Source organism: Microbacterium paraoxydans (assembly GCF_020524545.1).
Classification (GTDB): Bacteria; Actinomycetota; Actinomycetes; order Actinomycetales; family Microbacteriaceae; genus Microbacterium; species Microbacterium paraoxydans_C.
On the sequence record NZ_JAIVLG010000005.1, the window covers coordinates 1 to 56993 of the forward strand.

53 protein-coding genes and 2 tRNA genes (1 of these 55 running past the window's edge) are annotated in these 56993 nt (G+C 68.0%); 19 read left to right on the forward strand and 36 right to left on the reverse strand.

From position 1 onward, the window contains the following. Positions 1–40: 40 nt before the first annotated feature. Positions 41–949 carry a LysR family transcriptional regulator gene (locus LC041_RS11950; protein WP_226533320.1) on the reverse strand — a complete coding sequence of 303 codons (909 nt, stop codon included), beginning with the start codon at positions 947–949 and terminating at the stop codon, positions 41–43. A 78-nt stretch (positions 950–1027) separates the two neighbouring features. Between LC041_RS11950 and LC041_RS11955 the strand changes: the two genes are divergently transcribed. Beyond that, entirely contained in the window at positions 1028–1942 is a 915-nt protein-coding gene (locus LC041_RS11955; RefSeq protein ID WP_226533321.1) for an EamA family transporter, read from the forward strand. A 6-nt stretch (positions 1943–1948) separates the two neighbouring features. Here the strand turns inward: LC041_RS11955 and ffh are convergent, their stop codons facing one another. Next, positions 1949–3514: a signal recognition particle protein gene (ffh, locus tag LC041_RS11960; protein WP_226533322.1), complete on the reverse strand. Its 1566-nt coding sequence runs from the start codon at positions 3512–3514 to the stop codon at positions 1949–1951. 70 nt (positions 3515–3584) lie between these two features. Then, the gene (locus LC041_RS11965; RefSeq protein WP_226533323.1) at positions 3585–4172 is read right to left on the reverse strand and encodes a TetR/AcrR family transcriptional regulator; all 588 of its coding nucleotides are present in this window, start codon (positions 4170–4172) and stop codon (positions 3585–3587) included. A gap of 97 nt (positions 4173–4269) precedes the next feature. Between LC041_RS11965 and lipB the strand changes: the two genes are divergently transcribed. Together lipB and lipA are read left to right on the forward strand one after the other, a co-directional pair. Then, the gene (gene lipB / locus LC041_RS11970) at positions 4270–4908 is read left to right on the forward strand and encodes a lipoyl(octanoyl) transferase LipB (protein ID WP_226533324.1); all 639 of its coding nucleotides are present in this window, start codon (positions 4270–4272) and stop codon (positions 4906–4908) included. Continuing rightward, positions 4905–5894: a lipoyl synthase gene (lipA, locus tag LC041_RS11975; RefSeq protein ID WP_226533325.1), complete on the forward strand. Its 990-nt coding sequence runs from the start codon at positions 4905–4907 to the stop codon at positions 5892–5894. The genes lipB and lipA overlap by 4 nt, the downstream gene beginning before the upstream one ends. A gap of 39 nt (positions 5895–5933) precedes the next feature. Here the strand turns inward: lipA and LC041_RS11980 are convergent, their stop codons facing one another. From LC041_RS11980 to smc, 3 genes are read right to left on the reverse strand one after another with little or no spacing between them, the layout of a single operon-like run. Next, a complete protein-coding gene (locus LC041_RS11980; RefSeq protein ID WP_226533326.1) occupies positions 5934–6434 on the reverse strand; it encodes a DUF2004 domain-containing protein in 501 nt (166 codons plus the stop codon). A 44-nt stretch (positions 6435–6478) separates the two neighbouring features. Then, positions 6479–7351 (reverse strand): signal recognition particle-docking protein FtsY, encoded by an 873-nt coding sequence (gene ftsY / locus LC041_RS11985; protein ID WP_226533327.1) that lies wholly within the window; start codon positions 7349–7351, stop codon positions 6479–6481. A 54-nt stretch (positions 7352–7405) separates the two neighbouring features. Beyond that, on the reverse strand, positions 7406–10954 hold the full coding sequence (smc, locus tag LC041_RS11990; protein ID WP_226533328.1) for a chromosome segregation protein SMC: 3549 nt from the start codon (positions 10952–10954) through the stop codon (positions 7406–7408). Positions 10955–11479: 525 nt separating this feature from the next. Here smc and LC041_RS11995 point away from each other — a divergent pair. From LC041_RS11995 to LC041_RS12010, 4 genes are all read left to right on the forward strand, one after another. Then, positions 11480–11764: a hypothetical protein gene (locus LC041_RS11995; protein ID WP_226533329.1), complete on the forward strand. Its 285-nt coding sequence runs from the start codon at positions 11480–11482 to the stop codon at positions 11762–11764. 123 nt (positions 11765–11887) lie between these two features. Then, a complete protein-coding gene (locus LC041_RS12000) occupies positions 11888–12967 on the forward strand; it encodes a GNAT family N-acetyltransferase (protein ID WP_226533330.1) in 1080 nt (359 codons plus the stop codon). A gap of 100 nt (positions 12968–13067) precedes the next feature. Next, entirely contained in the window at positions 13068–13763 is a 696-nt protein-coding gene (locus tag LC041_RS12005; protein WP_226533331.1) for an ABC transporter ATP-binding protein, read from the forward strand. Further along, the gene (locus tag LC041_RS12010; RefSeq protein WP_226533332.1) at positions 13760–15082 is read left to right on the forward strand and encodes an FtsX-like permease family protein; all 1323 of its coding nucleotides are present in this window, start codon (positions 13760–13762) and stop codon (positions 15080–15082) included. Before LC041_RS12005 ends, LC041_RS12010 begins: the two co-directional genes overlap by 4 nt. A gap of 10 nt (positions 15083–15092) precedes the next feature. Here the strand turns inward: LC041_RS12010 and mutM are convergent, their stop codons facing one another. The 6 genes from mutM to LC041_RS12040 all read right to left on the reverse strand — a co-directional run bounded on the left by mutM (position 15093) and on the right by LC041_RS12040 (position 20185). Beyond that, positions 15093–15956 (reverse strand): bifunctional DNA-formamidopyrimidine glycosylase/DNA-(apurinic or apyrimidinic site) lyase, encoded by an 864-nt coding sequence (gene mutM, locus LC041_RS12015; protein WP_226533333.1) that lies wholly within the window; start codon positions 15954–15956, stop codon positions 15093–15095. Further along, positions 15949–16641, reverse strand: a complete 693-nt coding sequence (gene rnc, locus LC041_RS12020) for a ribonuclease III (RefSeq protein WP_047523957.1) — start codon at positions 16639–16641, stop codon at positions 15949–15951. The genes mutM and rnc overlap by 8 nt, the downstream gene beginning before the upstream one ends. 10 nt (positions 16642–16651) lie before the next feature. Next, positions 16652–16861 carry a 50S ribosomal protein L32 gene (rpmF, locus tag LC041_RS12025; protein WP_017830754.1) on the reverse strand — a complete coding sequence of 70 codons (210 nt, stop codon included), beginning with the start codon at positions 16859–16861 and terminating at the stop codon, positions 16652–16654. Positions 16862–16863: 2 nt separating this feature from the next. Then, positions 16864–17412, reverse strand: a complete 549-nt coding sequence (locus LC041_RS12030; protein WP_226533334.1) for a YceD family protein — start codon at positions 17410–17412, stop codon at positions 16864–16866. 70 nt (positions 17413–17482) lie between these two features. Further along, complete coding sequence (gene coaD / locus LC041_RS12035; protein ID WP_226533335.1) at positions 17483–17980, reverse strand: pantetheine-phosphate adenylyltransferase; 498 nt, start codon at positions 17978–17980, stop codon at positions 17483–17485. A gap of 30 nt (positions 17981–18010) precedes the next feature. Continuing rightward, the gene (locus tag LC041_RS12040; RefSeq protein ID WP_226533336.1) at positions 18011–20185 is read right to left on the reverse strand and encodes an ATP-dependent DNA helicase RecG; all 2175 of its coding nucleotides are present in this window, start codon (positions 20183–20185) and stop codon (positions 18011–18013) included. 61 nt (positions 20186–20246) lie between these two features. Here LC041_RS12040 and rsmD point away from each other — a divergent pair, with 61 nt between their 5' ends. Then, on the forward strand, positions 20247–20849 hold the full coding sequence (gene rsmD / locus LC041_RS12045) for a 16S rRNA (guanine(966)-N(2))-methyltransferase RsmD (RefSeq protein WP_226533337.1): 603 nt from the start codon (positions 20247–20249) through the stop codon (positions 20847–20849). Here rsmD and thiL read toward each other — a convergent pair. Continuing rightward, complete coding sequence (gene thiL / locus LC041_RS12050) at positions 20819–21814, reverse strand: thiamine-phosphate kinase (RefSeq protein ID WP_226533338.1); 996 nt, start codon at positions 21812–21814, stop codon at positions 20819–20821. The two genes, rsmD and thiL, sit on opposite strands and share 31 nt — an antisense overlap. Before the next feature lie 23 nt (positions 21815–21837). Here thiL and LC041_RS12055 point away from each other — a divergent pair, with 23 nt between their 5' ends. Next, positions 21838–22323 (forward strand): DUF3515 family protein, encoded by a 486-nt coding sequence (locus tag LC041_RS12055; protein WP_226533339.1) that lies wholly within the window; start codon positions 21838–21840, stop codon positions 22321–22323. A 21-nt stretch (positions 22324–22344) separates the two neighbouring features. On the opposite strand, the gene LC041_RS12060 is transcribed toward LC041_RS12055, so the two are convergent. The 6 genes from LC041_RS12060 to leuC all read right to left on the reverse strand — a co-directional run bounded on the left by LC041_RS12060 (position 22345) and on the right by leuC (position 28695). Next, on the reverse strand, positions 22345–23427 hold the full coding sequence (locus tag LC041_RS12060; protein ID WP_226533340.1) for a D-alanine--D-alanine ligase family protein: 1083 nt from the start codon (positions 23425–23427) through the stop codon (positions 22345–22347). Then, positions 23333–24466 (reverse strand): NAD(P)H-dependent glycerol-3-phosphate dehydrogenase, encoded by a 1134-nt coding sequence (locus LC041_RS12065; RefSeq protein WP_226533341.1) that lies wholly within the window; start codon positions 24464–24466, stop codon positions 23333–23335. Before LC041_RS12065 ends, LC041_RS12060 begins: the two co-directional genes overlap by 95 nt. After that, positions 24456–25220, reverse strand: coding sequence for a lysophospholipid acyltransferase family protein (locus LC041_RS12070; RefSeq protein WP_226533342.1), 765 nt, complete (start codon positions 25218–25220; stop codon positions 24456–24458). Before LC041_RS12070 ends, LC041_RS12065 begins: the two co-directional genes overlap by 11 nt. Beyond that, positions 25217–26584 (reverse strand): UDP-N-acetylglucosamine 1-carboxyvinyltransferase, encoded by a 1368-nt coding sequence (gene murA, locus LC041_RS12075; RefSeq protein WP_131490919.1) that lies wholly within the window; start codon positions 26582–26584, stop codon positions 25217–25219. The genes LC041_RS12070 and murA overlap by 4 nt, the downstream gene beginning before the upstream one ends. A gap of 65 nt (positions 26585–26649) precedes the next feature. Next, a complete protein-coding gene (gene leuD / locus LC041_RS12080; protein ID WP_226533343.1) occupies positions 26650–27246 on the reverse strand; it encodes a 3-isopropylmalate dehydratase small subunit in 597 nt (198 codons plus the stop codon). 3 nt (positions 27247–27249) lie between these two features. Continuing rightward, positions 27250–28695 (reverse strand): 3-isopropylmalate dehydratase large subunit, encoded by a 1446-nt coding sequence (gene leuC / locus LC041_RS12085; RefSeq protein ID WP_226533344.1) that lies wholly within the window; start codon positions 28693–28695, stop codon positions 27250–27252. A 190-nt stretch (positions 28696–28885) separates the two neighbouring features. Here leuC and LC041_RS12090 point away from each other — a divergent pair, with 190 nt between their 5' ends. Together LC041_RS12090 and LC041_RS12095 are read left to right on the forward strand one after the other, a co-directional pair. Further along, entirely contained in the window at positions 28886–30181 is a 1296-nt protein-coding gene (locus tag LC041_RS12090) for an O-acetylhomoserine aminocarboxypropyltransferase/cysteine synthase family protein (RefSeq protein ID WP_226533345.1), read from the forward strand. Then, positions 30178–31491, forward strand: a complete 1314-nt coding sequence (locus tag LC041_RS12095) for an LLM class flavin-dependent oxidoreductase (RefSeq protein WP_226533346.1) — start codon at positions 30178–30180, stop codon at positions 31489–31491. The genes LC041_RS12090 and LC041_RS12095 overlap by 4 nt, the downstream gene beginning before the upstream one ends. 19 nt (positions 31492–31510) lie before the next feature. On the opposite strand, the gene LC041_RS12100 is transcribed toward LC041_RS12095, so the two are convergent. Beyond that, the gene (locus tag LC041_RS12100) at positions 31511–32008 is read right to left on the reverse strand and encodes a DUF427 domain-containing protein (RefSeq protein WP_226533347.1); all 498 of its coding nucleotides are present in this window, start codon (positions 32006–32008) and stop codon (positions 31511–31513) included. A 36-nt stretch (positions 32009–32044) separates the two neighbouring features. Between LC041_RS12100 and LC041_RS12105 the strand changes: the two genes are divergently transcribed. After that, on the forward strand, positions 32045–32635 hold the full coding sequence (locus LC041_RS12105; RefSeq protein ID WP_226533348.1) for an LON peptidase substrate-binding domain-containing protein: 591 nt from the start codon (positions 32045–32047) through the stop codon (positions 32633–32635). Here LC041_RS12105 and LC041_RS12110 read toward each other — a convergent pair. Next, positions 32598–33635, reverse strand: a complete 1038-nt coding sequence (locus LC041_RS12110; RefSeq protein WP_226533349.1) for a TerC/Alx family metal homeostasis membrane protein — start codon at positions 33633–33635, stop codon at positions 32598–32600. The two genes, LC041_RS12105 and LC041_RS12110, sit on opposite strands and share 38 nt — an antisense overlap. A 267-nt stretch (positions 33636–33902) precedes the next feature. Here LC041_RS12110 and LC041_RS12115 point away from each other — a divergent pair, with 267 nt between their 5' ends. Genes LC041_RS12115 through LC041_RS12130 form a run of 4 tightly spaced genes read left to right on the forward strand, consistent with a single transcriptional unit; the run spans position 33903 to position 37434 of the window. Continuing rightward, complete coding sequence (locus tag LC041_RS12115) at positions 33903–34463, forward strand: RNA polymerase sigma factor (RefSeq protein ID WP_226533350.1); 561 nt, start codon at positions 33903–33905, stop codon at positions 34461–34463. Beyond that, positions 34460–35578: a DUF4349 domain-containing protein gene (locus tag LC041_RS12120; protein WP_226533351.1), complete on the forward strand. Its 1119-nt coding sequence runs from the start codon at positions 34460–34462 to the stop codon at positions 35576–35578. Before LC041_RS12115 ends, LC041_RS12120 begins: the two co-directional genes overlap by 4 nt. A gap of 60 nt (positions 35579–35638) precedes the next feature. After that, positions 35639–36187, forward strand: coding sequence for a winged helix-turn-helix domain-containing protein (locus tag LC041_RS12125; RefSeq protein ID WP_226533352.1), 549 nt, complete (start codon positions 35639–35641; stop codon positions 36185–36187). After that, entirely contained in the window at positions 36187–37434 is a 1248-nt protein-coding gene (locus LC041_RS12130; protein WP_226533353.1) for an MFS transporter, read from the forward strand. Before LC041_RS12125 ends, LC041_RS12130 begins: the two co-directional genes overlap by 1 nt. 54 nt (positions 37435–37488) lie before the next feature. On the opposite strand, the gene LC041_RS12135 is transcribed toward LC041_RS12130, so the two are convergent. Beyond that, a tRNA-Glu gene (locus tag LC041_RS12135) sits at positions 37489–37561 on the reverse strand. Between the two features lie 149 nt (positions 37562–37710). Between LC041_RS12135 and LC041_RS12140 the strand changes: the two genes are divergently transcribed. Together LC041_RS12140 and LC041_RS12145 are read left to right on the forward strand one after the other, a co-directional pair. Further along, positions 37711–38349 (forward strand): MBL fold metallo-hydrolase, encoded by a 639-nt coding sequence (locus LC041_RS12140; RefSeq protein ID WP_226533354.1) that lies wholly within the window; start codon positions 37711–37713, stop codon positions 38347–38349. Beyond that, complete coding sequence (locus tag LC041_RS12145) at positions 38346–38876, forward strand: GNAT family N-acetyltransferase (RefSeq protein ID WP_226533355.1); 531 nt, start codon at positions 38346–38348, stop codon at positions 38874–38876. Before LC041_RS12140 ends, LC041_RS12145 begins: the two co-directional genes overlap by 4 nt. Here the strand turns inward: LC041_RS12145 and pepN are convergent. From pepN to LC041_RS12210, 13 genes are all read right to left on the reverse strand, one after another. After that, positions 38873–41371 (reverse strand): aminopeptidase N, encoded by a 2499-nt coding sequence (gene pepN, locus LC041_RS12150; protein ID WP_226533356.1) that lies wholly within the window; start codon positions 41369–41371, stop codon positions 38873–38875. The two genes, LC041_RS12145 and pepN, sit on opposite strands and share 4 nt — an antisense overlap. A 12-nt stretch (positions 41372–41383) precedes the next feature. Next, complete coding sequence (locus LC041_RS12155) at positions 41384–42382, reverse strand: DNA topoisomerase IB (RefSeq protein WP_226533357.1); 999 nt, start codon at positions 42380–42382, stop codon at positions 41384–41386. Positions 42383–42472: 90 nt separating this feature from the next. Then, positions 42473–42967: a hypothetical protein gene (locus LC041_RS12160; RefSeq protein WP_226533358.1), complete on the reverse strand. Its 495-nt coding sequence runs from the start codon at positions 42965–42967 to the stop codon at positions 42473–42475. 9 nt (positions 42968–42976) lie between these two features. Further along, positions 42977–46348: an ATP-binding protein gene (locus tag LC041_RS12165; RefSeq protein WP_226533359.1), complete on the reverse strand. Its 3372-nt coding sequence runs from the start codon at positions 46346–46348 to the stop codon at positions 42977–42979. After that, positions 46345–47007, reverse strand: a complete 663-nt coding sequence (locus tag LC041_RS12170) for a DUF4194 domain-containing protein (RefSeq protein ID WP_226533360.1) — start codon at positions 47005–47007, stop codon at positions 46345–46347. The genes LC041_RS12165 and LC041_RS12170 overlap by 4 nt, the downstream gene beginning before the upstream one ends. Next, positions 47000–48463, reverse strand: a complete 1464-nt coding sequence (locus tag LC041_RS12175; RefSeq protein WP_226533361.1) for a DUF3375 domain-containing protein — start codon at positions 48461–48463, stop codon at positions 47000–47002. Before LC041_RS12175 ends, LC041_RS12170 begins: the two co-directional genes overlap by 8 nt. Before the next feature lie 75 nt (positions 48464–48538). Then, a tRNA-Gln gene (locus tag LC041_RS12180) sits at positions 48539–48610 on the reverse strand. Between the two features lie 99 nt (positions 48611–48709). Further along, a complete protein-coding gene (gene gltX / locus LC041_RS12185; protein WP_226533362.1) occupies positions 48710–50215 on the reverse strand; it encodes a glutamate--tRNA ligase in 1506 nt (501 codons plus the stop codon). Positions 50216–50248: 33 nt separating this feature from the next. Continuing rightward, complete coding sequence (locus LC041_RS12190; protein ID WP_226533363.1) at positions 50249–51508, reverse strand: MFS transporter; 1260 nt, start codon at positions 51506–51508, stop codon at positions 50249–50251. Continuing rightward, positions 51505–52281 (reverse strand): fumarylacetoacetate hydrolase family protein, encoded by a 777-nt coding sequence (locus tag LC041_RS12195; RefSeq protein ID WP_226533364.1) that lies wholly within the window; start codon positions 52279–52281, stop codon positions 51505–51507. The genes LC041_RS12190 and LC041_RS12195 overlap by 4 nt, the downstream gene beginning before the upstream one ends. Positions 52282–52408: 127 nt before the next feature. Next, a complete protein-coding gene (locus tag LC041_RS12200) occupies positions 52409–53509 on the reverse strand; it encodes a branched-chain amino acid aminotransferase (RefSeq protein WP_226533365.1) in 1101 nt (366 codons plus the stop codon). A gap of 60 nt (positions 53510–53569) precedes the next feature. Then, positions 53570–54613: a 3-isopropylmalate dehydrogenase gene (locus LC041_RS12205; protein WP_226533366.1), complete on the reverse strand. Its 1044-nt coding sequence runs from the start codon at positions 54611–54613 to the stop codon at positions 53570–53572. Positions 54614–54693: 80 nt separating this feature from the next. Then, complete coding sequence (locus tag LC041_RS12210; protein ID WP_226533367.1) at positions 54694–56229, reverse strand: MFS transporter; 1536 nt, start codon at positions 56227–56229, stop codon at positions 54694–54696. Between the two features lie 95 nt (positions 56230–56324). Between LC041_RS12210 and LC041_RS12215 the strand changes: the two genes are divergently transcribed. Then, positions 56325–56867, forward strand: coding sequence for a TetR/AcrR family transcriptional regulator (locus tag LC041_RS12215; protein WP_226533368.1), 543 nt, complete (start codon positions 56325–56327; stop codon positions 56865–56867). A gap of 68 nt (positions 56868–56935) precedes the next feature. Here LC041_RS12215 and serA read toward each other — a convergent pair whose 3' ends face one another. Beyond that, positions 56936–56993, reverse strand: the final stretch of a protein-coding gene (gene serA / locus LC041_RS12220) for a phosphoglycerate dehydrogenase (protein WP_226533369.1). 1547 nt of this gene lie beyond the right edge of the window; 58 of the gene's 1605 nt are visible here — the last part of the coding sequence; the start codon falls outside the window, past its right edge; its stop codon occupies positions 56936–56938.

Below are 56993 nucleotides of genomic sequence, written 5' to 3' on the forward strand. Positions count from 1 at the left end.
GTTCAGCTCCGGACCCGCTTCTCTCGTCTCACGACGCCCCTCACACCGGACGCTGCGCTGCGGCCTCGCGCTCCGACCGAATGGTGTCCAGCACCGCGAGAAACGCCGTGGCCACTGTCCGGGGCGCGGCCACGTCCCAGGCGACGTGCTCGACCCGTTGGGGACCGTCGAGCACGTCGACGGTCACGACGTCGGCTCCCGATCGCGCCACCGTCCCGGGTGCGAGAAGAGTGACCGCAAGCCCCGCCTCCACGAGCCCGAGGAGGAGAGCGGCCGAATCGGCTTCGAACGCGACATCCCTCGCCACACCGGCGGATGCGAACGCAGCGTCGCTCTGCGCTCGGCCGGAGGTCGCAGCGGGGAAGTCGGCGAAGGTCAGGTCGGCAAGGTCCTCGATTCGCACTGCTCCCGCTCCTGCCAGGGCGTGTCCGCGTGGGACCGCCGCCACCAGCCGGTCACGCGACAGAGCGCGCGACGCCACGCCGACCGGCTCCACTCCGTCGAGCAGACCGAGAAGAGCCACATCGACATCACCCCGGCGGAGGCGCGTGGCGAGCGTGTCGCTGTTCCCGACCTGCAGCTCGACCCTGGCTTGTGGATGCTGTGCACGGAACGCGACGAGCACGGCGGGGAGATCGACCGCGGTCACCGTCGGGATGACGCCGATCCGAAGGGTCCCCACCACGGTGCCGTCGACGGCGGCGACGACCTCCCTCGCCTGCTCCGCCGCCCGGACCGCCGTGCGCGCGTGAGCGAGGAACACTTCACCGGCCTCGCTCAGGCGAACGCTCCGACTCGATCTGATGAACAGTCGGCGGCCGAGCTCCCGTTCGAGCGCGGCGATCTGGTGGCTGAGCGCCGACTGAGTCACGAAGCAGCGCTCAGCTGCCCGGGTGAAGCTCGAAGTGGCGGCCACCTCCACCACGTATCGGAGCTGTTGGAGTTCCATCTATCCATGATCCATCTTCATGTTTACTGTGACAACCATGCGTTAGACTCATCAGCGCGAGGCGCGCACCCTGGAGATATGAACCGCGTGCCGCTCGTGCTCCTCACCGCCCTCGCACCGATCTCCTGGGGGACGACCTATCTCGTGACGACAGAGCTCCTCCCGCCCGGACACCCGCTGTTCGCCGGTCTCCTCCGTTCGCTCCCCGCCGGGCTTCTCGCAGTGGCCCTGAGCCGACGGCTTCCGCAGGGTGCGTGGTGGTGGAAGTCCATGACACTCGGCGCACTCAACATCGGCGTGTTCTTCCCGCTTCTGTTCCTCGCGGCCGAACGTCTCCCCGGCGGGGTGGCGGCAGCGGTCGGCGGAGCCCAACCCCTCATCGTGCTCGCGCTCGGCGCCCTCGTGCTGCAGGAACGCATCCGACCCATCACCGCGATGGCCGCCGTCGTCGGGGCTGGGGGTGTCGCCGTGGTCGTCCTCGGCCCTGCGGCAGAGCTCGATCTCTGGGGAGTCCTCGCCGCGCTCGGCGGTGTCGCCGCGACCGGCATGGGGATGATCCTCACCAAGCGCTGGGGCAGTCCGATCGGGGTCGGCCCCGTGACCTACGCCGGCTGGCAACTCAGCGCCGGAGGTCTTCTCCTGCTGCCGGTCACTCTGTTCGTCGAAGGAGTGCCGTCGCGGATCGACGGTGAGGCAACGCTCGGGTATCTGTGGCTCGGCACAGCGGGAGGGATCGTCGCCTACTCGCTGTGGTTCCGTGGGATCCAGCAGTTGCCGGTGATCGTGCCGGGGCTGCTCGCGCTGCTCTCCCCGCTCGTCGCGACCCTGCTCGGGGCGCTCGTCGCGGGTGAGTGGTTCACCCCGCTCCAGGCGATCGGATTCGTGATGACGCTCGGTGCGCTGGCGCTGGGCCAGATCGTCGCGCGTCCGGGAACGGGAGCGGGAAATCCCGCAGCATCGGCGATCGCGCCCGTGCTCACCGCACCGCGCTGAGCAGGCTCAGCCCTTGCCGAAGAGCTTCTGGATCTCCGCCAGATCGGCCTCGCTGGGAGCCTGGGAGGCGCCGTTGCCCAGCCCGAAGCCCGACCCCGTCGGCGCCGCAGAGGAGGTGACACCCGCGTTCTCCGCGGCGCGCTTGGCCGGGTTGCCCGAACGAGAGCCGCCGGACGACTTGCCCTTCTTGCCCTTCCCACGCTTCGAGGACGCACCGGGACGCCCCATGCCGGGCACCGCCCCCATGCCGGGGATGTTGGGCGTGCCTCCTCGGGCCACCGTCTTCATCATCTTCGCCGCCTGCTCGAACCGTTGCACGAGCTGGTTCACGTCCGTGACTGTCATGCCGGCACCACGCGCGATACGCAGACGGCGGGAGCCGTTGAGCACCTTCGGGTTTCGCCGCTCCCCCGGCGTCATCGAACGGATGATGGCCTCGGTGCGATCGATCTCACGCTCGTCGAAGTCCTCGAGCTGCTGCTTCATCTGACCCATGCCCGGGAGCATCCCGAGCATCTTCTTCATCGACCCCATCTTCTTCATCTGCTGCAGCTGCTCGAGGAAGTCCTCGAGTGTGAAGGCCTCCGTCGCGAGCTTCTCGGCCACCTTCATGGCCTCTTCCTCATCGAAGGCCTGCTGGGCCTGCTCGATGAGGGTCAGGATGTCGCCGAGGTCGAGGATGCGACTCGCCATGCGGTCGGGGTGGAACGGCTCGAGGTCTTCGAGGCGCTCACCCGTCGACGCGAAGATGATCGGACGCCCGGTCACGGACGCCACGGAGAGAGCGGCACCACCACGTGCGTCACCGTCGAGTTTCGACAGCACGACGCCGGTGAAATCGACGCCTTCCTGGAACGCTTTGGCCGTGTTCACCGCGTCCTGACCGATCATCGCGTCGATGACGAACAGGACCTCGTCGGGGTTTACCGCCTTCCGGATGTCGGCGGCCTGCTTCATGAGCTCGGCATCGACGCCGAGACGTCCGGCTGTATCGATGATCACGACGTCGTGCTGCTGCCGTCGCGCGTACTCGACGCCGTCGCGCGACACCTTCACCGGATCACCGACGCCGTTGCCGGGCTCCGGGGCGTAGACCGCGGCACCAGCCTGCTCGGCGACCACCTGGAGCTGGTTGACGGCGTTGGGACGCTGCAGGTCGGCAGCGACCAGGAGCGGCGTATGCCCTTCGCCCTCGAGCTGCTTCGCGAGCTTGCCCGCGAAAGTTGTCTTACCGGAACCCTGCAGACCGGCGAGCATGATCACGGTCGGAGCGGTCTTCGCGAACTGCAGTCGGCGCTGCTCGCCGCCGAGGATCTGGATCAGCTCCTCGTTCACGATCTGCACGACCTGTTGCGCGGGGTTCAGCGCCTTGTTGACCTCGTCGCCGAGCGCGCGTTCACGCACCTTGGCGGTGAAGTCCTTGACGACGAGGAGCGCGACGTCGGCATCGAGCAGCGCGCGACGGATCTCGCGCACGGTGCCGTCGACATCTGCCGCGGTGAGCTTTCCCTTCGTGCGAAGGTTGCGGAAGGTCTCAGTGAGCCGATCGGAGAGCGTGCCAAAGGTAGCCATGGTGCTGTCGATTCTACGCGAGCGGAGCCACCACCCTCAGCGCGGCGCGGACCCGACTCTCCGCGGGACGTCATTCCGACCAGGGCAGGACACGGATCATCCCCAGCGCGTCGGTGAGCACGCCTTCGGGAGTTCCCCGCCCGGCGCCCTGCTCGGCCCAGACGCGCAGTGACGAAAAGACGGCTGCAGCATGCGCGGCGCCGAGGACATCGGCGCGCACCACGCCCGCCCCGGAGTGCCGGGCCGCACGTGACACCGCCGCGGCGAGTCTCGCCAGACGCAAGCCGGTGTCGCGCACGAGTTCGTCCTCGACCCCCATGGCGGCTGCGTTGCGGAGTGCGAGGGCCAGAGCGTCCGGCGCGAAGCCTCGGACGACGAGCAGAAGGATGCCACGTACGGCATCGGCGGTCGCGTGCGTCCCCAGTTCATCGAGCGACTCGATCGCCTGTCCGATCCGCTCGTCGACGCCGGACCACAACACGTCGCTCTTCGAGGTGAAGTAATTGAAGAAGCTCGACCGGCTCACGCCTGCCCGCTGGGTGATGTCGGCGACCGAGGTCCCCTCATAGCCGCGCTCGAGGAAGAGCTCGCAGGCTGCTTCCGCGAGGGTCTCGCGCGACGACGCCTTGGGGCGCCCTGCACGGCCGGTGGAACTCATGTGCTCACGCTACCGCGCGCGACGGATATGCACCTTAACCCGCTTTCGGAGGTATTGTTGGACGCAATCCAAATACGCATCGTCGATGGGAGGGCGCATGCTCGACATCCTCACGCCGGGACTCGCTCCCGACCTCGTCCCGTATGCCGACGGGTGGGAGCTGCAGCGCCGCATCCACGCGGGCGTGGTGGACGGGACCCGCCGGGACACACTCATCCTGCTCGAACACGAGGCGGTCTACACCGCCGGGAAGCGTACCGAGGCACACGAGCGACCTCGGGACGGCACGCCTGTCATCGATGTCGACCGCGGGGGAAAGATCACCTGGCACGGACCGGGTCAGCTCGTCGGCTACCCCATCGTCCGGCTCCCCGAACCGATGGACGTCGTCGCGCACGTGCGGCGGCTGGAGCGCATCCTGATCGATGTACTCCGCCCTCTCGGGGTCGACGGATACCAGGTCGACGGACGCAGCGGAGTCTGGGTTCGTCGACCTCTCTCGGAGGACAAGGTCGCGGCCATCGGAGTACGTGTGCAGCAGGGCGTGACGATGCACGGCTTCGCGATCAACTGCGACAACAGCCTCGGAGGGTTCCGCGGCATCATCCCCTGCGGCATCACAGATGCCGGTGTCACCACCGTGAGTGAGGTCGTGGGGGCCGACGTCTCCCCCGCCGACCTCGTCGATCACGTCACGACCGCTTTCCTCACCGAGTACGCAGGAGTTCCCGCATGACCGCCGCCCCCGAAGGACGCAAGCTCCTCCGACTGGAGATCCGCAACGCAGAGACCCCGATCGAGCGGAAGCCCGAGTGGATCAAGACCAGAGCGAAGATGGGCCCCGAGTACACCGCGCTGCACTCGCTCGTGAAGAGCGAAGACCTGCACACGGTGTGCCAGGAAGCCGGCTGCCCCAACATCTACGAGTGCTGGGAGGACCGAGAGGCCACGTTCCTCATCGGGGGTTCGCAGTGCACCCGACGCTGCGACTTCTGCCAGATCGACACCGGAAAGCCGGACGCCTACGACACCGATGAGCCCCGCCGCGTCGCCGAGAGCGTCGTGCGCATGAACCTCCGCTACGCCACCGTGACGAGCGTCGCACGCGACGACCTTCCGGACACCGGCGCGTGGCTCAACGCCGAGACCGTGCGGAAGATCCACGAGCTCAACCCGAATACCGGCGTCGAGCTGCTCGCCAACGAGCACAACGCCGATCCGGCCTTCCTCGGGCAGATCTTCGAAGCCCGCCCGGAGGTGTTCGCGCACAATGTCGAGACCGTTCCGCGCATCTTCAAGCGCATTCGTCCCGCGTTCCGTTACGAGCGCTCACTCGACGTTCTGACCCAGGCCCGCGACGCCGGTCTGATCACGAAGTCGAACCTCATCCTGGGAATGGGCGAGGAACCGGAGGAGGTCGTCCAGGCACTGCACGACCTCCATGACGCAGGATGCGACATCATCACGATCACGCAATATCTGCGTCCGTCACCGCGCCATCACCCCGTCTCACGCTGGGTGAAGCCGGCCGAGTTCGTGGAGTTCAAGGAAGAGGCCGAACGCATCGGCTTCCTCGGCGTGCTCGCCGGTCCCCTCGTACGTTCGTCCTATCGTGCCGGGCGTCTGTGGGCACAATCGATGGTGTCGAAGGGGCGGCAGATCCCCGATCACCTCGCGCACATCGCCGAGAGCGCGGACCTCGGATTCGCGCAGGCGGTCTGACCTGCCACGATCGCCGGCGTCACCGGCAACGGTTGCGGTTCAGTCAGCGCTCATCACGGACTGGACCGACCCGTCCGAGCCGAGGTTGACGAGCAGGACGTCGTCGGACGAGCTGTCGTCCAGGGCGTATTCGAGTACGGCGAAGGGTTCCGAACCGCCATGCTCGTCGGCCAGGATCGTCATACTCATCAGCCGGAGCGACCGGATGATGTCCACCGCAGCATCACCGGACACGTCGACGAGGACATCCGGGAGGTCATCTCCGTACTCCTCCTGCTGTTGCAGGATGTACTCGGTCACCTCGCTCGTCCGGTCGTCCACCTCCGCCAGCATGCCGCGACGTGCCGTCCCGTCCACGTTCTCGAGGCCGGCGATGAGACCCGCGGCGATGTCGAGCGCGTCGGCGGACACATCATCCTGGTCGGGGGCGGTCAGATCGACGGTGACGCTCTGGTCACCGAGCTCCACGGTCTCCGACCAGAAGATCGAGCCGTCGGGGCCCGAGGACAGGAGTCCGAAGTAGTCGTGTTCGATGGCCATAACGCTATGAAACCAGCCTCATGCTCACGGCGGTAGTCCCGTCCTCAGCCGACCAGGGATTGGACGAAGACATGCGGGGTGAATCCGGTGAGATCGTCGATCCCCTCCCCCTGCCCGAGCAGCTTCACGGGGATACCGGTGCGCTCTTGAACCGCCAGCACGAACCCGCCCTTGGCCGATCCGTCGAGCTTGGTGAGGACGAGCCCGGTGACGCCTGCGTGCTGCAGGAAAGCTTCGGCCTGCATCACGCCGTTCTGCCCCGTGGTCGCGTCGAGGACGAGAAGGACCTCGCTGATAGGGGCCTGCTTCTCGATGACACGTCGCACCTTGGTGAGCTCGTCCATGAGACCGCCCTTGGTGTGCAGACGCCCGGCGGTATCGATGATCGCGATCTCGATACCCTCGCGCTTGGCGTACTCGACGGTCTGGAATGCCACGGACGCGGGGTCCTGACCTTCCTGCTGGGGGCGGACGATCGCCGCGCCTCCGCGTTGGGCCCAGGTGGCGAGCTGATCCACCGCGGCGGCGCGGAACGTGTCCGCCGCCCCGACCACGACGCTGCGCTGGTAACCGCGGAGGAACTTGGTGAACTTCCCGATGGTCGTCGTCTTGCCGACGCCGTTGACTCCGACGACCAGCACGACGGCAGGGCGTTCGGTGAGCTTGAGCGTGGTGTCGAACTTCGCGAAGTGCTCCTCGAGGGTCTCCCTGAGCATCCGCTGGAGGTCCTGAGGATCGGTGGTGCGATACCTCTCGACCTTCGCCCGCAGCTCCTCGACGACTCGCTCACTGATGTCGGGACCGAAGTCCGCGGTGATCAGCGCTGTCTCGAGGTCCTCCCACGTCGTCTCATCGATCGTGGGTTTGACGAACATGCCGCGCAGTGCGCGACCGAGTGACCAGGACTTCTCCGCCATCTCTCCAGCCTACGGGTAGAGGAGGGGATCGACCGCGAAGCCGGCCCCGATCGGTCACACTGCGGCGGCCGCCCTGTCTCCGACTCGCTGCCCGACGACCGCGGATACGCCGTCCTGACGCATGGAGACGCCGTAGAGGGCATCGGCGATCTCCATCGTGCGCTTCTGGTGGGTGATGATGAGCAGCTGCGAACTCTCCCGGAGCTGCTCGAACACCGTGAGCAGGCGCCCGAGGTTCGCGTCGTCCAGCGCCGCCTCGACCTCGTCGAGGATGTAGAACGGGCTCGGCCGCGCCTTGAAGATCGCCACGAGCAGAGCGACGGCTGCCAGCGAACGCTCACCGCCGGAGAGCAGCGACAACCTCTCGATCTTCTTCCCGACCGGACGCACCGACACCTCGATTCCGGTGGTCAGCAAGTTCTCGGGATCGGTCAGAGCGATGCTCCCGGTCCCACCGGGGAACAGCAGCGGGAAGACCTGCCCGAAGGCCTCTTTCGTGTCTTCGAAGGCACTCGCGAAGATCGTCTCCATCCGCTCGTCGAGGTCGGCGATGATCGTGAGGAGGTCCTCCCGCGTCTGCGTCAGGTCGGCGAGCTGCTCGGTGAGGAACGCATGGCGCTGTTCGAGCGCAGCGAACTCCTCGAGCGCCAACGGATTCACCCGGCCGAGCTGCGTGAGCTTCCGCTCCGCCTCCGCGAGACGACGTTGTTGAAGGCGACGGTCGAACGGGATCGCGGTGGCGTCGTGCGCGTCCTCGGCGGTTGGTTCCGAACCCGGATCACGAGGAACCAGCTGATCGGGTCCATATTCCGCGACGAGAATATCTTCGTCGAGCGACAGCTCGGACGACACCCGCTCGAGCAGGCTGCTCAAGTGCAGCTTCTTCTCGTGGATCTGCAGCTCCAGCCCGTGCACGCTCTCCGTGAGCCCCGACAGGCGTTCCCGGAGCGACGTCTCCTGGGCGCGCAGGGCGACGAGTTCCTGGTTCTGCGCCGACCGTGCGGCCTCGGCTTCAGCGAGAGCCACCCGGGCTTCGGTGACCGATCGGTCGAGAGAGTCGAGGATGCGCGGGAGTTCGTCGGCCACGCCGGAAGCGGCCTCGCGCTGGGCACGACGGATCACGGCGCGGCGTGCGGCCTCAGCCGCGGCGTCCCGTTCCTGTTCACGTTGCCGTTCGAGACTCGCCACCCTTGCCTGGGCGGCTCGCACCCGCTCGCGCAGCGTCTCGATCTCGAGGCGTGATCGCACTTCTCCCTCCCGGGCGCGTTCGAGCGCCTCCAGGAGTCCATCGCGGGCGGAAGCGTCGAGCACAGGGCGCGGTGTCGCGATCGCCTCGTCCAGTGCGACTGCGGCCTCCGTGGCCTTCGTCTCGGCGTCGGCGACGGCATCCTGCGCCTGGGCGAGCCCGGTCTCGAGCCGCTCGCATTCGGCGACCGCGGCTTCGTGTCGCACCGTGACGCGGTTCACCTGTTCCGCATGGGTGGCGAGGGCGGCATCGTGTTCGCGAAGAACGCGCAGCGCGTCCTTCGCCTGGCGTCGCGCCGTCTCCACCGCCTCGTTCGCATCCTCCCGAGCCTCGCGGAGCGAGTCGACCACGATCTGGACCTCGGCGAGTCGCTCCGCTGCGGCATCCCGCTCCGCGGCGAGCTCGAGCCGGGAGCGCTCGCCCCCGGACCCTGTTCGCAGGGTGTGCGCCGTGATCACATCGCCACCGATCGTCACGATCGTCGTGGACGTGTCACCCGCGGTGTCCAGCGCCGTGCGTGCCGCACGAGCCGCGTCCAGGTCGTTCGCGACGAGGACGTGGGACAGGACGCCGAGAACACCCTCGGGTGCGGTGACGGTATCCACCGCAGGCGTGACACCGTCGATCGGTGCGACGACCACGGACCGGGCGCCTGGTACGTCTGCGACGACGAAGTCGACCACTCCGCGGCGATGCTGGGCCGCCTGCTCGGCCTGCGCGAAGGCATCGGCTGCGGTATCGATGAGCACGCCCTCGGCGAGCGGACCCAGCACTGCCGCGATCGCTGCTTCGAAGCCGGCGCGGACCTGCACCGCATCGCCGACCAGGCCACGCACTCCCCGACCGCCGGCCTCGACGACCTCTGCCGCCCCACCCGACAGCGCCAGCGCACTGCTCAGAGCCGCAGCCTTCGCGGTCAGGGCATCGACCTCGCGCTCAGCGGTGTGGAGGCGCTCGCGGAGGGTCTCCCGCTCCGTTTCCGCTGCCGTGGACGCCCGCTGAGCGCTCTCGTAGGCCGCGGCATACTCGACAGCGGTGCCCTCTGGCGCCTCGGCATCGTCGATCGCCTCGAGCGCCTCGGCGGCCTCCCGTCGACGCACGTTCGCCGCTTCGAGCGCGTTCTCCTGCCGAAGCACGGCCCCGCGCACCGCGGCGAGGGCGGAAGCAGCTGCGTCGGCCGTGCCGCGCAGAGCGGAGATGCGCATGTCGTACTCGGAGACGAGTGCACTCTGCTCGGCGATGTCCACGTCGAGCGTGTCCAGCTCGGCACGAGCCTGCACCACCTCGCGGCTTGCCGACGCGGCAGCGTCCTGCGCATCGCCAAGACCGGCCGAGATCACATCGATCTCTTCCTTCGCCTCGTCGATGGTGGCCTGGGTCACGGAGACCGTGGTGACAGCGGCGTCATCCTCCTCCGATCCGAGCAGCGCGAGGCGCTGATTCGCCAGCGTGTACAGTCCGCGCATTCGCTCCTGCACCTGCTCGAGGCCGAAAGCGACGCTACGCGCCTCGTCGACGGCGACCGAGTTCTGCTCGTGTTCGAGACGAGCGATGCTGGCTCGCACCGTCTCCGCCTGGTCCGACAGCACCAGGCGTTCGGTGTGGCGTTCGTGCTCGGTGCGCGTGTGGTCGGCCAGAGCGGTGCGCAGCGCGACCACGTCGTCGGCGAAGATCCTCGCCTTCGCATCACGGACGACAGCAGCGATGGTCTGCGCCTCGCGCGCGATCTCGGCCTGGCGCCCGAGGGGCTTCAGCTGGCGTCGGATCTCTCCGGCGAGGTCGCTCAGACGGGTGAGATTGGTCTGCATGGCATCGAGCTTGCGAAGGGTCTTCTCCTTTCGTCGCCGATGCTTCAGGATTCCGGCCGCCTCCTCGATGAAGCCCCGTCGATCTTCCGGAGAGGCCTGCAGAACGGTGTCAAGTCGCCCCTGGCCGACGATCACGTGCATCTCTCGCCCCAGACCGGAGTCGCTCAAGAGCTCCTGCAGGTCGAGAAGGCGGCACCCCTCGCCGTTGATCGCGTACTCGCTCGAGCCGTTCCGGAACAGCGTGCGGCTGATCGTCACCTCGGCATACTCGATCGGCAAGGCGCCGTCGGCATTGTCGATGGTGAGCTGCACCTCGGCGCGCCCGAGCGGACCGCGAGTCGACGTGCCCGCGAAGATCACGTCCTCCATCTTGCCGCCGCGAAGGGTCTTCGCACCCTGCTCCCCCATCACCCAGGCGAGAGCGTCGACGACGTTCGACTTGCCGGAGCCGTTCGGACCGACGATGCAGGTGACACCGGGCTCGAAGACGAAACTCGTCGGCTGTGCGAACGACTTGAAGCCCTTGAGCGTCAGGCTCTTCAGATGCATATGGGCACCGCTCGTCCGGGGAGAATCACGCGGCTACGCTACCGGAATTCCGGGCCGGAACGGTCATCCCGCGCGGATGCTCCACGAACCCGACGTGGTCGCGACACGCCGAGTCCGTGGCGACATGCTTGACGTCTCCGGGGCACGTTCGCTACGGTGGCCTCCGGATCGCCACACGAAAGGAGGTTACCGATGATGATTCAGCTCAACGCACAGGCCACTGGCCTCACCGCGCCCGCGCATTTCGCGCCGCGCCCTGCGTTCTCGGTAACCGCCGGCGTCCGCTCGAGCGCGCTCTGCTAGAACCGCACCCCGAGATTCCCGGCCTGTAGTGGGCCGTCTCCGGTCGTTCGTTCCGCGCCCCATCCCCTGATCTGCTCCAGATCACGGATCTTCCGCCGCCTTCGGCATCCGCTTCTTCGCGGACCCGACGAGCCGCATCCTTCCGCACCGTCCCGACTGTTTCAGCGGTCGTGCGTCGGCGCTTCCGCACCCCATCCCACCATCACTCACGAAGGAATCACCGTGAACACCACGTTGCCCCGCAGCGTCTCCCATCCGCCCGATATCGAGGACCGTGAGGTCCTCCAGATCCCCCGCCCCGACGAACTGCGCCGACTCTCGCTCGCGGATCGTCTCTCCCTCCGGATCGGCCTCTGGCTGTTCCAGAGGGCGCAGCGCCCGCAGCGGCAACGCCGCGGCCTGTACCTCGACCCGTCCGAGCTGTTCCTCCTCGGAGAGCAGCGCCACCGCTCCGCCGCCGAGTCGTCCGCCCTGCTGACGTTCGACCTGCAGCGGGGGATGCGCTGACGGGCAGCCAACCGTGAACGCTCCGATCTCCCTGCCCCGCATTCGCCCGTGGTCCTCACGGGCGAATGCGGGCACCCGCTCCGCACACCGGCTCACCCGGAAGCCCCACTCGAAGGAAACGACATGACGACCATCGAACCGACGATCACCCCCCTGGTGGTGCCGGTCTCCCTGGACGATGACGACGCCGCGGACTTCCGCGCATACGGCGAACTCAACCGGCGAATCTGCGACGAGCAGGTCGGTCTGCCCGATCTCGCTCCGGACGCCGCGCAGATGCTGCCGGATTGGCAGGATGACACCGATTCGCTCGACCTCGGCTTCGTCGCGCGCCTGGGCGACGAGATCGTCGGGATGATCACGATCTCCTTCGCGCAGGAGGCTGAAGCCCACGCGGCCGAGCTCGACCTGCTCGTTCCGGAAGCCCACTGGGGGCGGGGCGTCGAGAACGCGCTGCTCACCCGAGCTGAATCAGAAGCACGTGCGCAAGGTCGAACCCTTCTGCAGCTCTGGTCCCTCCACCGGCCGAAGCAGTCCGACCGGATGATCGTGCCGCGCACCGGGTGGGGGCGTATCCCGGCTACTCCGCTCTCCGATCTGGCCGAGGGGAACGGGTTCGTGCTGGAGCAGGTCGAGCGCAACAGCGAGTACGACCTCCGTAGCGACCCCGCACCCCTTCGGACTGCGCTGGATGATGCCCTCGCGGTGGCCGGGGCCGACTATCGCGTCGTCGAGTGGGACATGCCGACGCCACCGGAGCTGCGGGACGGCTTCGCCGGGGTTCTCGCGCGGTTGTCGACGGATGCACCGAGCGGCGACATGGACTTCCCCGAGGAGTCCTGGGACGCCGAGCGGGTGGTACGTCGCGAAGCGCGTCTGCTCGGGGCGGGTCAGACCGTATCGGTCGTCGCCGTCGAACATGTGCCCACCGGAGAACTCGTCGCATACAACGAACTCCTCATCGCAGCCGACCGCACCGGGGTCACGCATCAGTTCGGCACTCTGGTGAGCAAAGCCCACCGAGGACACCGTCTCGGCACGATCGTCAAATGCGCGAATCTGCTGCGCTGGCGGGAGTTGATGCCCGACTCCTCCGTGGTCTCCACCTTCAACGCGGAGGAGAACCGGCCGATGCTGGACATCAACGAGGCGATCGGTTTCGTCCCGGTGTCCTACGCCGGCGGCTGGCAACGAGCTCTCTGAGCGCATGCGGACCCGATCTCATTCGACGGGATGACCTCGGGTCCGCATCGTCATCCGCCAGGCCGACGCCCCAGCAGCGGGCGAAGCAGAGGCTGGAATCATGAATGTTCCTGTGATCGAAGCCCACGCCCTCAGCAAGACCTACGGGATGACCCGCGCACTCGCCGGTGTCGACCTCGCGATCGGCCGCGGCGAGTCCGTCGCGATCATGGGCGCCTCCGGTTCCGGCAAGACCACGCTCCTGCACGTGCTGGCCGGCATCACCGCACCCGATGCGGGAAGTGTCGTCTTCCGTCCGGCCGAAGGCGCACCGATCGAGGTCACCGCCCTCGGCGAGTCCGCCCGTTCGCGGCTCCGGCGAGAGCGGTTCGGGTTCGTGTTCCAACAGGGGCTGCTCATTCCGGAGCTGACCGCCGTGGAGAACGTCGCGCTCGCCTCGATGATCAACGGAGTCCGACGACAGGATGCCATCCCTCATGCGGCCTCCTGGCTCGCGGCGCTCGGGCTCGCCGGCATGGAAGAGCGTCGAATCGGGGAGCTGTCGGGCGGACAGGCCCAGCGGGTCGCCATCGCGCGTGCTCAGGCCACCGGCGCGGAGCTGGTCTTCGCCGACGAACCCACCGGCGCCCTCGATTCACAGACCTCGAACGAGGTGATGGACGCGCTCCTCTGGTCGACGACAGGTCAAGGGCGCACGCTCGTCGTCGTCACCCATGATCCGGATGTCGCCGCGCGCTGTACTCGGACGATCGCCGTCCGCGATGGGCGCATCATCTCCTCGGCGGTGGCCGCGTGAACCGCCACGTCCTGGCCCTGCTGCTGCGGCCCGCTCCCGGACAGAACAGCGTCCTCGCGCTCCCCGCCATCGCGTTCGGGGTCGTGACGACGCTCGTCCTGACGGTGATCGGCGGTGCACAGTCGTTCTGGGGCTGGTCCGATGACTACGCTCCTCTGTATCAGGCGCTCGCCGCGGTCGCCCTCGTGCTCCTCGTCGTCCCGCTGATGTCACTCGGCGGCGCGGCGGCGCGCCTTTCCGCTCGGCGCCGCGACGAACGACTCTCGACCCTTCGTCTGCTGGGCGTGACGCCCGGTGGTGTCACCGTCGCCACGGTCGTCGAATCCGTGCTCGTCGCGGCCGGCGGCGCGCTCGCCGGTGTCCTCGGCCACCTCGCCATCAGTCCTCTCATCGGCCTCATCCCGTTCCGAGGTGAACCGCTCGGACTCGCCGGGGTCGTGCTGCCACCCTCGCTGATCGCTGTCGTCTTCGCCGGCGTGCTCCTGCTCGCATCGATCAGTGGGGTCATCGGCCTCCGTCGTGTCGTGATCTCCCCGCTCGGCGTCCGCACCCGCACGACGGTCTCGAACGTGCACTGGATCCGTGCGCTGTTCGCCGCCTGCACGATCGCTGTCGCCTTCGTCCTGATCAAGGTGTTCCCGTCGATCGGCGGGGTCGTGACCACGATCGTCGTCCTGGCAGTGCTGTTCGGCGCCGCGCTGGCAGTCCTGAACGTGATCGGCCCGTGGGTTCTCAAGATCTCGGCTTCCCGCCAGTTGCGCCGCGCTGAACAGCCCGAACGACTTCTCGCGGCACGCATCGTCCTGGACTCCCCCAAGTCGGCCTGGCGACAGGTCGGCGGCATCGCGATGGCGAGCTTCATGGCCGTGTTCGCGGGCACCGGCGTCGCGCTGATGAACGTGATGACGAGCGCGGACGCCTCTGCCGCCGAGTTCGCTCTCGCCCGCGACATCCGCACGGGCCTCATCATCACATTGATCGGCTCGTTCCTCATGGTCGCCGCCTCCGTCGGCGTCAATCAGGCATCAGATGTGCTCGATCAACAGGGGCTGCACCGCAGTCTCCATCACCTGGGCATGCCTGTGGCGACGGTGGACCGTGCTCGCCGCCGAGCGATCATGTCTCCCTTGCTCATCACAGCGATCGGCTCAGCGGTGGTGGCCGCGGTGCTCGTCTTCCCTCTGGTCGGCCTCGCGGTGATCACGGCACCCGTGTCGCTCCTCACGATCGCCGCTGTGGTCGGCATCGGCATCGGCATCGTGTGGGCAAGCACCTGGGCGACGCGTCCGCTCTTGCTGAAGGCATTCCGGGCCGCGTGACGCGAAGACCTCAGCGGCGACGCTGGCAGGCCGGGCAGAAGTGCGACGAACGGTTCATGAACGCCACCCGGCGGATACTCGTGCCGCATCGTGCGCAGGGTTTTCCCTGTCGCCCGTAGGCGTTGAGGGAGTGCGCGAAGTACCCAGCCTGTCCATTGACGTTGACGTACTGGGCGTCGAAGCTCGTTCCCCCCTCGGCGAGTGCCTTCTCGAGCACGCTGCGCACCTCGGCGAGAAGACGTCGGACGGCCGGACCGGAAAGCCGGTCCGCAGGAGTCTCGGGGTGGATGCGCGCCGCCCACAGGGACTCATCGGCATAGATGTTGCCGATGCCGCTGACCACGCCCTGGTCGAGGAGGACCCGCTTGATCGCGCTGCCGCGTCGAGCGAGCGCTGCGCGGAAGGCGTCGTCATCGAAGCGATCGTCGAGCGGGTCACGCGCGATGTGGACGACCTGGGTCGGAATCGACGATCCACCGTCGTCGACGAGCGCGTCCACGGCAAGCGAGCCGAACGTCCGCTGGTCCGCGAAGACGATCGCGAGTTCGCCGTGTTTGGGGTGCTCGATGCCGATGCGGACACGCTCGTGCCGCTCCGCCGCCGCCGCCGGTGCACGCAGGAGCATCTGCCCGCTCATACCCAGATGCGCGATCAGCGCGGCATCTTCATGATCGAGAGGAAGCCAGAGGAACTTTCCCCGACGCGAGGCCGCGGCGAACCGTCGCCCCTCGAGCCGGGCGACGAAGTCCGCGGCGCCGGCGGTGTGGCGGGTGAGAGCACGTTCATCGAGCACGCTCACCGAGGTGATCAAGGCTCCGACGGCCGCCGGCGCCAGGCCGGCGCGGACGACCTCGACTTCGGGGAGCTCAGGCACGCGCGCTGAGCGTGCGCCAGGCGCTGAGGGCGGCCGCCATCTCCGCGGTCTTCTTGCTGCTGCCGGTGCCGGTCATGGTCACGTCACCGACGACGACGGTCGCCGTGAACCGTCGGTCATGGTCCGGACCGCTCGCCTCGATCGAATACTGTGGCGGCGTCGCGCCGACGCGGGCGGCGAGCTCCTGCAGGCTGGTCTTGGGATCCATCGCCGCACCGTAGCGCTCCGGGTCTGCCAGCAGCGGCTTCGTGAGACGCAGGACGAGCTCCGTCGCCGCGTCCGGACCCGCAGAGAGATAGGTCGCGCCGATCACGGCTTCCATGGTGTCGGCGAGGATCGAGTCCTTGTCGCGGCCGCCGGTCTGCTCCTCGCCGCGCCCGAGCAGCAGATGACTGCCGAGATCGATCCCCCGTGCCACCTCTGCGAGGGCGACGGTCGACACAACGCTCGCGCGTCGCTTCGCCAACTCGCCCTCGTCGAGGTCGGGATGCGTGGTGAACAGCATGACCGTCACCGCCTGTCCGAGCACCGAGTCTCCGAGAAACTCCAGACGCTCGTTGTGCGGGATCCCGCCGTGCTCGTACGCGTACGAGCGGTGGGTGAGGGCCAACCCCAGAAGCTCCGCGTCGATCTCGACGCGGAGCTTATCTGGGAGAGGTCTCGTCCCCCCGGGGACCTCCGTCACGGTTCGCGACTCAGACGTCGGCGACCTTGCGGCCCTTGTACTCCAGGAAGAGTTCGGTGCCCTGCGAGTCGGTGACGACCTTCGCCTGGTGCGGACGGCTGTAGACGACCTGACCATTCTCGATGGTCTTGACGAGGGCGACGGGAGCCGCCTTCCACTGCGCGCGACGCGAGCGGGTGTTCGAACGGGAAACCTTGCGCTTCGGGGGGTTACCAGCCATGACTAGCTCTCTTCTTTCTCGGCGGCACGAGGTTCTTCCGCGCCGTCTTGGTCTGTGATGTTCTGGAGCACGCTCCATCGAGGATCGATGGGAGCCACCTGCTCCGTTCCGGTGCTCACGGCCAGTCGCTCACCCGTTTTCGGGTCGAGACCCGGGCAATCCGGCTGACACACCGGCTGAAAAGGAAGCGACAATACGGCCGCATCCCTGACGAGAGTTTCAAGATCCACGTGGTCGTCTTGAACCTCGAAGTCAGTTTCTTCCTCACCAGGATACGCGAAAAGCTCCTGGAACTCGACTTCGACGGGCCGAGCGATGTCGATCAGGCATCTGCCGCAGACACCGACGTATTCTGCGTCAGCGGTTCCGGACACGAGAATGCCCTCGTGAACGGACTCCAGACGCACGTCGAGGGCGAACTCGGAGCCGGTTTCGAACGTCACGATGCCCTCACCCCATGCCTCTTTGAGAGCCACGGAGAACTCGTGCTCACGCATCTCCCCCGGTCGCCGGACGATGTCGCGGACGGGGAGCACGAAGGGACCGTTCATTCGAGAGCGCACTCCGCCATGCTACCCGGGTCCTCCAGGGCTGGCGCCGGACCGCACGCAGAAACGAGGCTCAGAGCCCGCGGGCACCCGTGTCGAGGAAATCCGCCACCGCCGGCGGGACGAACGGCGCGATGTCGCCGCCGAGCGAAGCGACCTGACGCACCAGAGAGCTCGAGACCATCGCATGCGAGGGATCAGGCAGCAGGAACACCGTCTCGATATCGGCGAGGTGCCGATTGACGATCGCCATCGGGGATTCGTACGCGACGTCGATCTGGGACCTGATGCCCTTGACCAGCACGCCGGCACCCACATCACGGGCATAGTCGACGAGCAGACCCATCGTCCACGACCCGATGACGATGTTCCCTGGCATCCCGTCATCGGCGATCGAACGCTCCAGCAGCGACAGACGCTGTGCGATCGGCAGCATCGCCTCCTTGCCCGGGTTGTGCACCACGAGCACGTGCAGCTCGTCGTACAGGGCGGCCGCCCGACGGATCACGTCGAGATGACCCAGGGTCGGCGGATCGAAGGAACCCGGGACGACGGCGATCCTGCTACTCATGCCACCAGCCTAGGGCACCTCGTGCACGCCTCAGTTCTTCGCGAGCGCCGCTCGATCCTCGTCACTCACCCGGCGGGCGATCGCCTCGCGGAGACCAGGATGGGCCTCGAGCGCCGGATCGGCCACGAGGATCGTCTCGGCCAGCTCGCGCGCACGGGTGATGAGCCCCGCGTCCTTCACGACACGCAAGAGCTTCAGCGAGGAGCGGACGCCGGCCTGCGCCGCGCCGAGTACGTCCCCCTCACCGCGCAACTCGAGATCGACCTCTGCCAGGGCGAACCCGTCGAGGGTCGCCGCGACCGCGTCGACCCGGTCTCGCGCGAGGGATCCGGATTCCGCTTCGGTGACCAGCAGGCAGAGCCCGGGGACACCGCCACGGCCGACTCGTCCTCTCAGCTGGTGCAACTGGGACACGCCGAACCGATCGGCATCCAGCACGATCATGGTCGACGCATTCGGCACATCGACGCCGACCTCGATGACCGTCGTCGCCAAGAGCAGGTCGATGTTGCCTCGCGCGAACGCCTGCATCACGGCGTCCTTCTCGTCGGACGGCATCCGGCCGTGCAGCACGGCACGACGGATCCCGCCGAGCGTCGGGTGCGTCGCCAGCGCCTCATCGAGCTGCACCACGCCCCACCGAGGGCCAGAGGAGCCGTCCGACACGAGGGGCTGCTGCTCGCCGACCTCTGCGGTCTTCTTCGTCGTGTCGATCGCGGCGCACACGGCGAAGACCTGTCTTCCCTGCGCGATCTCCTCCGCCGCCCGCTCCCAGACGCGGTTGAACCATCCCGGGTGCTCGGCCAGGGGCGCGACGAACGACTCGATGCCCGCTCGTCCGGCCGGCATGGTCCGGATGACCGATGTGTCGAGATCGCCGAACACGGTCATCGCCACCGTGCGCGGGATCGGCGTGGCCGTGAGGACGAGAGCGTGCGGACTCGACCCCTTGGCGCGAAGGGCCTCGCGCTGTTCGACGCCGAACCTGTGCTGCTCGTCCACGACCACGAGACCCAGGTCGGCGAAGGTCGTCTTCTCCCCCAGCAGGGCATGTGTTCCGACGACGATGAGCGCCTGCCCGGAGGCGACCCGGAGAGCGGCTTTGCGCCTCTCGGCGGCGGGAAGCTGCCCGGTGAGCAGCGTCGGCATCAGCAACGGTGCCAGCTCAGGACCCAGCATCTTCGCGATCGAACGCAGATGCTGGCCGGCGAGGACTTCGGTGGGGGCGATCAGCGCAGCCTGACCTCCGCTCTCTGCGACCTGCAGCATCGCGCGCAGCGCGACGAGCGTCTTCCCGGAGCCGACTTCGCCCTGGACGAGGCGGTTCATCGGCCAGGCACCGATCAGATCGGCCGCGATCTGTGCGCCGACTGTCTCCTGATCCGGTGTCAGCGTGTAGGGCATCGCTGCGTCGAAACGCTCCAGCAGCCCGCCAGGAGCGGCCGGACGGCTCGTCGCCGAGAGCGCCCGGACCGCGTCCCTCTGCTGCAGGAGCGCCGTCTGCAGCGTGAGCGCTTCATGCATCCGGAGGGTGCGGACCGCAGGGTCGATGTCGTTGCGCGAGCGCGGGCGGTGGATGCGTTCGAGCGCTTCACCGGCCGTGAGCAGCTCTTCGCTCTCGCGGATGTCCTTCGTCAGCGGGTCGGGAACCTCGGCGAGGTCGTCGAGCACCCGCCCGATGAGCCGCGCGATCTGCCAGGTCTGGATCGTCGAGGTGGCCGGATAGATGGGGATGGGAACGGCCGCACGCGCGTCTGCTCTCCGCCGGGCGGCGTCTTCATCGTCGAAGAGCTCGTACTCCGGATGCGCGAACTGCGTCACCCCGTTGAACTCTCCGACCTTCCCTGAGAACACGCCCCGCCTTCCGACGGCGAGGTCGTTGGAACGCCACTCCGCCGCCCCGATGTTCTTCGCGAAGAACGTCAGGGACATGCGTCCGATGCCGTCACCGATCACCACGTCGACCATCGCTCCCGGACGGTTGCGCATGCGCCGGAAGCTCGACGACAGCACCTCGGCCACGATGGTCACCGTCTCCCCGAGCGGCAGATCGCGGATCGGCGTGAGCTCGCCCGGATCGGCATACCGGCGCGGATAGTGGGCCAGGAGGTCGCCGACGCTCCGCATGGCGAACGCACGACCGAGCGTCTTGGCAGACGCCGCGCCGAGCGCCTCCTCCAGCGAGGAATCGAGCGAGAGCGACATGCTCCGAGTCTAGGGACCCCGACCGACACGGACGTTACCGCGGCTGTCGTATCGTGAACGGGTGACGAGGATCATCGCAGGCAGCGCCAGGGGCACTCGACTCGAAGTGCCCGGGGCGGGAACGCGCCCCACGAGCGACCGTGTGCGTGAGTCGCTCTTCGGCGCGCTCGAATCCCTGAGCGCGATCGAGGGCGCCAGGGTCCTCGACCTGTACGCCGGATCCGGGGCTCTCGGCCTCGAATCCCTGAGCCGGGGCGCGGCGAGTGCAGAACTCGTGGAGCGAGGACGGCAGGCTGCGGCGATCGTGCGCCGCAATGCGTCAGCCGTGGCCAAAGCCGGCGGCATGGCACCGGGCCATGTGCACGAGAGCGCGGTCCGCACGTTCCTGCAACGTGCGACCGGCCGCTTCGATCTCGTCTTCAGCGATCCGCCGTACGACCTCGACGATGCCGCGATGACCGCGGATCTCATCGCGCTCGCGCCGCTCCTGACGCCCGATGCGGTCGTCGTGGTCGAACGTGCACGCCGATCCACGCCACCGGACTTCGCAGCCGCCGGCCTCGAGCTCTTCCGGGAGAAGTCTTACGGTGACACCGTGATCTGGTGGGCCGAGCCCCGCCCGGACGACGAGGATCAGCCCGAGATCGAGTCCCAGTCACGATAGGGATCCCACCCGCTGACCTCGACCGAGGCCCCGTCGCAGAGCAGATCTTCGTCGCCGCGCGGCAGCACCCGGCCGATCGCACGGAAACCGGGCGGAAGCGCGCCGGAAGGGAATGTCGCGAGCAGCGCGTGATCCTCGCCACCGGCGACCGCACGCTCTGGATCATCACCGAGCGCCTCGCTGTCGAGCGCGATCGTGACCCCGGATGCCGTAGCCATCCGCCGAGCATCGAGGGCGAGCCCGTCGGATACATCCATCATCGCGGTGGCACCGGCCGAGGCTGCGACCGCACCGAGGCCGATCGGAGGCGAAGGCCTCAGCTGGGCGATGACGGCCGCGCCCTCCCCCGCCGCGAGCATCGCGGGGTCGACCGGCACCGGTATGCCGCCGTCGCGAAAGCGTCCGAACAGCACAGCCAGACCGTGGGCGGCGTGCCCGAGCTCTCCCGCCACGGCGACGACGTCCCCGGCACGCGCGCCGTCGCGGGTCACCGGGGGTCTGCCTTCGAGGTCGCCGAGTGCCGTCACGGCGACCGTCAGGACATCCGAGACCGTCAGGTCCCCTCCGACGACCGCACACCCGGGTGCGAGGGCGTCACAGGCGTCTCGGAAGCCGTCTGCGAGCCGTTCCACGAACGAGAGCCGGAGATCGCCAGGCACGGCCAGCGCGACGAGGAGCGCCGTCGGACGTGCGCCCATCGCTGCGACGTCCGCCAGATTCACGGCGGCAGCCTTCCACCCGAGGTCGTACCCGCTGGACCAGGCGAGACGGAAGTCCGGTCCGTGCACCAGCGTGTCGGTCGTCGCGACCACACTGCCCGAGGGGGTGGCGACGACGGCGGCATCGTCCCCCGGGCCGATCAGTGCGTGTGAGGCGGTCGACGTGCGGGTCAGGATCGCGCGGAGGATGCGTCCTTCGGAGACATCGCCCAGGCATGGATCATCGGCGTCGGGTCGGGAGGGCATGCTGTCAAAGGTAGCCTGGAAGCATGCCTCGTTCCCGTCGCCTCGCTGCCCTCGCAGGCGCGGTGATCCTCACCGCCGTCCTCGCCGGTTGCTCGACGACCGTGCACCTCGAACCGGCCGACGATGCGAACAATCCCGCATGCGCCTCGGTGTCGGTGCTGCTGCCAGACACCGTCGCCGGTTTCGACCGTGTGTGGACGGATGCCCAGGCCACCGGCGCCTGGGGTGAGCCCACGGCGGTCGCACTGCGCTGCGGAGTCGAACCGCCCGCCCCCTCGGCCCTCGTGTGCACCACGCTGGGCGGCGTCGACTGGCTCGTCCTCGAGCAGGAGGAGGAGCGCCAGCGCCTCGTCACCTATGGCCGGGACCCCGCCGTCGAGGTGAACATCCGGCGCGGTGAGCAGATCGACTTCCAGTCGATCGTGGACTCGATCTCCCAGAGCATCCAGTCCGGGCTCGCTCCGGCGACGGCGAAGTGCACCGATCGGGTCGAGTTCCCTGCCAGCTGATCGCCGCGGGGAACGCGATGTTCAACCGCGGAGGCCGGCTTCGACCAGCTCGGTGATCAGTTCGCCGTAGCTCAGCCCCGAGGCGACCCAGCACTTCGGGAACATCGAGATCGGCGTGAAACCGGGCATCGTGTTCAGCTCGTTGACGACCAGTTCGCCCGTCGGCGTGAGGAACATGTCGACGCGTGCGAGCCCACGACCGTCCACGGCGTCGAACGCTCGGATACCCGCCTGTTGGATCGCCGCGGTCTCGGCAGCGGTCAACTCTGCCGGGCACACGACATCGACGCCGTCGCCGCCGAGATACTTGCCCTCGAAGTCATAGAACCCCCGGGACGTCAACACGATCTCGCCGGGCAGAGACGCCCGGACGCCCTCCGCACCCTCGAGAACGGCGACCTCGATCTCACGACCGCTCACGCCGGTCTCGATCAGCACCTTCTCGTCTTCGGCGAAGGCGACGCTCAGAGCGGCGTCGAGCTCGTCCGCCGTTTCCACCTTCGACACGCCGACGCTCGAGCCGGCACGTGCCGGCTTCACGAACAACGGCAGGCCGAGTGCGGCCGCGCGGCGGCGCACGTCCTCGGCATCCTGGTCCCAGTCCCGGCGGCGTACGGTCACCCACGGTGCGACGGCTATGCCCGCCGCCTGCAGGGCGATCTTCATGAAGTGCTTGTCCATGCAGAGCGCGGAGTCGAGCACCCCTCCACCCGCGTACGGGACCTCCAGGGTGTCGAAGTAGCCCTGGATCGTGCCGTCCTCGCCGTGTGGTCCGTGCAGGATGGGCAGCACCACGTCGATCTCGCCGAAGCCTTCGATCGAGCCGTCCGTCTGCACGACTCGCAGCGTGCGGTCCCCACCCGGCTCGGGCCACAGGACACGTGTGCCGTTGTCGACGACCTCCGGGAGATGCGCGGCATCCAGCGGGAACTTCGCGGGATCGTCGTCTTCCAACACGAATGCCCCCTCGCGGGTGATGCCCACCGGGATCACGGCATACCGGTCGCGGTCAATCGCTCCCAGCACGCCCCCCGCCGTTGCGGAACTGATCGAATGCTCGCTGGAGCGCCCGCCGAAGAGCACCACCACCGTCTGCTTGTCCATGGTTGGTCCTCTCACCCCGCGGGGTGTCGTCGTCCGTCGTCAGGTGGGGTGCGATGTCCCGCGGATCCATCTTGCCGTCGAGCACCATCTTCACCTGCTCGACGATGGGCATGTCGACCTCCGCTTCGCGTGCGAGCTGCAGGATCGGGGCGACGGAGGCTAGCCCCTCCGCCGTCTGCTGCATCTGCTTCACGACATCCTGGAAGCTGTAGCCCTGGCCGAGAAGGCGGCCCGCCGTGTTGTTCCTGCTCAGCGGCGACTGGCACGTGGCGATCAGGTCCCCGAGACCGGCGAGCCCCTGGAGGGTCTCCGGATGCGCGCCGTTCGCCACCGCGAAGTCGGTCATCTCGACGAGTCCGCGCGTAATGATCGACGCCTTCGTGTTCTCCCCGTATCCGACACCGTCCACGATGCCGATCGCGACCGCGATCAAGTTCTTGAGCACGCCGCCGAACTCGGTACCGATCACGTCGGTGTTCACGAAGGTGCGGAAATAGGTGTTGCGAGCGGCGCGTGCGACGACGTCGGCCGTCTCCTGGCTGCGCGAGGAGATCACGGCCGCGGTGGGCTGCTCCCGGGCGATCTCCAGTGCGAGGTTCGGCCCCGAGGCTACGGCGATGCGGTCGGGATCGCAGCGCAGTTCCTGCTGGATCACCTGGCTCATACGCAGACCCGTGCCGCGTTCGACGCCCTTCATGAGACTGATGACCTTGGCGTCACTGTCCGCGAGCAAGGGGCGCAGCGCTTTCAGGTTCTCGCGGAGCGACTGGCTCGGCACCGACAGGTACACCTGCTCAACGCCGTCGAGGGACGTCGCGAGCTCGTGCGTGGCCACCATCGTGCGCGGGAGGTTGATTCCCGGGAGGTAGCGCGAATTGCGCTTGGCCTCGCTGATCTCCTGCGCGAGTTCTGCACGCCGCGCCCACATCGTGACGTGCGCACCGCCGTCGGCGAGGATCTTGCCGAAAGTCGTTCCCCAACTGCCCGCGCCGATCACGGCGACGCGCGGCCCGCTCGGAACGGTTCTCTTAGGTGTCAAGGCGCCCGGTCTCCTTCTGCCCGTGGTTCGCGGGGTTCCATCGCTCCGCCGGTGCCTTCTCGTCTCGAAGCTCCTCGAGCAGCGCGGTGATGGCGTTCATGAGTCGATCCGTGGCTTCGTTGAGGGCGGCCGGCTCCCCCGCGCGTTCACGCAGATCCGAGACATCGACCGGGTCGCCGATCAGAACCTGGACGGGCTTTCGCAGCGGCCAGAGGCTCAAGCCCTTCTGATAACGCCCCATGATCGCCTGGGTGCCCCATTGGGCCATCGGGATCAGCGGGATGCCATCGGCGAGAGCCAGACGAACCGCGCCCGACTTCCCGCGCATCGGCCACAGCGCCGGGTCTCGCGTGAGCGTTCCCTCGGGATAGACGATCACGCCACGACCGTGCTCGACGAGTTCCTCCGATTGTTTCATGGTCTGCCGGGCGGACGCGGCCGAAGACGTGCGAGCGACCGGGATCATCCCGGTGCGACGCAGGAACCAGCCGAGCACCGGCACCTTGAAGAGGCTCTCCTTGGCCATGAAGCGCGGGGCGCGACCGGCACGCCACACGGCGACGGCGACGATGAGCGGATCGAACTCCGAGTAGTGGTTCGGAGCCAGGACGAAGGACCCCTCGCGCGGCAGCTTCTCGGCCCCGCGCACACGGATCTTCGCGATCAGGGAGACCGGAGGGATCACGAGCGCCGCGAGCGGCCAGAAGATGCTCGGGCGCTTCGTCTCCGACGATCGGGACGCCACGTCGGTCACCGGATGACGTCGAAGTCGGCACCGAGCGCGTCGAGCTTGGCGAGGAACTTCTCGTAACCACGGCTGAGGATATCGACGCCGGACACCTTGGACTCGCCGGTGGCGGTGAGCGCCGCGATGACGTGGCTGTAACCGCCGCGAAGGTCGGGCACCACGATGTCTGCACCGTGGAGCGGAGTGGGACCGGTGACGACCGCAGCCTGCTCGAGGTCTCGACGCGGAACCCGACGCGGGCCGTCCTGGAGCCCCCGAGGGTGCACCACGATGTCGGCACCCATCTTGACCAGCGCATCGGTGAAGCCCATCCGGTTCTCGTACACGGTCTCGTGCACGACGGAACGGCCGTGCGCCTGGGTCAGCGCGACGACCAGCGGCTGCTGCCAGTCCGTCATGAACCCGGGGTGGACGTCGGTCTCGATCACGACGGGCTTGATCTCTCCGTCGCGACGGAACAGGATGCCGTCCTCCTGGATGTCGAACCACCCGCCCGCCTTGCGGAAGACGTTGAGGAACGTCAGCATCTCCTGCTGCTTGGCTCCGCCGACGAAGATCTCGCCATCGGTCGCCAGTGCGGCAGAGGCCCAGGACGCTGCCTCGTTGCGGTCGAAGATCGACCGGTGGTCGTAGCCGCGGAGCTTCTCGACGCCCTCGATGACGATGACGCGGTTCGGCTCGTAGGAGATGATCGCGCCCATCTTCTGCAGCACGGCGATCAGGTCCATGATCTCGGGCTCGATGGCCGCGTTGCGCAGCTCCGTGACGCCCTCGGCGCGGACGGCGGTGAGGAGCACCTGCTCCGTCGCACCGACACTCGGGTACGGGAGGTGGATGTTGGCGCCGTGCAGGCGCGTTCCCCCGGTGGAGAGCCGGATGCCGCTGGGGAGCTTCTCGACGATCGCGCCGAACTTGCGCAGTGCGTCCAGATGGAAGTCGATAGGGCGGTCGCCGATCCGGCATCCGCCGAGGTCGGGGATGAACGCCTGACCGAGACGGTGCAGCAACGGGCCGCAGAACAGGATCGGGATGCGCGAGGCTCCTGCGTGCGCGTCGATCTCCTCGAAGTGCGCGGACTCGACGTCGCTGGGGTCGAAAACGAGCGAACCGGGCTCGTCCCCTTCCGAGACCCGTACGCCGTGCACCTCGAGCAGCGAGCGCACGACCGCGACATCGCTGATGGCCGGGACATCGCGCAGGGTGCTGACGGTTTCGCCGAGGAGGGACGCGACCATGGCCTTCGTCGCCAGGTTCTTCGCGCCCTTGACGTCGACACGGCCACGGAGCGGACGTCCGCCTCGAATGGCGAGGACGTCTCCGGTGAGTGCAGGAACTCCGTCCGGAAGAGCGTCGCGCACAGGTGTCGTCATTCGGAGCCTCACTTCATTTACGGATTTCGGGGGCGGGTTGCCCCTGGCTCCCCCGCCCCCACCGTCTACTGAACGGGAAGGGTCCGTGGCCGCCACGACTCGCGACGAGCCTCGAACTGCGCGATCTTGTCTTCGTTGCGCAGCGTGAGCCCGATGTCATCGAGCCCTTCGAGGAGCCGCCATCTAGTGTAATCGTCGATCCCGATCTCGGCCTGGACGTCGCCGATCGACGCGGTCCGCGCCTCGAGATCGACCGTCATCGATACCCCGGGATTCCGGTCGATCTCGCCCCAGAAGCGCTCGAGGTCCTCCTCGGAGATGGTCGCGGCGAGCAGACCCTGCTTGCCGGAATTGCCCCGGAAGATATCAGCGAAGCGGGGGCTGAGCACGACCTTGAAACCGAAGTCCCGCAACGCCCAGACCGCGTGCTCACGGCTGGATCCGGTGCCGAAATCGGGCCCGGCGAGGAGCACGGAGGCCCCCTGGAACACCGGCTGATTGAGAACGAACTCCGGGTCCTGGCGCCACCCATGGAACAGCGCGTCCTCGAAACCGGTCTTGGTGACCCGCTTGAGGAAGACGGCGGGGATGATCTGGTCGGTGTCCACGTTGGAGCGCTTCAACGGTGCGGCGACCCCGGTGTGAGTGGTGAACTTCTCCATGATTCAGAACCCTTCGGTCAGGTCGCTCGGGCTGGACAGGGTGCCGCGGATCGCCGTGGCGGCCGCGACGAGCGGCGACACAAGGTGCGTACGCCCACCCTTGCCCTGACGGCCCTCGAAGTTGCGGTTGGAGGTGGAGGCGCAGCGCTCCCCCGGCGCGAGCTGGTCGGGGTTCATACCCAGGCACATCGAGCATCCGGCGAAGCGCCATTCCGCTCCGAAATCCTTGATGACCTTGTCCAGTCCCTCGGCCTCGGCCTCCAGGCGCACGCGCGCGGACCCCGGAACCACCATGACGCGGACGCCGTCCGCCTTCTTCTTCCCTTCGATGATCGACGCGAACGCTCGCAGATCCTCGATCCGGCTGTTCGTGCACGATCCCATGAAGACCGCGTCGACCGGCACCTCCTTGAGAGGCGTCCCCGGGGTCAGGTCCATGTACTCGAGCGCGCGCTCGGCGGCGGCGCGCTCGTTCGGGTCGGCGATCTCCGCGGGGTTCGGAACCGAAGCGGAGAGCGAGCTGCCCTGCCCCGGGTTGGTGCCCCAGGTCACGAACGGCTCCAAGTCGTCGGCGTCGATGAAGACCTCGGCATCGAACGTCGCCCCGTCGTCCGACGGCAGCGTGCGCCAGTATGCGACGGCGTCTTCCCAGTCCTGGCCCTTCGGCGCATGAGGGCGCCCCTCGAGGTAGGCGAAGGTGGTCTCGTCCGGCGCAACCATCCCCGCACGAGCACCGGCTTCGATCGACATGTTGCAGATCGTCATCCGGCCCTCCATCGAGAGGGCGCGGATCGCGCTGCCGCGGTACTCGAGCACGTAGCCCTGCCCGCCGCCCGTGCCGATCTTCGCGATGACGGCCAGGATGATGTCCTTCGCCGTGACCCCGGGACGCAGCGTCCCTTCGACGTTGATCGCCATCGTCTTGAACGGCTTGAGCGGAAGCGTCTGCGTGGCCATGACGTGCTCGACCTCGCTCGTACCGATGCCGAACGCCATCGCACCGAACGCACCGTGGGTCGACGTGTGCGAGTCGCCGCAGACCACCGTGATCCCCGGCATGGTCAGACCGAGCTGCGGACCCACGACGTGCACGATGCCCTGCTCCGCGTCGCCGAGCGAGTGCAGGCGCACACCGAACTCCGCCGCGTTGCGTCGAAGGGTCTCGATCTGCGTGCGACTGGTGAGATCGGCGATCGGCTTGTCGATCTCCCAGGTCGGCGTGTTGTGGTCCTCGGTCGCGATCGTGAGGTCGAGTCGGCGCAGCGGTCGCCCTTCTGTGCGCAACCCGTCGAACGCCTGGGGACTCGTGACCTCGTGCACGAGGTGCAGGTCGATGTAGATCAGGTCGGGCTCGCCGTTGTCGCCTTTGACGACCAGGTGGTCATCCCAGACCTTCTCGGCGAGCGTCCTGGGGCGTGCCGGATCAGCATTGTGTGCGGGGGTTGTCATTGCGTGTCTCCTGTGGCTGACGGTTCGGCCCACGATGGACTCCGCGACGAGGAGGGGCTCTAGATCGAGGTCTCGTCGCGGCCCATAAGAAGAAGGAGCACGGTCCGCATGACGTCAGATTACCACCGCTCGGACCTGCTCCGATCCGACGTGACACTCTGTTGAGCACCGACCGACCGAGAGGGACCGCATGACCGTCGCACACACCCGCTTCGCCACCCGCGCGGTCCATGCGGCGCGTGACCGGGAGACCGCAGCGTCACGCGCGACGCCGATCTATTTGACGGCGGGCTTCGAGTTCGACGACTTCGATCACGCTGCGGACCACTTCCGCACCGGCACCGGGTTCGGTTACACCCGTACCGGGAACCCGACCGTCCGTTCCGTGGAACGCCAGCTCGCCGCTCTCGAGTCGGGCGCGGACGCCGTGCTCGTCGCCAGCGGTCAGGCAGCGGTCGCCACTGCCCTGCTCACCGTCGCCGCCGCCGGCGACCACATCGTCTCGTCCACGCACATCTATGAGGGCACCCGGAGCCTGCTCCTCGACAACCTCGCGCGGCTCGACATCGACACGACGTTCATCGACGACATCGCCGACCCGGCTGCCTGGCGGAGCGCGATCCGCCCGAACACCCGCGCGCTGTTCGCCGAATCGATCGCCAACGCCCGCAACGACGTGCTCGACGTCCGGGCTGTCAGCGCCGTCGGTGACGAGCTCGCGATCCCGCTGATCGTCGACAACACGCTCGCAACGCCGGCGATCGTGCGCCCCCTTGAACACGGCGCCGCGATCGTGGTCCATTCCGCGTCGAAGTTCCTCGCCGGGCACGGCTCCGTGCTCGGTGGCGTGGTCGTCGACGACGGCCGCTTCGACGCCGACCGCGCTGGTCACAACGCGCCCCATCTCGTGCTCCCCGGCCGCGGCGACGCCCCCAGTGTCTTCGCGCGCCACGGGGGTCGTGCGCGCATCGCCTACGCCCGGGAATCGGTGGCTCCGCGATTCGGTGCTTCCCCGTCCCCGCTCAACGCCTTCCTGATCGGACAGGGCGTGGAGACGCTCGGACTGCGCGTGGAGCGGCAATCCCGGAGCGCGCTGCAGATCGCCCGCTGGCTGGAAGCGCATCCCGAGGTCGAGAGCGTCGACTATGTGGGCCTGCCGTCGCACCCCGACCACGCGACTGCGAACCGGTACTTCGAAGGGGGATCCGGCTCGGTCTTCACCTTCACGCTGCGGGGTGGGCTCGCGGCGGCACGACGATTCGTCGAGCAGGTGCAGGTGTTCACGCACATGACCCATCTCGGCGACGTGCGCTCCCTGGTCCTGCACCCCGGAACGACGAGCCATGCTCAGCGCACCGAGGAGGAGCGCGAGGGGCTCGGCGTGCGTCCAGGCACCCTTCGGCTCTCGGTGGGAATCGAGGACGTCGATGACCTCCTCTCCGATCTGTCGCAGGTACTCGAAGGCGTCCGGGAGACGGTGGCATGAGCCGCCCTCAGCACTTCGGCTGGTTCCTCGCCCGCGGCTTCGGCCCACAGGGGTGGGGCTACCCGTCCCTGGACTGGGACTACGACTGGACGCGTCCCGAGGTCTATCAGGAGGCCGCACGGACGCTCGAACAGGCCGGATTCGACCTGGTCATCATCGAGGACGCGCCGTCGCTGGGTTCCCCCTCCACGATCGATCTGCGCGTCCGCCACGCGTTCGGCGGGCCGAAGCACGATCCGCTGCTGTTGGCCCCCTACCTCTTCCAGGCGACCAGACATCTGGGGGTGGTGCCGACCGTGAACCCCGCCGCGTACCTCCCGTACACGGCGGCGCGTCACTTCGCGACCCTGCAGCACCTGAGCGATCACAGGCTGGGACTCAACGTCGTCACCGATACCGGCAGCGCGCGTCACTTCTCCGACGCGCCCCAGCTCGGTCACGACGAGGCGTACGATCGCGCCGAGGAGTGGCTGGCCGGGATCCGCGCGCTGTGGCACAGCTGGGACGACGACGCCCTCATCGCCGATCGCGCGACCGGCGTGTTCGCCGACGGCTCGCGACTACGGGCTGTCGCGCACCGTGGCGAGCACTTCGCCTTCGATGGTCCGCTCAACGCCGTCCCCTTCACCGACGGGGATCCTGCGATCGTCTCCCCCGGCGGTTCCGGTCGCGGACTCGGGTTCGCCGGCGCGAACTCCGATGTGCAGCTCGCCCTCGCGCCGCTGAACGAGAAGTCGGTGCGCGACTACCGTGCCCGGGTGCACGCGGCCGCGATCGCAGAGGGACGGCGCCCCGAGGACGTCAAGATCCTGTTCGCCATCCAACCCGTGATCGCACCGTCGAGCGAAGAAGCCGATCGCATCGTGGCGGCTTCCGCGCAGCCCGACGACGATGCGCTCCTGCAGATCGCCCGCAAGCAGTCCAGCGATCTCGAGACCGATCTGACCTCCCTCGATCTCGACAAGCCACTCGATCCCTCGCACTTCGGTTCCCACGTCTCGCACGGCAGCATTCAGCGTCTGATCGGTGATCGCGGAGAGGATGCCCCCTTGCGCGCGCACCTGACGGCGCTCGCCCGCACCGGACGGATCAGCGATCGGTCCGGCTTCGTCGGAACCGCGGACGAGTTCGCCGACCTGATCGAAGAGCTGGGCGAATGGGGCAACGACGGCGTGCTGCTCTGGGGAGATTTCCATCCGGTCACGCTGCATCGCGCGCTCGACGACCTCGTGCCGATCCTGCGCCGTCGCGGTATCCTCCGCCGGGAGTACGTGCAGGGAGGCCTGCAGGCCAACCTGCGTGCGTTCTGACCGGCCATCGGGCCGGCGGTCACCAACCCAGCGAACCCGGACCGCCTTTGAAGGGACCGACGACGGACGAGGTGACCCATCCACCGTAGAACTCGCCGGGCTGCGGAAGCGCGACCTCGCCTCCGACGGTGCACGCGTCCATCGGAGCCGCGTAGACAGCCACCCGATCGGTCAGCATCTCGAAACCCGGAGAAGGGTGCGGGTAGTTCCAGGCCGCGCGCTGGCGCAGGACGTCTCCGCTGCGCACGTCGAAGTAGCGGGCACTTCCCTTGAACTCGCAGAACGACGAGCCCGAGGTCTCGACCAGTGCACCGGGGACGAAATCGGCCATCGGCAGGTAGTAGACCGGAGCGTGACTCGTCTCCAGCACGCGCACGGCGTCGCGGGTGTCGGCGATCAGGTTCCCGGCGAGGCGGATGGTGATGCGCTCCTCGACGGGTTCGACACGCGGCGGCCTCGGATAGTCCCAGACGGATTCCTGACCGGCGGCGGGTGTTTCAGGGCGAGGTCTGCGCATCTGTTCACTGTACGTCTCTCGGTGTTGACTGGTGCCATGACCGCCCTCCCGATGTTCCCGCTCGGCTCGGTACTGTTCCCGTACACGCCGCTTCCGCTCCGCGTTTTCGAGCCGCGCTACCTCACTTTGATCGGGCGGCTGCTCGATCAGGAAGACCCGCGATTCGGGGTCGTGCTCATCGAGCGGGGCCAGGAGGTCGGTGGGGGCGACCAGCGCCGTCGCATCGGGACGACGGCACGGCTGGTCAGCGTCTCCACCGGCGCTGACGCGCTGGTCGCCGTCGGCACCGAGCGCTTCTCGGTCGACGAGTGGCTGGCTGATGAGCCGTATCCCCGAGCCGAGGTCACGCCGCTGCCCGAGCTCGACTGGAACGACCAGCTCACCCCGATGCGCACGGAGGCCGAGGCGATCGTGCGTCGCACCCTCGCGCGCGCGCCCGAGGCCAGATGGGATTCCGGCACGGAGATCGCAGAGGCGCCGATCGCCGCAGCCTGGCAGCTCGCAGCGTTGGCGCCTCTCGGCGAGTACGACAAGTACGCACTCCTGCAATCCGCCACGGCCGGAGCGCTACTCCGTCAGATCATCGACCTCACACTGGAGGCCGAGATTCTGTGGTCAGACGAGTGAGACGCCGTTGACGCGGCTCAGTCCACCGGTGTCGCCGTCCTCGCCGCATCAGGCTCGCGACCGTCGCGATGGTCATGGAAGCCAGGATCACGCCGAGCGAGACCATGTTGCTGATGTCCGGCACCCATTCGACATGCTCGCCGCCGTTGATGAACGGGAGTTCATTGACGTGCAGGGCATGGAGGATCAGCTTGACGCCGATGAACCCGAGGATGACCGCGATGCCGTAGTGCAGGTAGCGGAGGCGGTCGAGCAGATCGCCGAGCAGGAAGTAGAGCTGACGCAGACCCATGAGCGCGAAGATGTTGGCCGCAAACACGAGGAAGCCGTTGGTGGTGATCTCGAAGATCGCGGGGATCGAGTCGATCGCGAAGATCAGGTCGGTAACGCCGATGGTGATGAAGACGATGACCATCGGCGTCCACATGCGCTTGCCGTCGACGGTGGTTCGGATCTTGGACCCGTCGTACGTCTCGCTGATGTCGATCCGACGCCGCAGCAGACGGACGATGAAGTTCTCGCGCTGCACCTCGCCTTCGTGGTCTCCATCCGGCATGGCCTGCCGGATGGCCGTCCAGATGAGGAATGCTCCGAAGACATAGAAGACCGGAGAGAAGTTCTCGACGATCGCGACACCGGCGAGGATGAACAGGCCTCGCAGGATGAGCGCGATGATGATGCCGACCATCAGCACCTGCTGCTGAAGGCGCCGCGGCACGGCGAACTGGGCCATGATCAGCACGAACACGAACAGGTTGTCGATCGACAGGCTGTATTCGAGCGCCCAGCCGGTGATGAAGTCACCCGCATTCTGCCAGCCGCTGACATTGCCGAGCAGCACGGCGAAGAGCAGGGCGAGACCCACGTAGAACGCCACCCAGAGGGTGGACTCCTTCGTGGAAGGGATGTGCGGCCGCAGCCGGATGAGCAGCAGATCGGCGATCAGGATGATCGTGAGGACGACCATCGACGTGATCTCGAACCAGACGGGGATCTCCAACGGCGCACTGCACCTTTCGCAAGGGTCGGGAAGGACTCGAAAGTCTCTCCCCCGCACGGTGGTGCGTCGCGCGCCCGGAGCAACGATGACGGTGCTCGTGATGACGTTACGCGCGGATCCGGGATACTCCCTCTCGCTCGGGCAATGCTACCCGAGGCGCAGGAGCCTGGGGAACCGTCTGACGCACCCGACATCGAGTGCGCGGGATCTGAGACGATGAGGGCTCCGTCGACACTTCCCTGGTGAGAGACACCGAACGGAATCAGGATGCCCGTGCAGACGAGTGATCAGAAATGGGCGGCCCAGGCCGCGGCCGGCGACGAGAGCGCCTTCCGCGAGCTCTACCGCGCGCATGTCCGGCCGGTCTACTGGATCGCCCGAGGGATACTCGCGTCGACCGCCGATGCGGAGGATGTCACGCAGGAGACGTTCGTCGTCGCCTGGCGGAAGCTGCCTGCCCTCGAGCTTCAGGGTGAATCGATCCTGCCGTGGTTGGCGACGATCTGCCGCTTCCAGGCCGCGAACCGGCTCCGCCAGCAGCGACGCGATCAGGCGCACACCGCCGAAGCTGTGGACGCGACCCTGCTACCGGACGCGATCAGCGTGGAGGAACAGGTCATCACCGCCGAGCTCGCCGCACGGATCGCCACCGAGGTGGACACGCTGAACGAACTCGACCGAGAGATCTTCCGGCTCTGCGCGTCCGAGGGCTACGCCTACCACGCAGCCGCCGAAGAGCTGGGCATCACGCACGCCGCGGTCCGAAACCGTCTCTCCCGAGTGCGCACCCGGTTGCGCGGCACCGTCCAGGAAGCGAGAGACGCATGAACGAGAAGAACCCCCACGGCGACCTGCCCGTCCTGTCGGATGAGACCATCGCACGGATCGAGGAGTCGGTGTTCGCCGAGATCGCCACTGAGCGTGCGCCGGTGAGCATGGCCGCCGCCCGTGCGCGCGCCCGACGTCGTCGCTGGCTGACAGGCGGCGGTATCGCCGCGGCCTTCGTCGTCGGCGTGCTCGTGACGCCCCCGATCCTCAGCACGGTCGGCGGCTCCACTTCGGTCACCGCGGACGGGTGGAGCATGTCCGGGGGCGCTGCGACAGACGCTTCCTCGTCCTCGCCCGACCGCGTGGCGGAGGGCGTTCCGGAGATGCTCGCCGACGGGGCCACCGGCGCGGGCGGTGCTGTCGAGAGCGCTGTCGACAGCGATCGGGAGATCATCGCCACGGCACAGGCGACAGTCCAGGTACCGAGCATCGCGGACGCGGCATCGACCATCGCGGCACTCGCCGAGGACCACGGCGGGTACGTGGAGAGCACGGAGATCGGCAAGACGGCCGCGATGGACAGCGCCACCGAGCCGGCGCCGACCGACTCCGCCTACGGGTGGATCAGCATCCGTGTGCCGTCCGATGACCTGACGGAGGTGATCGCCGCGCTCGACGACACCGGGGACGTCCTGTCGTCGTCGACGTCGAAACAGGATGTGACGTCGATCTCCATCGACCTGCAGGCGCGGATCGACTCCACCAGAGCATCGGTCGATCGTCTCACCGAGTTGATGTCGCAGTCGGCTAGCGTCTCCGAGCTGATCGAGGCGGAAGTCGCGCTGACCGACCGGCAGGCGCAGCTCGAGTCCTACGAGCAGCAGCTCGAGGCGCTGCAGGACCAGGTGGCGATGTCCTCCCTGCAGGTTCAGCTGACACGTGAGAACTCGCCCACCACGGCTGACCCTGCGGGATTCGCGGACGGCCTGCTCGCCGGATGGAACGGCTTGGTGGTTTCACTGAACGCGCTCGTGATCGCCGTCGGGTTCATCCTCCCGTGGCTCGCCCTCGCCGGAGTCGTCGTCCTGATCGTGTGGCTGGTGCGCCGGTCGCGCAAGACCCGGCGCGCCGCACACTCGGCTGCCGCAGACCGAACAGGCGCCGAAGAAGCCTGATTTTCCGGGGTATACAAGAAGTCTTGTGCGACTGAACGGGCGGGTTTAGCGTCTTCTTCCGTGGAAGACATCTCCGTGATCACCGCCGTGCACCATCCGTTGCGCCGCCGTATCTACGACTACCTCCTTCTGTACGGGGCGTCCCAGGTGACGGCACTCGCCCTCGCGCTCGACAGCCAAGTGGGCAGCATCAGCCATCACCTGCGCATGCTCGAGCGAGCCGGAGTCGTCGAGCGCGCTCCCGACCCGGACGGCGACAAGCGCACCAGCTGGTGGGCTGTCGCACGCCGTGGGCTCACCTGGTCGACCGACGACTACGCGGACTCCCCCTCCGACGCTCTGCTCGCCCGCGAGGCGCAACGGCAAGGCATCCGGATGCAGATCGAGCGGCTCCAGCAGTGGCACCGACACCGCCACGATCCTGCCTTCGCCGGGTACGACGGTTCCAACACCGAGACCACGGCCTGGGCGTCTCCCGATGAGCTACGGGATCTCTCCGACCGACTCCTGGCGACCATCCGCGAATGGCAGGACGGCATCGATCTCTCCGACGATCAGTCGCGCACGCCCATCTTCGTGTTCGCCCACGCCTTCCCGACGGTGCCCTGATGTCCACCGTCAGCGAACCGACACTTCTCACCGCACCACCGGCGTTCCGCCGGGACCACAGGGTGCACGCATGGATCGGTGTCAAGGCCCTGTCGGACGCGGGAGATGCGCTGTGGACGATCGCTCTCGCCTGGACGGCTGTACAGGTCGCGTCGCCGGCCGTCGCCGGGGTGATCGTCGCGGCCGGGACCATCCCGCGCGCTGCGATCCTGCTGTTCGGGGGCGTCCTCGCCGATCGGGCCGATGCACGTCGGATCATGCTCCTCTTCAACATCCTGCGCGTCGGCGTACTCGTCGCCGTGGCCGTGTGGGTGCTGGCGACACCACCCTCGGTCACGATGCTGCTCTTCGCCGCGATCGCTTTCGGGGTGTGCGATGCGTTCTACGAGCCTTCCGCCGGCACGATCGCGCGTCAGCTGGTCCGAGCCACGGATCTGCCCTCATACGGCGCGGCTGCGCAGACAGCGTCCCGACTCGGCACCATGGGCGGCGCCGCGATCGGCGGCTTCCTCGTGGCGCACACCGGCCTCGTCGGGAGCGCTTCGGTGAACGCACTGACGTTCACACTGGTCGTCGCCTTCATCGCGATCTGGCTGCGACCGCGGTTCCTTCTCGCCCGCGCCGAGAAGGAACCGGCTCTGCGGGGCATCGCGCGAGGGTTCGCGCACCTCACGGCGAACCCCACCACGCGTACCCTCGTGATCGCACTGTCAGGCCTGAACCTCGCTGTGGGACCCGCTGTCGGCATCGGCCTCGCGTTGCGCGCGCACGCCGAGGGCTGGGGAGCGCAGGCGGTCGGCATCTTCGAAGCGCTGCTCGGGCTGGGCGCGGCGATCGGGGCCGTCTCGGTCGCGAAGTGGCGACCCCGGCACGAAGCACGCGCCGGATTCTGGGCCCTGGTCGTCCAAGGGGCAGGAATCGTCGCCCTCGGATTCGGGCCGGCCTGGACCGTGGCGACGGCAGCCTTCGTGATCGGAGCGACGGCCGGATACGCTTCGGTCCTGCTGAGCGCGACCTTCTCGGCCACCGTCGACACCGCCTACCTCGGCCGAATGGGATCACTCACCCGGTTGGGTGACGATTGCCTGATGCCGTTGGCGATGGCGGGGTTCGGCGGGCTCGCCTCACTCACCAGCCTCTGGGTGCCGTTCACCCTCTTCGGGGGCGCGATGATGGCGCTGATGATCCTGCCGCTGAGCAATCGCACGTTCCGCGCGATGTCGCTTCGCTCGACCCCGACGGATTAGCGGCCCGGATAGCGAGAAAGCCTCCGGCGAACCGGAGGCTTTCTCGTGTTGTTGTGACCCCAGCGGGATTCGAACCCGCGTTACCGCCGTGAGAGGGCGGCGTACTAGGCCGCTATACGATGGGGCCTTCCGCGTGACGTTTCCGTCGCGCGACAACCGTTCAAGTATGCCATGGCGATTCTTCGTCCGCAAAATCGAGGCGGCTTCCTCCCGACGCCCGGGCGTGGCGCGCAGAATCCGTTTGCCGTGCAGCAGATGAAGGAGTTGACTCATCTCATGCGCGTCACCAAGTTCGAACATGCTGCTCTCCGTCTCGATGCGAACGACCGGACCCTCCTGATCGACCCGGGTTCCTTCACCGCACCCGTGAACGATCTCGGCGATCTCGTCGGGATCGTGATCACGCACGAGCATCCCGACCACTGGACCCCCGAGCACTTCGACCGTCTCCTGCGCTCGTCCCCCGGCACGCCGATCTTCGCGCCTGCAGGAGTCGCGCGCGCGGCTGAGGGCTACGACATCACCGTGGTCTCCCCCGGCGACACCGTCGAGGTCGGCGGGTTCGGTCTCCGCTTCTTCGGAGGCACGCACGAGGTCATCCACTCGTCCCTCCCGACAGTGGAGAACGTCGGCGTCCTCGTCAACGACGAGCTCTACTACCCCGGCGACTCCTACGCCGTCCCCGAGGGCGTCGAGGTGGGCACTCTCGCGGCCCCGCTCGGTGCGCCCTGGTTGAAGATCGGCGAAGCGATGGACTACGTGCTCGCCGTCGCGCCGCGCCGCGCCTTCGGCACCCACGACATGACGCTGTCGGTCATCGGCAAGAACATGCACCGGCAGCGCCTGCAGTGGGCCACCGAGCAGGGCGGCGGCGAGTTCTTCGTCCTGGAGCCCGGCGACACCCTCGACCTGTGACCGGCGCCGCACGCCGCCTCCTCCCCTCGCCGACCGCACGCCTGCGCTTCCGGGAGATGAGGGAAGACGACCTCGAACAGATCGCCGCGATGCTCGGCGATCCGGCGGTCATGACCTTTTATCCGGCGGTGAAGACGCGCGCGGAGAGCGCGGAGTGGATCGCGCGGATGCAGGAACGGTACCGGGAGCACGGACACGGGCTGTGGGTCATCGAGACGCACGATGGCGACTTCATCGGTGACTGCGGTCTGACCTGGCAGTCCGCGAACGATGTCCCGGTGCTGGAGGTCGGCTATCACGTCCGTCGAGCGAGTCAGCGCCGGGGCTACGCGACGGAAGCGGCGAGGGCATGCGTCGAACTCGTCGCCCGTGAACTCGCTCCGACCCTGCTGACGGCGATCATCCACCCCGCCAACACCGCTTCACGCGGGGTCGCCGAGAACCTCGGCATGACGCACATCGACGACGATCGCGCCCACCCGTGGATCGTGCGCACGGTCATGGGAATGCAGGTCGACCCGGCCTAGCCCTCTTCGGCCGCGTCCTGTGCCGCGCGCACCCGGAGGTCGCGCTGCAGGTGGTCTCGCTGCTCGACGACGAGGCGACGAAGTGCCGCCGGTGCGCCCTCATTGTCGGCAAGCCAGGCGTCGACAGGTCCGAGAGTGTCGCTCGCAGGGAAGAATCCGAGGACCAGCCTCCGTGCGATCTCGATGCTGCGTTCGCTCCATGCCGCGCCGATACGGCGGAAGTACTCCTCATCGAAGCCCGCGATGAGGTCGCGGCGTCCCCCCGCTCGGAAGCCGTCGATCTCGGCATCCAGGTGGTCGTTGCTGAGCGATACGTCGTTCCAGGCCGACTCCCACGCACCCCTTCGCACGGCGGCGTCCGGGCGCGCGGCGCGTGCGCGTCGTGCCGCCGTGCGTCCGCTCCCGGTGTCGTCCCTCTCCTCCTCGGCGGCGATGTCCGCGAGGTCGGCATGCCCGGTCGCGACGAGCGCCGTGAGAAGCTGCCAGCGCAGGTCCGGATCGACGATGAGCCCCTCGGGCACGTCCCCGTCGAGCAGAGCGCGCACGCGCTCGTTGTGCACGTCGTTGAACGCGGAGGCCGTCGCCAGAGCACGCGCCCAGGAGAGCTGCGCATCGCTCCCGGCCTCCGCAGCCCGGAGCGCACTCCACACGGCGTCCGTCCACGCGCGCTGTTCCTCGTCGCGCCGGGCGTGGCCGACGAAATGCCGGATCGTATGAGCGGCATTGGCCAGCACCCCTGACAGAAGCCCGATGTTCGACTCCCCGGGAGCATGCGTGCGCACGATCGTGAGGTAGCGCGTCGCGCTGAGCTCGCCGTCGCGGGTGGCGTTCCACAGCGACGACCACACCAGGGCGCGTGCCAACGGATCGTCGATCGAGGAGAGGGATTCCTCGACGGTGCGCAGCGAGGCCTCGTCCAGCCGCGCTTTCGCATAGGTGAGGTCGTCATCATTGAGAAGCACAAGATCGGCGTCAGCGAACTCCATCTCGGTCCGCTCCTCGAGCAGATCGAGCTCCTGCTGGTCCTTCCGGACGATGCGGCCTTCCTCGCGTTCGTAGAGCCCGATGCGGAGCCGGTGCGGGCGCGGATCCGTCTGCACGAGGAAGCGACGCCCCTCATCGTCGGTCTCCATCCGGATGGTCGACACCCCGGAGGTCTGCAGCCACGACGCCGACCAGTCGCTCATGTCACGTCCGGAGACGGCGCTGAGCTGCACGAGGAAGTCGTCTAGGGTCGTGTTCCCGAAGGCGTTCGCGGCGAAGTAGCGACGGGCGCCCTCGAAGAACGCCTCGTCTCCGACGAACGCGACGAGCTGTTTCAGCACCGCGGCGCCCTTGGCGTAGGTGATGCCGTCGAAGTTGAGCTTCGCGGCTTCGAGATCGGTGATGTCCGCCACGATCGGGTGTGTCGTCGGCAGCTGATCCTGCTGGTACGCCCACGCCTTGCGGCTCGCGGCGAACTTGACCCACGCGTCATGGAACCGCGTCGCCACGGCGGACGCGTGTGCGCCCATGTAGTCAGCGAAGGACTCCTTGAGCCACAGGTCGTCCCACCAGGTCATGGTCACGAGGTCGCCGAACCACATATGGGCCATCTCGTGAAGGATCGTGTTCGCCCGCGCGGCCCGCTGCGCCTCGGTGGCCGCGCCGCGGGACAGGTAGGCCTCGGTGAAGGTCACGAGTCCCGGGTTCTCCATCGCGCCGAGGTTGTACTCGGGGACGAAGATCTGATCGTACTTGCCCCAAGGGTACGGGTAGGCGAAAGCAGAGGCGAAGAAGTCCAGTCCCTGTCGTGTCACCTCCAGGATCTCGTCGGATTCGAGATGCCGGGCCAAGGAGCGGCGGGCGAAGACACCGAGGGCGATCTGTTCGTCGCCGTGCGTCCACTCGCCGTCCACCCGCGAGTAGGGGCCGGCGGCGACCGAGGTGATGTAGCTCGAGATCGGCAACGTCGGGGCGAAGGCGACGCGCTGCACGCCGACGCCGACGTCCGAGTGTGCCGGTGACTGGTTCGAGAGAACCTCCCACCCGGACGGCGCATCGACCACGAAGGTGTAGGACGCCTTCATATCCGGTTGCTCGAAGCACGCCATGACCCGGCGCGCGTCGGCGGGCTCATATTGCGTGTACAGATACGTCTCGTCATCGGCGGGATCGTGGAAGCGGTGCAGTCCTTCGCCTGAACGGCTGTAGGCCCCGATCGCTTCGACCCGGACGACGTTCGACGGGCGGAGCCCGGTGAGGGAGATCCGCGCGCCGTCGTAGACGACCTCCTGCTCGACGCCGTTCAGATCGACGCGGGTGACGGCCTCACCGATGAAGTCGAGCCAGGTGGCATCGGTGGACGCGTCGAACTCGAGCGTCGTCACGGTCGGGAACCCGGTGCGAGCCCGCTCGGGGGCGCCGGTCAGATCGAGCTCGACGCGGATGCGGTGCACGGCGACCGCTGCGGATCGCGCTGCGGTCTCCTCGCGGGTGAGGTTGGCTGTATCCATGCATCCATCCTGTCATCCGGATCGCCGGGTCCTCTTCCTCGACGGCTCGGGGCCGCCCAGGAGCCGGCGGATGGCTGTCTCCGGAGACACCGAGAGGTCCAGGGTGCATCCGCGTGCGTACTGGCGGAAGACCCGCGGATCGATGTAGCTGCCGCGAGCGACGGCGGTGGTGTTGCCGAGCGCGGTCGCCGCGGCCTGCACCGCGAGCCGCTCGGCCTGCCTGCGCTCGCTGCGACGATCGAGCTCGCCGATCCGGGCCAGGGCATCGGCGGCGATGATGGTCCCGTGCAGAGTGCGGAAGTCCTTCGCCGAGAAGGAAGAGCCCGTGACCTCTCGCAGATAGGCGTTCACCTCGGCGGGGCTGATGCGCACACGGCGGCGGCCACGCCGATAGGCCAGCAGGAAGTCTGCGGACTTCCCTGCAGCGAAATCCGTCAGGGCGTCCGCGAGAGCCTCATCGGTGATCTCTATGGAGGCGGTGCGCCCGCTCTTGGCGGGGAAGGACAACGCCAGCTCGCTCCCGGATACGCGCACGTCACGACGCCGCAGCGTCGTGAGACCCCGGCTGCCGTGCCGCACCAGGTATCGCTCTGAGCCGATCCGCAGCGCCGCGTCATCGAGCAGACGGAACGCGATCGCCAGTGCACGCTCCTTGGTCTGCCCATCCTCCCGGAGCGCCCGCGTCACCCGCGCCCTGGCGCCGGGCAGCGCGGCAGCGAGTTCGAGGGCGCGGACGAACTTCTTGCGATCACGGCTGACGCGCCACAACGGGTGGTAGAGGTATTGTCTGCGACCCGCCTCGTCCACGCCCACCGCCTGGATGTGCGCCAGCGGGTCCGCGGCGATCCAGACATCCCGCCAGGCAGGGGGGATCACGAGGTCATGGATGCGTTGCCGATCCGCCTCGGGGGCGGTCGCTCCGCCCGGATCCGTGTACCGGAATCCCGACCCCGATCTCCGCCGCCGAAAACCGGGGTCCTGTCCCGGAACCACGCGGTTCAGTCTCGCCATACGCTCTCCCCTCTCGACCTTCTCGCCTCGGAAGAGGATGCAGGGTCGTCGGGCGCGACGGAAGGGAGTGGCGTCGCGCCTTTCCGCGTGCTATCCGCCGTCGGAGGATGGTGCAGCGAACGCACGGCGCATGTGGTCGCTCGTCAAGAAGTCGGCGATGCCGATCATGATGAGACTGAAGACGATCTGCTCGGAGACCATCCACAGGGGGTACAAGCCGGGAATGGCGGCCATCACGAGCGTGATGATCGGGAAGATCTGTGCGAACAGACGCAGCCGCTGATAGGCCCAGCGCCACCCGCGCTGGGCCCGCCACGCGAAGTAGAACAGCGTGGCCGTCATCGCGAGGACCACGAGCGTCCGCATCCACACCGCGAAGGAGACGGGTTCCCCGTCGACGGCGAGCACCAGCGCGACCACGACCGCCCCGATGCCGATCACGAGCTCGACGACGAGGAGCCACAGGATCCAGGTGAAGGCGCGCACGGTGCGCGGGTGGGTGCGGTCCGCCTCGCTGATGGCGACGCCGGCCTGACGGCCACCTGCGATCCGGTCGAGCCGGAGGAGGAATGATTCCAGAGCCATGCCTGGAGCCTAGGCGTTCTGATATGCGGTGTCGTCCGGCAGGCCCACCTTCGCCTTCGCCCACGATCGCCCCTGCGTGTCCTTGAGGATGTCGTACTCGACATCGACGTGAGGCTCGATCGCGCTGTACTTGTCGTTCGGGGCGCCGATCACCAGCTGGAAGCCGAGACCCCGCCAGGCACCGATCGCGCGCTTCGTGAAATGCGCATCCGCCTTGATCAGCGCCTCGTCCATGAAGACCGGGGCATAGCGGGGCCGAGCCGCGCCGGCGTCTCCGAGCTGGTACCGAAGAGCGGCGCCGACGATGAACGCGACGAGCTCCTGCGACTCCCCTCCGGACTTCTCACCGATGTGATCGTAGAGCGCCACATGCGAACGCGTGGCGGCGTCGACCCGCTCCGCACTGACCCGCACGTGGTTCCTCACGTCGATCAGCTCCGCGAAATCGGGGGCGGTACGTCGCATACGTGCGATCAGCCGGCTCATCTTGCGGTAGACGGTCTCACGCTCCGCATCCGTCGACGCCGCGTCGATCAGTCCGCGGACCTCGCGCAGCTCCCTGCGGAACCGCTTGCGTGCCTCCGTCTGATTCTCCCGCGGGGTGATCTGCAGCCGATGCTCATCGTCGTAGAAGGGAAGCTCCTCCATGATCCTGTTGATCGGATCGATCCGGTCCTTGATCTCACGGAGAGAGCGGCTGAGCGTCGAGTCGAGACTCGTCAAGTCGTTTCCGGACAGCTTCAGGAGGCTGTCGCGCCACTCGGCTTCGAGCTCATGCAGCCCGTTGGTCTGGAGCGCCTCGAGGATGCTCTCGAACTCGCCGACCGACGTATCCGGATCCGGCAGGATCGTGAGACTGTCCCAGCGCTCGAGGAACCCGGTCATGAGCCGACGCATGCTCTCCCTCTGCTGCTCATGCGCGTCGGCAGCCTCACGACGCTCCTCGAGCAGGCGCTGCGCCGCGGTCCTGAGTGCGGTGTCGAGATGCGACAGCCTTTCATCCGCTGTCGGTGTGTCGCCGTCGTCCGCGTGCAGGAACCGCCCGTCGAGGAAGGCCGCATGACCGTCCGCCACGACGGTCCCCGTCGACGCCGCCGCGTCGATCACCGACTGGCAGGTGTCGACGTCGTCGCTCACGTGCCCCCAGCGCTCCTGCGTCTGGGAGAGCTCGTTGCCCAGACGTGCTTCCTCGTCGCGGAGGCGGCCCGCGCGAGTCCTCAGCGCCTCTGCCCGGCCCTTGAGCTCCGCGATCTCAGGACTGGCGGTCGTGACCTCGGCTTCGACCGCGAGCCAGCGTTCCTTCTCAGCCTCCACGGCCTCGACGTCGATCTGCTCCCACGTGAGGTCCTCGATCTTCGCGAGCGCGGTGGACGTCGTCTCGATCCGATCGAGTGCGGCCTCGGCTTCCCGCGCAGCCGACGCGGCGTCCTCGTATCGGCCGGCGAGGTGTCGGAGACGATCGTCGAGCTCCCGCAAGCGACGGTCATTGGTGAAGCCGAGCACATTGGCACGGCCCTGGCCGCCGTGACCACCGCGGCTCCCCTGAGACACCTGACCGCTGATCGTGAGCGCCTTCTGATGCTCGCCCAGCTGCGAAGCCGAATCCACGCACACGTATCCGTAGCGCTCCTGGAGTCTCTGCTGCAACCAGCCGGTGAACGGCGACGGAAGGTAGTCGAGACGCCCGGGAAGGGTCTTCGGGTCGGCGTGCCGCATCTCGGGAAGCCCGACGGGAACGCCCTCGTAGTTCAGGCGGTCAGGGGTACGCACGGCGTTGATGGCGGCGCGGAAGATCGCCAGCTGCTCGGCATCGATCAGCAGCGTCCTCGCGAAGCCGCCCAGCGCGAGGTTGAAGGCATCACGCCAGGGCTCGAACTCCGTCCGCAGCTCGATGAGTTCGCCGACGAACGGAAGCTCCGACGGGGAGAGCCCCACCGCGTCGGCGAGCAGTGCACGAGACTCATCGAGACGCGCGGGAATGCTGCCTCGCACGCGGCTCGTCCGCTCACGTTCCTCTCGGACCCCGCGCATCTCGGTCTCGACTGCTCGGCGGCCCGTCTCCGCATCGGCGAAGGCGGCTCGTGCGCCGCGGATGTCGGACTTGGCCGATGCGCCGCGAGCGTGAGCGACGAACGCGTCGAACTGCGCCACGTTCTCCACCTCTCCGCCGATCTCGCGGACGATGGCATCGAACTTCGCCCGTTCCCGACGCACGTCTTCGAGCCGGCGTTCGGCGACGCGGAGCTCGCGCTGTGCGGTCTCGAGACGATCGCCACCGGACTGACGGAGGACATCGAGGAGTCCTTCGCGCTCGACGTCGGCCGCATCGATGAGCGCACGCTTCTCGCGGACGGCGAGGCTCAGAGCACGCGTACGGTCGCCCAGTTCGGCCTCGACATCGCGAAGCAGATCCAACCGCCGCTGCGCATTCCACAGCGCGGCGAGCGAGGACGGATCGGTGAACACCCCGACCTCGTCGATCACCCTGACGCGTTCGGCCGCCGCCGCGATCCGGTCTTTGATCGCCCGGATCGGCTCGAGTGCAGTCACCTGCTGCTTGGCGGTCAGCATCCGTGTCCGGGTGCTCTCGAGCTCGTCGAAGTGCGCGACCACGGCGTCTGCCGTGGCCATCGTCTCGGGCTCCTCCAGGACGAGCTTCTTGTAGAGATCGTCGACCGTCGTGATCTGCTGTCCTGCCTGGATGCGCGCCAGCAGGCTGATGGCCTTCGCACCGGACCCTGCGGCGCCGATACCGAGCACGGCCTGCAGCCGCGCAGAGAACTCACGGTCGGTGGCGAGCGTCTCCAACCCGGTGCCACGCACCGCCGCATCGGACAGGCGTTGCGCGGCCGCCTGCTCCAACAGCGCCAGGTCGAACGCACCTCCGACCGTCGCTCGCACCCGGGTGGTGTCTTCCAGCGTCCGCGCATCCGCCGGGATGTACCACGCACGCACCGCGGTGAACCGGGACCCGTCGTGATCGAGCCACGTCGTCGCGATCGCACTCCACGTGTCCTCCCCGTCACCACGCAGCACGCGCAGTCTGGTGCCGTCCTCGGTTCTGGACTCGTCGATCTTCCCCCGCCCGTAGGAGAGGATGTTCCGCTGCTCCTCCCCGCGGGGGCGTCCGGTCACGCCGCCGTTCGATGCACCGTTGAACGGCGTCGTGTGCGGCATCATCAGCGCGATGTACGCGTCCATCAGGGTGGATTTCCCCGAGCCCGATCCACCGCAGAGCAGCGTCGCATCCGGGGAGAACCGAACTCGGTGCGGGCCTCCGTCGTAGCCGCCCCAGTTGATCAGCTGCAGCTCCTCCGCAACCCACTGCTGCCCACGAGAGCCCGAGGGGATGAGCCCGAACAGTGTGTCGACCATCGTCATCGTTGCACCACTTCCTGCGACCGCAGCCAATCCCGGAGTTCCTTGAGGGTCTCCGCACTCAGAACGACCTCGACGAGCGCGGTGATCCGATAGCGACCACTCGTCTCCTCCCGGATGATCCCTTCACGATCGAGACGGTCCATCGCGTTGCGAATCGCCTTCTGCTGCCGAGCGGTCCCGCCGTCGACATCCGTGAAGTAGCTCAGCACCGTCTGCTCGAGATCCTCGATGTCGATACGCACGGAGGCTTCACCGGCAGCGGACTCGCGCTGGTAGACCGTGCGCAAGTGCACGAGGACCAGGGTCTCGGCACGCGTGTACGGCGCGTCCTTGAGAAGAACGGGCATGTCGATCTCGTCGGAGCGGAGTTGCTGCTTGTACGCGAATCCCCGACCGTGGTCGACGACCAGCCGGAGATAGAGGTCGTTCAGGCGCGACTCGATCACCTGCTGATGGTCCAGCAACAGGGTCCACTCCCGACGGTTGCGCTCCGCAGCGATGAATCGGCGCTGAAGGATGTGCACGAGCACGCGTCGGATCTCCGGATCGAGGGTTCCCCGGTCGCCCGCGAAGTGCTCCTCGACATCGTCTTCCATGGGCACCGGCGCGATGAACGGGTCATCGAGGGGCGCCTCGGTCGCGAGGGGATGTTCAGGCATGTGCATCTTCCTTCGGGTTGCGCGCCGTGATGGCGCCGAACGCGAACCGTCGTGTCGAGCCGTCCGGACGCAGGGCCTCGACCACCGACACCTCCTCGCTCTCGGTCATCCCGTTGCGGTGTGCGATCTCGAGCAGACCGAGGAGGTCCACGGGGCGGCGGGTGTCATCCGCGGCCGCCGTGAACGCCGTGGCGAGGTCGAACTCGTCGCCGAGGCCCGCGAGGTGTTCTTCGAGTTCGGTGTACCTCGGCCCTCCCCAGGCACGACTGTCCACGTCGAGGAACTCGACGTCGTCGGCCTCGGTGAGCGGAGCGGGGGCGGCCGGAGGGCGGATGCTGCTCACCGCTTGCCTGAGATGGCCGAGGTCGACGAGCGGGAGGCTTCTCACCGGCGCTGCGCTCGCCGCGGTGCCGTCCCAGACATGGAGAGCCGCGATCACATCGCGAAGCAGATCGTCGATCTGACGGTCCCGCAGCGGATCGTGCGTCTTCACCTGGCCCGTGATGACGTGCGAAGCGCGGCGCTGCGCAGCCAGGACCTCCTCCACGCCGAGTTCCACCCGGCGTCCGATGGCATCGAGTTCGGCACGCTGATTGCCGTCGAGCTTGCGCGCGAACGGCTGCCGGAGCAGTCCGTGAAGCCGTTCGGACAGTGCGTCTATGCGCTCCGGGTCACCGATCAGACGCAACGCGCCGGCGAACGCACGCCCTTCGGGGGTGGCGTTCATGACGTCCTGCGCGCGCTGCAGATACTCACGCAGGACCTCGCCGGTCGGTCGCTCGTCGCGACGCAGATGGGCGACGACGTCGCGCTGCATGACCTTCAGGGACTCCGCGACGCGGGTGAAGTCCGCCGGGAGCTCGCGAGCGAGATGCAGGACGTTCTCCGCCTCTTCGTAGAGCTCCTCGTCATCGAGCGGGTCCGCTCTGCCGGAGTCCTCGATCCGGGCGATCTCCGCGTCGAGGGCCGCCCTCTCTTCGTGAAGGCGAGCGAGTCGGCGCACGGGATCAGCCTCGGCGCTGTCCGCCAGGTGCTCCACGGCGTCGAGCAGCGTGCGGACGCGGGAGTTCGACACCCGCGTGCGCCCGCCACCCGTTCGGCCCGCGATCTCCAGTGCCTCCACCGCATGCGCGGAGAGACGATAGACCTCGACGTCGTCATCGATCTGCTGGACCAGCCACCCCAGGCGAACCCAGTTCCGCGACACATCACGCCCGGTTCCCGCGGGCGTCCGCCGATCATCGTCGTCGTCATCCGCGCCGCGCAGCTCCTCGAGGATCTCCGAGAGCTCCGCATGGGCATCCGCGATCGGGATCGAGGGCCGGTCCGCGGTGAACAGGAGCGAGAGCGCCGCGACAACGAAGGGAGCGAACCGACCGTGGAGCAGATCGAGAGTCGGGGTGCGGAAAGCGGTGACAGCGCGGGAGTATGCCGATTCCGCTCGTGTTCCTGTCACACATTCACATTAGTCGCGACGCCGGAGTGCCCCAAACACGAGGAAACCCCCGTCTGAGCGGGGGTTTTCGTCGAGCTGGGGTACCTGGACTCGAACCAAGAATAACGGAACCAGAAACCGTCGTGTTGCCAATTACACCATACCCCAAGGGCGAAACCAGGGCCTCGCACCGAGAATCAAGCCTACCCGAGCGGCGACGGAACACCAAAATCGTCGCCCTGCGCCGCCGCCCGGGCGCGTCGCGGTTCAGCCCGCGAGGAACGCGGAGAGCGACCGCAGGCGACGCAGCGACTCGTCCTTGCCCAGCAGCTCCATCGACTCGAACAGCGGAGGCGAGACCCGGCGACCCGTGATGGCCACGCGCGGCGGGCCGTAGGCGATACGCGGCTTGAGCTCGAGCTTCTCGACGAGCTCGGCGGCGAGAGCCTCCTGGATCTTCTCCGGCGTGAAGTCCGTCACCGGCTCGAGAGCGGTGACACAGGCGTCGAGCACCTCGGCCGCATTCGCCGGAAGGCCCTTGAGCGCATCCTCGGCGTACGAGACCTCGTCGGTGAAGAGGAAGCCGACCATGCCCGGAACTTCACCGAGCAGCTGCACGCGCTCCTGCACGAGGGGTGCGACGCGGAATGCCATCACCAGCTGCTCGTGCGTGGGCTCATCGAAGAGCCCCGCGGCGGCGAGGTACGGAACCGTCCGCTCGGCGAAGTCCTTCTCCCCCAGCATCCGGATGTGGTCGCCGTTGATCGACTCGGCCTTCTTCTGGTCGAAGCGCGCCGGGTTCGGGTTCACGTCCACGATGTCGAACGCGGCGGTGAACTCATCGAGCGAGAAGACGTCGCGGTCAGGACCGATCGACCAGCCGAGCAGCGCCAGATAGTTGAGCAGACCTTCGGGGATGAACCCGCGCTCCCGGTGCAGGAACAGGTCCGCCTGCGGGTCGCGCTTGGAGAGCTTCTTGTTGCCGGTCTCCCCCAGCACCAGCGGCATGTGGGCGAAGCGCGGCACGAACGTCGTCACCCCCGCGTCGATGAGCGCTGCGTACAGCGACAGCTGGCGTGCGGTCGAAGGCATGAGATCTTCGCCACGCAGCACGTGGGTGATGCCCATCAGCGCGTCGTCGACCGGGTTCACGAACGTGTAGAGGGGCACGCCGTTCGGGCGCACGACCACGAAGTCGGGGAACGAACCGGCGGGGAAGGTGACCTCGCCGCGGATCAGGTCGACGTACGTGAGGTCCTCGTCCGGCACACGCAGGCGCAGAGCGGGCTGGCGCCCCTCGGCGCGGAACGCCGCCTTCTGCTCGTCGGTGAGGTCGCGGTCGAAGTTGTCGTAGCCGAGCTGCTTGGCGCGGCCCGCGGCTTCGTTGCGCGCGTCGATCTCCTCCGCCGTGGAGTAGCTCTCGTAGAGGGCGCCCGTGGCGATCAGCTTGTCGATCACCTCGCGGTAGATGTCGTGACGCTCCGACTGCCGGTAGGGTGCATGCGGCCCGCCGACCTCGACGCCCTCGTCCCAGTCGATCTTGAGCCAGGTCAGCGCGTCGACCAGCTGGCGGAAGCTCTCCTCGCTGTCACGGGCGGCATCGGTGTCCTCGATGCGGAACACCATCTTCCCGCCGTTGTGCCGGGCGTAGGCCCAGTTGTAGAGAGCCGTGCGGACCATGCCGACATGCGGCAGACCGGTCGGCGAGGGGCAGAAGCGGACGCGGACGTCGGCACCACTGACAGTCGTGGTGAGGGGGTGAGGGGTAGCCATAGCCCTTCGATTCTACGGGGACGGTCCAGCCCGTCACCGCGCGGCGGACCGCGCCAACGGAGCCAGCGCCACGATCGCGATGACCAGGACGAAGGCCGCGACACCGAGCCCCGAGTACTGGAAGTTCGCCAGCACCACGCCCGCGAGCACCGAACCCGCCGCAGCGGAGAGGCTCATCAACGAGTCACTGCGCCCCTGTCTGCGCGTGCGGACCTCGGGTGCGGACGCCTCGGTGAGGAGCGCAGCACCGGCCACCGTCGCGGCACTCCAGCCCAGGCCGAGCAGGATGAGTGCGACCATCACGCCCCAGGCCTCGGTGCCCGTGAAGACGGCGAACGCCAGCGCCCCGGCGAGCAGGACCTGACCGAGCAGCACGACCTGGAGTCGGCCCCACCTGTCGGCGAGCACACCGAAGACGGGCGACAGCGCATACATGCCGCCGACGTGGAGCGCGATCGTGATGCCGACCAGCGCCGAGACGTCCGCCGGACTCGGCGCCATCCCGCCCGCGCCGTGCGCCATATGGGACAGGTGAACGGGAGTCATCGCCATGACCGAGGCCATCACCACGTGGGATCCCGCGATCGCGAAGATCGCATAGCGCGCGACCCGAGGCCGGTCCTCGACCACTGCTCCGGCCACGGCTGCGGACGCCTTCGCGAGACGCTGGGCCGCCAACAGAGGATCGGGACGCAGCGCGACGATGTAGAGAACGAGGGCCGCGCACTGCGCGACGAACGAGAACAGGTAGGAGCCCGTCTGCGGCGGCATTCCGACCGCCTGCCCGACGATCTCCCCCGGACCGAGCAGGAGCGGACCGGCGACACCGCCGATGGTCGTCGACCACACGACGATCGACAGGTCGCGACCACGATGCTGCGGCGCGGCGAGGTCGGTGGCGGCGAACCGCGACTGCAGGTTCCCCGCATTACCCGCCCCGATCAGCAGGATGCCGACGAGGAGCAGGGGGAAGACGCGCAGAGAGGCGGCGATGATGACGACCGCGATGCCGACGAGCGCGAACAGGTTCCCGAGTGTGAGCGCCCGACGCCGCCCCACGCGCGCGGCGAGGCGGGCGAGGGGGATGGCGCACGCGGCCGCCCCCAGCGTCACAGATGCCGTTGCCAGCCCCGAGAGGGCGTCGTTGCCGGAGATGTCGGCCGCAAGGAGTGCGCCGAGCGAGACGGTGGCACCGAAGGCGATACCGCCGAGCACCTGGCCGAGGGACAGCACCAGAACGGTGCGCCGCTGGACGGCTGTCTGCTGCGCCGCCGTCAGGGCGACGACCGTCATGGCGCGGGAACGGCGTCGCGTGCGGTGTTGCGAAGGATCCCGAGGCCGGAGATCTCGACCTCCACGACGTCACCCGCTTCGAACGTGCCGACCCCGGCCGGGGTGCCCGTCATGATCACGTCGCCCGGCAGCAGGGTGAACACGGCAGAGGCGTACTCGATGATCGCCGGCACCGAGTGGATCATGTCGGTGAGCGGGGCGTGCTGGCGCACCTCGCCGTTCACGCGCGTCTCGATGGTTGCGACCGCCGGGTCGAAGTCCGTGTCGATCACGGGCCCCAGCGGGCAGAAGGTGTCGAATCCCTTCGCCCGCGACCACTGGCCGTCTTTGCGCTGCAGATCCCGAGCCGTCACGTCGTTGCCGATCGTGTAGCCGAGCACGTAGTCGAGCGCATTCTCGGCCTTCACGTTCTTCGCGATCTTCCCGATCACCACGACGAGCTCACCCTCGTACTCGGTGCGCTCCGAGAGCGAAGGCCGCACGATCGCATCGCCCGGCCCGATCACGGACGTGTTCGGCTTCAGGAACAGCAGCGGCTCCTCCGGGGCCACTCCCCCCATCTCGGCCGCGTGATCGTGGTAGTTCTTCCCGACGCAGACGACCTTCGACCGCGGGATCACCGGAGCGAGCAGCGCCGCATCCGCGAGGGGCACGCGAGCACCGGTCGTCTCATACCCCGCGAACATCGGATCCCCCGCGAGGACGACCAGCTCACGCTCGTCGATGATTCCGTACATGATGGCTTCGTCGTGGCTGAACCGGGCGATCTTCATGGTGTCCAGCCTAGCGAGCGCGGCACCCTGCACCGAGACCCCCCAACGCCGCCGAGACCCCGTCCTGCGCGCGCCGAGACGACGGGGTCTCGGCGAGACGACGGGGTCTCGGCGTCGGGTGGAAAGCTCAGGCGTCCAGGCGCAGGAGCCAGCCGTGCTTGTCCTCACGGCGGCCGTACTGGATGTCGGTCAGCTCCTCACGCAACGACAGCGCGAGGTCGCCCAGCGGCTGCGGCTCGTCGAAGCCGTCGCCGACGAGTGCGCCGATCGGAGTGACGACCGCAGCCGTGCCGCATGCGAACACCTCGACGATGTCCCCCGATGCCACCCCCTCACGCCACTCGTCGATCGAGATCGGACGCTTCTCGACGGTGTAGCCCCGGTCCGCAGCCAGCTGAAGCAGAGAGTCGCGGGTGATGCCCTCGAGGATGCTGTCGGACTCGGGGGTGACGACGCGCCCGTCCTTGAAGACGAAGACGACGTTCATCCCGCCGAGCTCCTCGACGTCGCGCTTCTCGTTGAGGAACACGACCTGGTCGCAGCCCTGGGCGCTCGCCTCGCTCTGTGCGAGCAGGCTCGAGGCGTAGTTGCCGCCGGTCTTCGCCTTGCCGGTGCCTCCCTTGCCCGCGCGGGCGTACTCCTCGGAGAGCCAGATGCGCACCGGCTTCACCCCGCCGGAGAAGTAGGCGCCGGCGGGGCTGGCGATCACGTAGTAGGCGACCTTCTGCGCGGCGCGTACTCCGAGGAAGGCCTCCTTCGCGAACATGAACGGACGCAGGTAGAGGCTCTGGTCGGCACCGCTGGGCACCCAGCGTCCGTCGACCGCGATGAGCTCGCGCAGCGACTGGATGAAGTACTCGGTCGGCAGCTCGGGCAGCGCGAGGCGACGGGCACTGGCCTGCAGGCGAGCGGCGTTGCGGTCGGGGCGGAACGTGTGGATCGAGCCGTCGGCGTGACGGTAGGCCTTGATACCCTCGAAGATCTCCTGCGCGTAGTGCAGCACGGACGCCGCGGGGTCGAGCGGAATCGGTCCGTACGGCTGCACGCGCGGCCGGTGCCAGCCGCCCTTGACCGACCAGCAGATGTCGACCATGTGGTCGGTGAAGACCACGCCGAAGCCCGGATTCTCCAGCACCTCGGCCAGCCGTGCGGGCGACGCGGCGGTCAGGTTCTTCGTGACGGCGAACTCCAGGGGAGCCACGGTCGCCTCGGCATCGATGGTCGTCATCTCATCATCCATTCCTCGTGGGTGGGCGCATCCTCGCGCCCGTTCAGCCTACGCCTGCAGTCAGAGGCGTGCGGTGATCGCGGAACCGATCTCCGCGGTCGTGCGCGCCGCGCTGCGGGCGGCGATGTCGGCCTCGACCGCAGCGTTCACGCGCGCGGATTCGACGGAGAGACCGAGGTGGTCGAGCAGCAACGCGATCGAGAGGATCGCTGCGGTCGGGTCGGCCTTCTGCTGCCCCGCGATATCGGGGGCAGAGCCGTGCACGGGCTCGAACATCGAGGGGAAAGCACCGTCGGGGTTGATGTTGCCCGAGGCTGCGAGACCGATGCCTCCCGTAACCGCTCCGGCGAGGTCGGTCAGGATGTCGCCGAACAGGTTGTCGGTGACGATCACGTCGAAGCGCGAGGGGTCGGTCACCAGGAAGATCGTCGCCGCATCGACGTGCAGGTAGTCGACCGCGACATCGGGGTGCTCGGCGGCCACCTCGTTCACGATGCGCTGCCAGATGGCTCCGGCGTGGACGAGCACGTTGGTCTTGTGGACGAGGGTGAGCTTCCTGCGGCGGCGCTCCGCGAGCTCGAAGGCGTAGCGCACGACCCGCTCGACACCGAACGCGGTGTTCACGGACGTCTCGTTGGCGACCTCCTGCGGGGTCCCCTTGCGGATCGCTCCGCCGTTGCCGACATACGGCCCCTCGGTCCCCTCACGGACCACGACGAAGTCGATCTCCCCCGGATCGGCCAGGGGTCCTGGCGCACCGACGAAGAGCTTGGAGGGACGCAGGTTCACGTAGTGGTCGAGGGAGAAGCGCAGCCGGAGCAGAAGTCCGCGCTCGATGTTCGCGTCTTTCAGGCGCGGATCTCCCGGCGTGCCGCCGACCGCTCCCAGCAGGATCGCGTCGTGGGCGGCGATGGCCGCGAGATCATCGTCCGTGAGTGTGTCACCGGTCTCCAGGAAACGGCCGGCACCCAGCGAGAAGCGGCTCTTCTCGAACCGGACGTCGCTCTCTGCGGTCACGGCGTCGAGTACCTTCTCCGCCTCCGCGATGACCTCCGGACCGATGCCGTCACCGGGGATGACGGCCAGCTTCACGACACGCGACATGACACTCCTTGCACACTGCACGGGGATGGACCGGCCCGGACCCGCTCAGGGCGAGTGGGCCGATCCTCCCAGCGTACTGGTCAGTGCGAGGGGGCTTTGCGCAGTGTGACGGCGGCGATCACCCCGGCGACCACGACGAGTCCCGCGCCGATCAGCGACGTCACCGTCACACCGGAGCCGAACGCGTCGGCGGCCGCGTCCCAGAGGGCCGTACCCAGCTGGGCCGGAAGGTCCTGCGCAGCCGTGTACGCGCCCGCGAGGGTCTCCTCCGCAGCATGCGCGACGTCGGCGGGCAGACCTGCCGGGAGCACGAGGGCCCCACGGTAGAACGCGGTGATGATGCCACCGAGCACCGCGGTGCCGAGTACCGCCCCGAGTTCGTAGGCCGTCTCCGACACCGCACTCGCCGCGCCCGCCTTGGCCGCGGGAGCGCTGGACAGGATCAGCTCGTTGGAGATCGTCTCCGCCGCGCCGATGCCGATGCCGAGCACCACGAACGCCACCACGAGCGGCAGGACGCCGTGCTCGTGGGTCGTCAACGCCACGATGAGATAGCCGGCCACCGAGAACGCGAGACCGGCGGGGATCACGATGTGCGGAGGAACGCGACGCGAGACGGGCACGACCGAGAGACCCGCGACGATCATCGCGAGCATGCCGGGCACGAGGGCGATGCCGGCCATCATCGGGGACAGCCCGAGGACGAGCTGCAGGTGCTGCGACACGAAGTACAGGAAGCCCACCAACGCGACCACGCTGAGCAGGTTCACCAGGATCGCCCCGGAGAACGAGCCGCGCCGGAACAGGGCCATGTCGAGCATCGGGCTCTTGGCCCGCAGCTGACGGCGCACGAACAGGTAGCCCATGCCGAAGCCGAGCAGAGCCCAGGCGCCGGCTGTGAAGGTCGGGCCGTCCACCGCGAAGGACTTGATCGCGTAGACCACCGGGATCATGGTCGCCATCGACAGCGCGATGCTGACCAGGTCGATGCGGCCCGGGTTCGGATCGCGACTCTCCGGGACCAGCAGCGGTGCGGCGATGAGCAGCGGGATGAGTACCGGGACGGCGATCAGGAAGACCGAGCCCCAAGCGAAGTGCTCGAGGAGGAAGCCGCCCACGATCGGTCCCAGCGCCGAGCCGGCCGAGAACGCCGACGCCCAGACCGCGATCGCCATGCGGCGCTGGTCGCGGTTCCGGAAGATCGAGCGGAGCAGCGAGAGCGTCGACGGCATCAGCATGGCACCGAAGAAGCCGAGGAGCGCGCGGGCGGCGATCAACAAGCCAGCCGTGGGCGCGAAAGCAGCCAACGCGGACACGGCGGCGAAGCCGGTCGCCCCGATCAGCAGCATCTTCCGACGCCCGAACCGGTCGCCGAGCGTACCCATCGTGACGAGGAGTCCGGCCAGCACCAGCGGATACACATCGATGATCCACAGCTGCTCCGCGCCGGTGGGCGCGAGCGCGATGGAGATCTCAGGGAGCGCGAAGCTCAGCACCGTGTTGTCCACCGACACCAGCAGCACCGGCAGCATGAGGACGACGAGCGCCGCCCAGCCACGGGCTCCGACGCGGGGAGCATCCGTCTCTGTCGTCGGGATCGACGCAGTACGGGTCATGGAACACCTCTCAGGACTCTGATCGACGGTTAGTGAACCGTCCGGCTGGTATAGTAACAGAATTGCGACCGCTCTCCCTGTGCAGAGGACCCACGATGCCCCGACCTCCCCTCGCCCGCGAGAAGGTGCTCGATGCCTTCGAAACGATCCTCATCGAAGACGGCGAGCGTGCCGCGACCCTCGAGGCGACCGCCAAGACTGCCGGGGTCTCCAAGGGCGGCCTGCTGTATCACTTCGGCTCGAAGGAGGAGCTGGAGATCGGCCTGGTGGAGCGCCTCGACCGCCTCACGACAACGGACCTCGAGCGAATGACGGCGGCCGAGGAGGGGCCTGTCGCGTATTACGTGCGCACCTCGGTGATGGAAGACGACGCCCTCGATCGCGTCCTGATCGCGACGACGCGACTCGCGCAGGGCGGATCGATCGCAGCCGCCGACATGCTCCGCGAGACGCGGCGACGGTGGGCCGAGACCATCCGTCCGCACGTGCGCGACAACGCGAGCCTCGACCTCGTGATGCTCGTGAGTGACGGCCTGTACTTCAACAACTCCCTCGATGTGCACGGGCCCGAACGCCTGGTTCCACGCAGCGACGAGCTCAAGGACCTGATCGCGCTCGTCCTCCGAGCCACGGCCTGAGCATCACACGGACGGGAGAGGGCGGGAGCATCTCGCTCCCGCCCTCTCCCGTCCGTCGCGTCGAGTGGTCAGACCTCGGTGATCTCGATCTGCCGGAAGAGGTCCGCGTCGATCGCCGCGCTCACG

Coding starts and splice junctions, on each gene's coding strand:
- lipA (WP_226533325.1), top strand. CDS start 4,905: ATGACCGCCGCCCCCGAAGGACGCAAGCTCCTCCGACTGGAGATCCGC.
- coaD (WP_226533335.1), bottom strand. CDS start 17,980: ATGAGTAGCAGGATCGCCGTCGTCCCGGGTTCCTTCGATCCGCCGACC.
- murA (WP_131490919.1), bottom strand. CDS start 26,584: ATGACGACACCTGTGCGCGACGCTCTTCCGGACGGAGTTCCTGCACTC.
- LC041_RS12165 (WP_226533359.1), bottom strand. CDS start 46,348: ATGACGATGGTCGACACACTGTTCGGGCTCATCCCCTCGGGCTCTCGT.
- LC041_RS12005 (WP_226533331.1), top strand. CDS start 13,068: ATGAATGTTCCTGTGATCGAAGCCCACGCCCTCAGCAAGACCTACGGG.
- LC041_RS12120 (WP_226533351.1), top strand. CDS start 34,460: ATGAACGAGAAGAACCCCCACGGCGACCTGCCCGTCCTGTCGGATGAG.
- leuD (WP_226533343.1), bottom strand. CDS start 27,246: ATGGAGAAGTTCACCACTCACACCGGGGTCGCCGCACCGTTGAAGCGC.
- rpmF (WP_017830754.1), bottom strand. CDS start 16,861: ATGGCTGGTAACCCCCCGAAGCGCAAGGTTTCCCGTTCGAACACCCGC.
- LC041_RS12155 (WP_226533357.1), bottom strand. CDS start 42,382: ATGGCGAGACTGAACCGCGTGGTTCCGGGACAGGACCCCGGTTTTCGG.
- LC041_RS11965 (WP_226533323.1), bottom strand. CDS start 4,172: ATGAGTTCCACCGGCCGTGCAGGGCGCCCCAAGGCGTCGTCGCGCGAG.
- gltX (WP_226533362.1), bottom strand. CDS start 50,215: ATGGCTACCCCTCACCCCCTCACCACGACTGTCAGTGGTGCCGACGTC.
- LC041_RS12115 (WP_226533350.1), top strand. CDS start 33,903: ATGCCCGTGCAGACGAGTGATCAGAAATGGGCGGCCCAGGCCGCGGCC.
- LC041_RS12215 (WP_226533368.1), top strand. CDS start 56,325: ATGCCCCGACCTCCCCTCGCCCGCGAGAAGGTGCTCGATGCCTTCGAA.
- LC041_RS12000 (WP_226533330.1), top strand. CDS start 11,888: ATGACGACCATCGAACCGACGATCACCCCCCTGGTGGTGCCGGTCTCC.
- LC041_RS12210 (WP_226533367.1), bottom strand. CDS start 56,229: ATGACCCGTACTGCGTCGATCCCGACGACAGAGACGGATGCTCCCCGC.
- LC041_RS12060 (WP_226533340.1), bottom strand. CDS start 23,427: ATGGACAAGCAGACGGTGGTGGTGCTCTTCGGCGGGCGCTCCAGCGAG.
- LC041_RS12200 (WP_226533365.1), bottom strand. CDS start 53,509: ATGACGACCATCGATGCCGAGGCGACCGTGGCTCCCCTGGAGTTCGCC.
- ffh (WP_226533322.1), bottom strand. CDS start 3,514: ATGGCTACCTTTGGCACGCTCTCCGATCGGCTCACTGAGACCTTCCGC.
- LC041_RS12190 (WP_226533363.1), bottom strand. CDS start 51,508: ATGACGGTCGTCGCCCTGACGGCGGCGCAGCAGACAGCCGTCCAGCGG.
- leuC (WP_226533344.1), bottom strand. CDS start 28,695: ATGACAACCCCCGCACACAATGCTGATCCGGCACGCCCCAGGACGCTC.
- LC041_RS11950 (WP_226533320.1), bottom strand. CDS start 949: ATGGAACTCCAACAGCTCCGATACGTGGTGGAGGTGGCCGCCACTTCG.
- smc (WP_226533328.1), bottom strand. CDS start 10,954: ATGCATCTGAAGAGCCTGACGCTCAAGGGCTTCAAGTCGTTCGCACAG.
- LC041_RS12055 (WP_226533339.1), top strand. CDS start 21,838: ATGCCTCGTTCCCGTCGCCTCGCTGCCCTCGCAGGCGCGGTGATCCTC.
- LC041_RS12140 (WP_226533354.1), top strand. CDS start 37,711: ATGCGCGTCACCAAGTTCGAACATGCTGCTCTCCGTCTCGATGCGAAC.
- LC041_RS12160 (WP_226533358.1), bottom strand. CDS start 42,967: ATGGCTCTGGAATCATTCCTCCTCCGGCTCGACCGGATCGCAGGTGGC.
- LC041_RS12130 (WP_226533353.1), top strand. CDS start 36,187: ATGTCCACCGTCAGCGAACCGACACTTCTCACCGCACCACCGGCGTTC.
- lipB (WP_226533324.1), top strand. CDS start 4,270: ATGCTCGACATCCTCACGCCGGGACTCGCTCCCGACCTCGTCCCGTAT.
- LC041_RS11955 (WP_226533321.1), top strand. CDS start 1,028: ATGAACCGCGTGCCGCTCGTGCTCCTCACCGCCCTCGCACCGATCTCC.
- LC041_RS12170 (WP_226533360.1), bottom strand. CDS start 47,007: ATGCCTGAACATCCCCTCGCGACCGAGGCGCCCCTCGATGACCCGTTC.
- ftsY (WP_226533327.1), bottom strand. CDS start 7,351: ATGGCGGAGAAGTCCTGGTCACTCGGTCGCGCACTGCGCGGCATGTTC.
- LC041_RS12205 (WP_226533366.1), bottom strand. CDS start 54,613: ATGTCGCGTGTCGTGAAGCTGGCCGTCATCCCCGGTGACGGCATCGGT.
- LC041_RS11980 (WP_226533326.1), bottom strand. CDS start 6,434: ATGGCCATCGAACACGACTACTTCGGACTCCTGTCCTCGGGCCCCGAC.
- LC041_RS12030 (WP_226533334.1), bottom strand. CDS start 17,412: ATGAACGGTCCCTTCGTGCTCCCCGTCCGCGACATCGTCCGGCGACCG.
- LC041_RS12100 (WP_226533347.1), bottom strand. CDS start 32,008: ATGCGCAGACCTCGCCCTGAAACACCCGCCGCCGGTCAGGAATCCGTC.
- LC041_RS12095 (WP_226533346.1), top strand. CDS start 30,178: ATGAGCCGCCCTCAGCACTTCGGCTGGTTCCTCGCCCGCGGCTTCGGC.
- LC041_RS12090 (WP_226533345.1), top strand. CDS start 28,886: ATGACCGTCGCACACACCCGCTTCGCCACCCGCGCGGTCCATGCGGCG.
- thiL (WP_226533338.1), bottom strand. CDS start 21,814: ATGCCCTCCCGACCCGACGCCGATGATCCATGCCTGGGCGATGTCTCC.
- LC041_RS12040 (WP_226533336.1), bottom strand. CDS start 20,185: ATGTCGCTCTCGCTCGATTCCTCGCTGGAGGAGGCGCTCGGCGCGGCG.
- pepN (WP_226533356.1), bottom strand. CDS start 41,371: ATGGATACAGCCAACCTCACCCGCGAGGAGACCGCAGCGCGATCCGCA.
- LC041_RS12105 (WP_226533348.1), top strand. CDS start 32,045: ATGACCGCCCTCCCGATGTTCCCGCTCGGCTCGGTACTGTTCCCGTAC.
- LC041_RS12195 (WP_226533364.1), bottom strand. CDS start 52,281: ATGAAGATCGCCCGGTTCAGCCACGACGAAGCCATCATGTACGGAATC.